Origin of the sequence: Streptomyces sp. NPDC058295 (assembly GCF_042880655.1) — a bacterium.
Lineage (GTDB): Bacteria > Actinomycetota > Actinomycetes > Streptomycetales > Streptomycetaceae > Streptomyces > Streptomyces coriariae.
Map to the genome: position 1 here is coordinate 1 of NZ_JBHVYO010000001.1, position 57,671 is coordinate 57,671.

Below are 57,671 nucleotides of genomic sequence, written 5' to 3' on the forward strand. Positions count from 1 at the left end.
GCTTGTCCTCAGTTGCTCGCGTCCACTGTGTTGGTTCTGAAACCACGAACAGCCCCATGCCATGGTCACGGTGTGGTGCGGCTGCATGTGTTTCAAAGTGTTTCGGTGGTCATAGCGTGAGGGAAACGCCCGGTTACATTCCGAACCCGGAAGCTAAGCCTTACAGCGCCGATGGTACTGCAGGGGGGACCCTGTGGGAGAGTAGGACACCGCCGAACAAATATTACGGGAAACCCCCGCACCTCACGGTGCGGGGGTTTTCTGCGTTCGGGGCATGTTTTTTTTGAGGGCTCTCTTCCAAGAGGGCCCTTTTGTTTTATAGGCGTCCCGCTGCCTTTAGTGCCAGGTAGGCGTCCGCGAGTGCGGGGGCCAGTTGGTCCGGTGTTGCGTCGACGACGGTGACGCCGTGTCGGCGGAGTTGGTCGGCTGTGCGATGACGTTCTGTCTGGGCTTGGGCAGCCGCTGCTGCCTCGTACACCGCGTCGGCGTTGCCGCGGGAAGCGGCCATTCGGGCGATGTAGGGGTCGGCGACCGAAGCCACCAGGACCGTATGGCGCTGGGTGAGCTGCGGGAGGACGGGGAGGAGACCTTCCTCGACCGGGGCGGCGTCCAGCGTGGTCATGAGGACGATGAGGGAGCGTCGGGGCGCCGTGCGGAGGGCTGTGGCGGTGAGGCCACGGGCGTCCGTCTCGACGAGTTCGGGTTCGAGGGTGGCCATGGCGTTGACCAGGGACGGGAGCACGTCGCGCGCTGTTCTGCCCTGGACTAGGGCGCGTATCCGGCGGTCGTAGGCGAGGAGGTCGACTCGATCGCCGGCGCGGGATGCGAGCGCGGCGAGGAGGAGTGCCGCGTCCATGGAGGCGTCGAGGCGGGGGGCATCGCCGACGCGGCCCGCGGAGGTGCGGCCGGTGTCCAGGACGAGCAGGATGTGGCGGTCGCGCTCGGGGCGCCAGGTGCGGACCGCGACCGACGAATGGCGGGCTGTGGCGCGCCAGTCGATGGAGCGGGTGTCGTCGCCGGGAACGTACTCGCGGAGGCTGTCGAATTCCGTGCCTTCGCCGCGGGTGAGGACGCTGGTGCGGCCGTCCAGTTCGCGTAGGCGGGCCAGCTTCGACGGGAGGTGCTTGCGGCTGGTGAACGGGGGGAGGACGCGTACGGTCCAGGGGACCTTGTGGGTGCCTTGGCGGGAGAAGAGGCCGAGAGGGCCGTAGGAGCGGATCGTGACGCGGTCGGTCCGGTGGTCGCCGCGGCGGGTAGGGCGTAGGCGGGTGGTGATGCGGCGGCGTTCGCCGGGCGGGACCGTCAGATGGTGGCGGGAGGCCTCCGTCTCGGTTCCTGGTTGCCAGCTGCTGGGGGGCCAGGCGTCGCGGAGGTGGGCGCGCAGGGGGCGGCGGGACGGGTTGGTGACGGTGAGGGTGATGTCCGCCGGGTCGCCGAGGCGGGCGGAGGTGTCGCCGGAGCGGGTCAGGCCCAGTCGGCGTACCGGGGCGGCCAGGGCGAAGTCGCAGGCGCAGGCCAGGGCCAGGGGGGCGTTGACGGCGAGGATGCCCGTCCAGCCGGCGTCCCAGATGCCGACGGGGAGGGAGCCGAGGGCCGCGAGGAGTGCGGTGCGTCCGGTGAGCGCCATCAGCGGGGCACGGGGACGTGGGTGAGGATCGCGTTGATGACGGAGTCGGCCGTCACGCCTTCCATCTCGGCTTCCGGGCGGAGTTGCACGCGGTGGCGGAGGGTGGGGAGGGCGAGGGCTTTGACGTCGTCGGGGATGACGTAGTCGCGGCCGGTGAGCCAGGCCCATGCGCGCGCGGTGGCGAGGAGCGCGGTCGCGCCCCGGGGGGAGACGCCCAGGGTGAGGGACGGGGATTCGCGGGTGGCGCGGCAGATGTCGACGACGTAGGCGGTGATCTCGGGGGAGATCGTCGTCTTGGCGACGGCGGCGCGGGCCGCTTCGAGTTCGGCCGGTCCTGCGACGGGGCGTACGCCGGCGGCGTGCAGGTCGCGCGGGTTGAAGCCGTCGGCGTGGCGGGTGAGGACGGCGATCTCCTCCTGGCGGGAGGGGAGAGGGATCGTCAGTTTGAGGAGGAAGCGGTCCAGTTGGGCTTCGGGGAGTGGGTAGGTGCCCTCGTACTCGACGGGGTTCTGGGTCGCCGCGACCAGGAACGGGTCGGGGAGCGGGCGTGGGGTGCCGTCGACCGTGACCTGGCGTTCCTCCATGGCCTCGAGGAGGGACGACTGGGTTTTCGGCGGGGTGCGGTTGATCTCGTCCGCGAGGAGGAGGTTGGTGAAGACCGGGCCGGGCTGGAAGGAGAACTCGGCGGTGCGGGTGTCGTAGACGAGGGAGCCGGTGATGTCGCTGGGCATCAGGTCGGGGGTGAACTGGACGCGCTTGGTGTCGAGTTCGAGTGCGGAGGCGAGGGCGCGGACGAGCAACGTCTTGGCCACTCCGGGGACTCCTTCGAGGAGAACGTGTCCGCGGCAGAGGAGGGCGACGACAAGGCCTGTCACTGCGGGGTCCTGGCCGACCACGGCCTTGGAGATCTCGGCCCGCAGGGCCTCCAGGGAGGCGCGGGCGCGGCCCGGGTCCCCGGTGTTCCCGGCGTTGTCAGTGGTCGGGTCCATCATGGACGGCGTACCTCTCTTTCGAGGGCGTCGAGTTGGTCGGCGAGCGCGATCAGGGCCGCGTCGTCGCCTGGCGGTGGGCCGAAGAGGAGGGAGTGCAGAGACTGTCCGCCGCCGTGGAGGTGGGCGGACAGGGCGGGGACGAGTGCCTCGGGCGCGTGCGCCTGGGTGACGGGGACGCCCAGGAGAGGGGCGAGGCGAGTGCGGGTGGTGGAGCGAAGAGCGGCAGCCGCGCGGTCGCGGGCGTTGGCTTTGCGGTAGAGGCGGGCGCGGCCTTCGACGGTTTCGGAGGCGCGGATCGCGACAGGGAGTTTTTCGGGCACGAGGGGGCCGAGTCGGCGTGCCCGCCAGAGGGCGGCGAGGGCTGCCGCGACGAACAGCTGGAGTGTGCCCCAGAGCCAGCCGCCGGGGAGCAGGTCGAAGAAGCTTTTCTCGTCGTCGCGGTCGGTGGCCGAGATGTCGGAGAGCGAGGGAAGGTACCAGACCAGATGGCTGCGGGAGCCGAGGAGTTGGAGGGCGAGCGAGGCGTTGCCCTGTTCGCCGAGGCGCTTGTTGTAGAGGATGTCGGGCGCGCCGAGGACCACGGTGTCGCCGTCGCCGGAGGCGTCCGGGATGCGCAGCAGGGTGGCCAGGCGTTCGCTGGGGTAGCACTTGTCGGCGTCGAGGTGGCGGGTCGTGTAACGGATGCCGCCGGTCTCCGCGGTGCCGGCGCCGCGGGCGGCGGGCAGCGCGCAGTCGGGGGAGAGCGCGGAGCCGCGGCTGTTGGCGGGGTCCGCGGTCACGCCGGGGGCGAGGGTTCCCACGGACCAGCCGCCGGGGGCGACGAGGACGGTACGGCCGCCGGAGCCGGCGATCGCCGAGTGCAGGTCCTGCTGTTGACGTTCCGCCAGGAGGTCCGGGGCCGCGACCAGGAGTGTGGTGTCGGGGCGCGCCGCGGTGCGGGCCTCGGCCAGGGTGGTGACGACGCGGGTGGACACGCCGCGGTCGGCGAGGAGTTCGGCTGTCGCGCGGCTGCCGTAGGGGTCGGCGGAGCGCGGGTCGAGGGCGCCGTGGCGGGCGTCGGACTGGAGCGCGGCGAGTGTGACGGCCCCCGCCAGGAGCAGTACGAGCGCGAGCGTGACGCCTCGCGCGCGGGTCCACAGCCGGAGGGCGGTGGGCGAGGCCGAGGTGGACGGGAGCGTGGCCTCGGTCGTCATTCGGCGGCTCCCCGGCGGGCGGGCCGGGCCGCGGTGTGGGTGCTGCTCGCTGTCAGCTGGGGCTTGGCGCGTTCCAGGTCGAGGTCGAGTGCGGCCATGCGTCCGTACGACTGCTGGGTGGCGCGGCGGCCGCCGTATGTCACGTCGTCGAAGTCGCGGGCGGCGGCGCGGAGTCGGTCGGTGTGGGCGGGCAGGGTGCGGCCGGCGTCGGCGGCGGCTTCGTCTGCCGTGCGGCCGGGGCGGGTGTCGAGGAGGGCGCGTTCCTCGAGGGAGCGGACGATGGCGCGCATGCGTTCCTGGACGGCCTGGTTCCAGTGGCCCTGGGCGGCGTGTGCCTCGGCGGCCGCGCGGTGTTCGGCGGCGCTGCGGGGACGGTCGTCGAAGAGGGCGGAGGCGGATGTGGGCCCGCGGCGCGGGGAGCCCAGGCGCCACCACAGGGCGCCCACGACGGCTGCCACGGCCAGGAGGACGACCACCAGGCCGAGCGTGCCGCCGGGGGTGGCGGTCGAGGCGGTGTCGAACAGGTCGCCGATCCAGTCCCAGAGGGTGTCCAGGGCGCGCTGGAACAGGCTGGGGTCGTTCTGGTGGTACAGGTCCTTGGACAGTTCACGGCGGGCCGCCTCGCGCGCGGGGTCGCGCGGGACGGTGAGCGGCGGCTCGTCGTCCGAGCGGACGGACAGGGACAGTACGGCTCCGTCACCGGCCCGCAGCAGCGCTGCCACGGCCCTGTCGGCGATGCCGGTCAGGGCCGCCGGGGCGGTGTCGTCGACGCCGGGCAGCACTGCCCGTACGGGCAGGGTGCCCGGGAGCGGTACCGCTGTGAGAACTCCCCCCGCCAGGCTCACCGCATCAACTCCCCGGGGTGGTGCCGGGGAGGGAGGTGCCGTAGTCCTGCAGGCCCGCGGCGCGCGCCAGGTCGAGGTCGAGGGCCTCGCGGCGGATGCGCTGGTCGACGTAGAGGAGGACGGTGACGCCTGCCGAGATCGGGAAGGTGATCATGGAGCCGATGACCGAACCGATGCCGCTGATGATCAGGTAGGTCCAGCCGTAGTCGTTGCTCGCGTCGACCATGCCGCTGATGCCCCCGTCGCTGACGGCGGCACCGAGGAGGGCGAACGGGACGACGACGATCATCGCGACGACGTTCGCGATGATCAGGGCGAGCAGCTGGATGCCGAGGACACGCCACCAGGAGCCGCGGGTGAGTTTCGCGGAACGGCCGAGCGCCTTCTTGATGCTCTGCTTCTCCAGCATCAGCGCGGGCGAGGCGAGGGAGAGGCGGATCAGCAGCCACAGCGCCAGGACGATCGAACCGAGGATGCCGAAGGCCTTGAGCGCGGCCCCCGCGTCGGAGCTTCCGGCGGCGCTCACGAGGATGCCCGGCAGCAGGCAGACGAGGACGATGGCGGCGGCGATGAGCATCAGCAGGAAGATCAGGCCGAACAGCTTGAGCACCTGGGGGCGGGCGTCGCGCCAGGCCTCGCCGAGAGTGACCGGTTTGCCGAGCACCGCCCGGCTGGTGACGGCGGTGAGCAGGGCGGTCGCCGTGATGGTGCCGATGAGGGTGATGACGAGGACCGGGCCGGAGGCGCGCATGGCGTCGCCCATGGCGTTGAGCTGCTCGTCGGCGGTGGCGCTGGGGTCGCCGAGGGCGTTCGTGTCCGTGGTGGAGTCCAGGATGAGGCCCTGCAACAGGACGACGAAGACCTGGGTGATGACGGCGACGGTCAGCGAGATGCCCAGGACCGTGCGCCAGTAGGTGCGCATCGTGGCGACGGCGCCGTCGAGGATCTCGCCCACGGCGAGCGGGCGCAGCGGGATCACGCCGGGCTTCGCCGCGGGCGGGGGGCCGCCCCAGCCGGCACCCCAGCCGCCGGGAGCGCCGTAGCCGCCGTAGCCGCCCTGTCCGGGGCCCGCGGGGCCGCCGGGGTATGCGCCGCCGGGTCCGGCGGGCGGGTAGGCGCCCCAGCCGGGGCCGGGCGGCGGGGGAGGCGGGGTCTGGCCCGGGTTCGGGGCGCCTGCGGGCGCGGACCACTGGCCGGGGCCGGGCGGCGGCTGTTCCTTGGACCACTTCGTGCCGGGGCCCTGTGGGTTCGCGTCCGGCTGGTCCGCGGGCTGGGCACCGGCGGGGCGGTCCGTGGGCTCGGCGGAGTGGGACGCGCCGGGCTCCTGTCCGTCGGACGGGGCGGATCCGGGCGAGGCCCAGCCCGGAGTGTCTTTCATCGTCGCTCCTTCACGGTGCCCGTCCGCGGTCGCGGCGGCAGGTTGGGAGCCATCGTGCCATGGGGTGCTCATCGGTTGACCGGCCGCGGTATGGGCTGCACACCTTCAATTGTCCGTCGGATCGGGGGCAGACTGACCGCATGGCTGATCAGTACGCGCATTCCGGCGAGGACAAGCGGCCGGCCGAGATTCCTGCGATCCGTTGGGAGGAGCTGCCGGAAGGTCCCGTGCTGGTCATTCTCGACCAGACGAGACTGCCGGCCGAGGAAGTCGAACTGGTGTGTACGGACGCGTCCGTGCTGGTCGAGGCGATCCGTTCGCTGGCCGTGCGCGGGGCGCCGCTGCTCGGGATCGCCGGGGCGTACGGTGTCGCGCTCGCCGCCGCGCGCGGATTCGACGTGGACGAGGCCGCGAACGCGCTCGCGGGCGCCCGCCCCACGGCGGTGAACCTGTCGGTCGGTGTGCGCCGGGCCCGGGCCGCGTACCGGGCGGAGCTCGCCGACGGCGGCGATCCGGCGCAGGGCGCCCAGGCCGCGCTCGCGGCCGCGCGGCGGCTCCACCGGGAGGACGCCGAGGCCAGCGTCCGGATGGCCGGGCACGGGCTGACGCTCCTCGACGAGCTGCTGCCGGGCGGCGGGCATCGTGTCCTGACGCACTGCAACACCGGTGCGCTGGTGTCGGGCGGGGAGGGGACGGCGTTCGCGGTGGCGCTCGCGGCGCACCGGGTGGGCCGGCTTCGCCGGTTGTGGGTGGACGAGACGCGTCCGCTGCTCCAGGGCGCCCGTCTCACGGCGTACGAGGCGGCCCGCAACGGCATGGCGTACACCTTGCTGACGGACAACGCGGCGGGCTCGCTGTTCGCGGCGGGGGAGGTGGACGCGGTGCTGATCGGGGCCGATCGCATCGCGGCCGACGGGTCGGTGGCGAACAAGGTGGGGAGCTACCCGCTCGCGGTGCTGGCGCGGTACCACCATGTGCCGTTCATCGTGGTGGCGCCGGTGACGACGGTGGACCTGGAGACACCGGACGGGGCGTCCATCGAGGTGGAGCAGCGCCCCGGGTTCGAGGTGACGGAGGCCATGGTGGCCCAGGCGCCGGTGACGGGAGCGGGTGGCGGGATTCCAGTGGCGCCGCTGGGGACTCAGGCGTACAACCCCGCGTTCGACGTGACGCCGCCCGAGCTGGTGACGGCGATCGTCACGGAGGAGGGCGTGGCCTCGCCGGTGACGGCCGACGCGCTGGCCGAGCTGTGTGGCGGGGCGCGCCGGGGGGAGGCGGGGGCGGCTCTCTGACCGCCCGTCGGTCGCCCGTCAAGCGGTCGCCGGCCGCCCGTCGGCCGGTCGTCCGAGCCGCCCGCTCGGACCTACGAGCGGGCGGGCTGGTCGGCGATCAGGAGGGTGGTTCCCGCCGGGCTGAAGCCGAGGCGGGCGTAGATGCGGGCGACGGTCTCCTCCGCGTAGGCGAGGAAGATCGTCTCGACGCCGTGGGCGCGGGCGTGGGCGACCAGGCCCGCTGTCACGGCGGCGGCCAGTCCCTGGCGGCGGGCGGAGGGAAGGGTGCCGACGCCGCCGATCTCCGTGGTGGCGTTCGCCGGGTGGTAGTGGCCGGTGGCCAGGGGGGTGCCGTCCGGGGCGAGGGCGGCGACGAGGGTCTTGTGCCCGGCGCGGAGCGTGGGACGGACCGCCGCCACCGTGCCGTCCCCGGTGAGTACCCCGGCCAGCCTCGACAGCTCCGCCCGGTCCGCCGCGCCCGCCGCGGGGCCGGGCTCGACGGCGAGACGCTCCTTGGCGAAGGCCAGGTGCGGCAGGGCGAGGGCCGCGGGCAGGGCGGGGTCGTCCGCGGTCAGCGCGCGCAGTGTCACACCGTCCGGCAGGGGCTGCGGAGGCAGCGGGTGGCGGGGCGGCAGCACCATCAGCGGCCGGCGCAGCACCAGCAGGCCGGCGGCCTCGATCCGGGCCCGCAGCGCGGGTGCCGACTCGGCCAGCCATTCGAACGCCTCCGGCACGCCGAGCTCACGCTGCCGGGCACGCACCCGGGCGATGTCGGCGGCGTCCACGGGGGCCGCGCCGGTGGGCTGGGCGTGGCTCGGGCCGCCGTAGTACGGGGCGCCGGGCTCCTTGCGTACGAACAGGCGCAGGGGGCCGAAGCCCTCGGCGTCGGCGAACAGAAGGGGCACGGTGGCGTAGTACCGCTCGATGCGGTCGCGCAGCGGGTCGCTCATGCGGCGCATCCCACCATTGGACCGGGTCGTGCCGCACGGATATTTCCCGCCAGGACCGCTGTCGGCACCGGTGCCGGAGGGCCGGGGCAGACAGTGACCGCCCCGTACGACTATCGTCACTGGCCGGTGAGCCTTCTCACCTGCGCCACCTTCACTGTTATGAGAATGGGATGATGTCGTTTATGAAGGGACGAGTCCTTGTCGTCGACGACGACACCGCACTGGCCGAGATGCTCGGCATTGTGCTGCGTGGTGAAGGTTTTGAGCCGTCTTTCGTGGCCGACGGTGACAAGGCGCTGGCCGCTTTCCGTGAGGCGAAGCCCGACCTGGTGCTGCTGGACCTGATGCTGCCCGGCCGGGACGGCATCGAGGTGTGCCGCCTGATCAGGGCGGAGTCCGGAGTGCCGATCGTGATGCTCACGGCGAAGAGCGACACCGTCGACGTCGTCGTCGGGCTGGAGTCCGGCGCCGACGACTACATCGTGAAGCCGTTCAAGCCGAAGGAGCTGGTCGCCCGGATCCGGGCGAGGCTGCGGAGGTCCGAGGAGCCGGCGCCGGAACAGCTCGCCATCGGCGACCTCGTCATCGACGTGGCCGGTCACTCCGTGAAGCGGGAAGGGCAGTCGATCGCGCTGACGCCGCTGGAGTTCGACCTGCTGGTCGCGCTGGCGCGCAAGCCCTGGCAGGTGTTCACCCGCGAGGTCCTCCTCGAGCAGGTGTGGGGCTACCGGCACGCCGCCGACACCCGCCTGGTGAACGTGCACGTACAGCGGCTGCGCTCCAAGGTCGAGAAGGACCCCGAGCGGCCGGAGATCGTGGTGACCGTCCGTGGTGTCGGATACAAGGCAGGACCGAGCTGACATGTCCGGAGACAGTGCCGCTTCGGCCCCCGGTCGTTCCGGGGCCCGTCCGGAGCGGCCTGTCGGCCGTAGGACGTCGGGTTCACGCTTCGCACGCCTCCTCGAAGGGGGCCTGCTCCAGGGCGGGGTACAGGGCAGCCCGGTCCTGAGGCTGCTGCTGCGCTGGGTACGCAGGCCGCTGCTGCCCGTCATGCGGCTGTGGCGGCGCAACATCCAGCTCAAGGTCGTCGTCACGACACTGCTGATGTCGCTGGGCGTCGTCCTGCTGCTGGGTTTCGTCGTCATCGGCCAGGTGCGCAACGGGCTGCTGGACGCCAAGGTGAAGGCGTCCCAGAGCCAGGCCACCGGCGGATTCGCCGTGGCCAAGCAGAAGGCCGACGAGGCCGCCAGCGCGGCAGGCGCCGACGGGACCCCGGCCGACGGCGGCGCCTCGCAGAACGTCATCGAATGGATGAGCGAGCTCGTGCTGTCGCTGTCCAGCGGCGGCCAGGGCGCCTTCGACGTGGTCACCCTGCCCCCCGGCGACGTCAGCGGCGTCGCCCGCGGGCCGCGCGCCTCCGGCTTCGTCGACCCCGACAAGAGCGTCCCCGAGAAACTGCGCGAGCAGGTCTACAGCAGCACCGGCGCGGCCCAGAGCTACTCCCGGATCATCTACCTCAGCGACAAGGAATCCCAGCCGGCCCTGGTCATCGGCAAGCAGGTCAACGACCCCAACGGCGATCCGTACGAGCTGTACTACCTCTTCCCGCTCACGCAGGAGGAGAAGTCGCTGAGCCTGGTCAAGGGGACGCTGGCCACCGCCGGACTGTTCGTCGTCGTCCTCCTCGGGGCCATCGCCTGGCTCGTGGTGCGGCAGGTCGTCACGCCGGTGCGGATGGCCGCCGGGATCGCCGAGCGGCTCTCCGCCGGGCGGCTCCAGGAACGGATGAAGGTCACCGGCGAGGACGACATCGCACGCCTCGGCGAGGCCTTCAACAAGATGGCCCAGAACCTTCAGCTGAAGATCCAGCAACTGGAGGACCTGTCGCGGATGCAGCGACGGTTCGTGTCCGACGTCTCGCACGAACTGCGAACGCCGCTGACGACCGTACGCATGGCCGCCGACGTCATCCACGACGCCCGGGTCGACTTCGACCCCATCACCGCACGGTCCGCCGAACTGCTCGCCGACCAGCTCGACCGCTTCGAGACTCTCCTCGCGGACCTGCTGGAGATCAGCCGCTTCGACGCCGGCGCCGCCGCCCTCGAGGCCGAGCCGATCGACCTCAGGGAGGTCGTGCGGCGGGTCGTCAGCGGGGCCGCGCCGCTCGCCGAACGCAAGGGGACGACCGTACGCGTCATCGGCGACCAGCAGCCCGTGGTCGCCGAGGCCGACGCCCGGCGGGTGGAGCGGGTGCTGCGGAACCTGGTGGTCAACGCGGTGGAACACGGCGAGGGCAAGGACGTCATCGTCAAGCTGGCCGCCGCGGGCGGGGCCGTCGCGATAGCCGTGCGCGACTACGGCGTCGGCCTCAAGCCCGGCGAGGCCACCCGCGTCTTCAGCCGCTTCTGGCGCGCCGACCCGGCACGCGCGCGTACCACCGGCGGTACCGGCCTCGGGCTGTCCATCGCCCTGGAGGACGCCCGACTGCACGGAGGCTGGCTGCAGGCCTGGGGAGAGCCCGGCGGCGGCTCGCAGTTCCGGCTGACGCTGCCCAGGACCGCCGACGAACCGCTGCGGGGCTCGCCGATACCACTCGAACCCAAGGACTCCCGCCGCAACCGGGGAGCCCTCGACGAGGCCGGTCTGCCGCGCGGCGGCGGCCAGAAGAGCGCCACGGTGCCGGTACAAGCCGCCGGCGAACAGCAGTCGGCCGCACGGAGCGCGCTCGCGCCCCGGATGGCCACCTCCGCCCCCACGGCCGACCCGACGGCGCTGCCCGGCAATGGCGCGCGCGTGGTGCCCCGACCCGCCCCGGGCACGGGAGGCGGCGGTGGCGGACGCGGGGAGGACGAGTCGCGGGCTGCGGGGGCAGCCGACACAGGTGGGGCCGCTGGGGCAGGACGGGGCGAGAACCCGGAGCGGAAGGAAGCGGCCGACGCGGGTGACGCGCGTGAAACGGCACTGAGGGGGACTTCGGACCGGCAGAGAGCCGGGGCGGAGGGCTCGAACGAGCAAGGGGAGGCATTTCGTGGGCGCTGAGTGGCGCGAGGGGGGAACCCGGCGCACGCCGGGGCGCGCGGTGGCGTACGCCACCTGTGGCGTCGTCCTGCTGGCCGGGTGCGCCTCGATGCCCGACAGCGGGGATCTGCGCGGCGTCGAGTCCACACCGCGCCAGGACACCCAGGTACGGGTGTTCGCGATGCCGCCCCGGGACGACGCGCAGCCCCTGGAGATCGTCCAGGGCTTCCTCGAAGCGCTCACCAGCGACGACCCCGGCTACGCGACGGCACGGCAGTACCTGACCGAGAAAGCCGCCCAGAAATGGGAACCCGAACGGTCCACGACGGTCCTCACGGACGGGCCGGCGACCGATGCCGGGCCCACCGGGACCAGAGACGACGGCGACGACTACTCGTACACCCTGACCGGCACACGGGTCGCCACCGTCGACGCACAGCAGTCGTACGCGCCCGCCTCGGGCGACTACGGCCAGGTGGTCCACCTCGGCCGCGACAAGAAGAACGGGCAGTGGCGCATCGACGCCCTCCCCCAGGGCGTCGTCATGGGCAAGTCGGACTTCCAGCGCAACTACGTGTCCGTCAACAAGTACTACTTCGCCTCCAACACCACGGCCGACGGCGCCGACGGTTCCCGACAGCCCATGGCCGTCGCCGACCCCGTCTACGTCCGTGAACGCGTCGACCCGATGACGCAGATGGTGCGCTCGGTGCTCACGGGCCCCACCAGCTGGCTCCGCCCCGTCGTCAGATCCAGCTTCCCCACCGGAACCGCGCTGCCCAAGGGCGTCACCGCACTGACCCCCGACGACCAGAACAAGCTCACCGTGCCGCTGAACGACAAGGCCGCCCACATCGGCCAGGGCAAGTGCGACGAGATGGCGGCCCAACTGCTGTTCTCCCTCCGCAGCCTGACCCCCGCCGTCGACGAGATCGCGCTGCGCGCGGGCGGCACCCAACTGTGCTCCCTCACCGAGGAACGGGCCGCGGCCGTCGCCGCCCGCGGCTCCGAGACCAACCCCGGCTACCTGTACTTCATCGACGGCCAGCACCGCCTCGAACGGATGACCAGCGGCAGCGGCAACACCAAGGCCGACCCGGTGCCCGGAGCGCTCGGCGACGGCACCAAGGCGCTGCGCTCGGTGGCCGTGGCCCGCGACGAACACAGCGCCGCGGGAGTAGCGCTCGACGGCAAGGCGCTCTACGTCACCTCCACCGTCTCCGGCAGCTCCATCGGCGACCCCGTGCTCCAGAGCAAGGGCAAGACCGAGACCGACCGGCTCACCACCCCCAGCTGGGACACCCAGGGCGACCTGTGGGTCGCCGACCGCGACCCCGCCGCGCCTCGGCTGCTCCTGCTGGAGAAGGGCGCCGGCCAGCCTCTGGAGGTGCTCACTCCGGGACTCGAGGGCCGGATCAACGCCGTACGGGTGGCCGCCGACGGGGTACGGATCGCGCTCATCGTCGACAAGGGCGGCAAGCAGTCCCTGTTCATCGGCCGGATCGAACGAGGCCCGGGCAACGGCGCGCAGCAGTCCGTGTCGCTCCAGGAACTGCGCTCCGCGACACCGGAATTGGAACAGGTCACGGCCATGTCGTGGGCCGGGGACAGCCGGCTCGTGGTCGTCGGGCGCGAGGCCGGCGGCGTGCAGCAGGTGCAGTACATGCAGTGCGACGGCTCGGTCCCCGAGGCGGGAACACTCCCCGGCCTCACGGAGGTCACGAGCATCGCCGCCTCCGAGGACAGCGAGATCCCGCTCTTCGCGACCTCCAAGGAAGGGCTGCTGTGGCTGCCCGGCGGAAGCGGGTGGCGGACGCTGAAGGAGACCGCCTCGGTCGCGTTCTACCCCGGGTGATATCCCGGGTGAAGCCTCGGGTGATCTTTGCCTCGCCTGGGGATGGGGGCCCCGGAGTCCGGACAGCAGCCGGTGCTCTGAGCGCGGGGCGCGGGGCGCGGGGTGTGGGGCGCGGGGTGTGGGACGAGGGGGCGGGGCGGCCTGAGGCGGCTTGGGGTGCGTAACTCGCGGGGCCGGAGTGGGCCGGGGGTTCGGGGGTTCGGGGGGAACTCCTCGGACCCCTTCTCCCAATGAGGCCCGGGGTTTCTTGACGCCGTTTTTCGGCTGCTCTCTTTTTGGTGTTCCGATCGCTCCAGGCGCCTTGAGGGCCACCTTCCCGAGAGTTTTCCACAGGGCGCCCCGGGCGGTTTTCCACAGGGGTGGCGGGCAGCTTCCGGCGTCGGCACAGTAGTGCACGTGGAAGGCGTTCGCAGGTGGTGGCAGGAACTCGCCGGCCTGGTGCTGCCCGCCGAGTGCGGGGGCTGCGGAAGTGCGCGTACGGTGCTCTGCCCGCAGTGCCGTACGGCGCTGAGCGGGGCCGAGCCGTTCCGGGTCCGGCCGGTGCCGGAACCGCCAGGGCTGCCCGCCGTGCACGCGGCGGCCCGGTACGCGGACGAGGTACGGGCGGCGCTGCTGGCCCACAAGGAACGCGGCGCGCTCGCACTGGCGCGACCGCTGGGCGCGGCGTTGGCGGGGGCTGTGCGGGCTGGGGTGGGGGAGGTGGGGTGGGGGGAGGGGGAGGGCCCCCGGCCCCCCGGAGATCTCCTGCTCGTCCCCGTCCCCTCCACCCGGGCCGCCGTGCGGGCGCGTGGGCATGATCCGGCTCGGCGGATCGCGTTGGCGGCGGCCGGTGAGTTGCGGCGGGCGGGGGTGCCGGCGCGGGTGGCCGCGGTGTTGCGGCAGCGGCGGGTGGTGGCCGACCAGTCGGGGCTCGGTTCCCGGCAGCGGCTGGACAACCTGGTGGGTGCGCTGACGGTGGTGCCCGGGGGCGCGGGGGTGCTGTGCGGTGGGCCGGTGGTCCTCGTGGACGACGTGGTCACGACGGGCGCCTCGCTGGCGGAGGCCGCGCGGGCGGTGCGGGTGGCTGCGGCGGCGCAGCGGGCGGAACAGGCGCAGAGTGGGCCGTATGAGGAGGAGGCGAGGGGTGCGTTGTGTGGTGAAGGGGCGACGGCCGGGTACGTGGGTATCACTCGGGAAGACAGTAAGAAGCTGTCCGGAGCGGAGGTGTCAGGCGTGGACGGGGTGTCGGTGAGACCGCTGGGCGACGCGGGCGGAGCCGGTGACGTGCTCTGCGCGGCCGTGGTCGCCGCGTCGCCGGACTCTTTCGAAATAAACCGGAACTGAGTGGGAACTTGCGTCGTTGCAGGTAATGAGAGGGCCAATTCGCCTGAACGGAGGTACGCCGCAGTAGAGGGTGACGACATCCGTCCGGGCGAGATATGTTCGGTTGTGAGGGAAAGCCGCAGGCCACACCTCTCATATCTGAATGCCGTGCTGCGGTTTTCGAAATGTTCCGCAGCACCTGGGGTGTAGATCTCGCCCATGGGGGAGGAGGAGGTGGAAGTCACCGAGTCCGAGGTTCCGGTGCTCACCGGAGCCTGGTGCAAAAGGGAGACGCTCCGCACCGAAGCGGAGTGATCCGGGAACGGAGTTCTGCGTGGACATCGTCGTCAAGGGCCGCAAGACCGAGGTGCCCGAGCGGTTCCGCAAGCACGTGGCCGACAAGCTGAATCTGGAGAAGATCCAGAAGCTCGACGGCAAGGTGATCAGCCTCGACGTGGAGGTGTCCAAGGAGCCCAACCCGCGACAGGCCGACCGGTGCGACCGGGTGGAGATCACCCTCCGGTCCCGCGGCCCTGTGATCCGGGCGGAGGCGGCGGCCAGCGACGCGTACGCGGCACTCGACCTGGCGGCGGAGAAGCTGGATGCCCAGCTGCGCAAGCAGCACGACAAGCGTTACACGCGCCGCGGCGCCCGCAGGATCCCCGCGGCGGAGGTTTCCGACTACGTCTTCGGTGTGGCGACGCTCAACGGCAACGGCCGTCCCGTCCCCGCCGACGAGTCGGACAGCGTGCCGACCAAGCGGATCGGCTCGCTCGAGGTGCAGGGCGACGGCCCCCTCGTGGTGCGCGAGAAGACCCACGTCGCCGCTCCGATGACTCTCGACCAGGCCCTCTACGAGATGGAACTGGTCGGACACGACTTCTATCTGTTCGTCGACTCCGAGACCAAGCAGCCCAGCGTCGTCTACCGGCGTCACGCCTACGACTACGGCGTGATCTACCTCGACACCGACCCGATGGTGGCCCAGGCGCACTCGCCCGAGGCGGGCGGCACGTTGGGTGGCTGACGCTGCCCGGTGACAGCTGAGCGGTGTGCCCCTGGAGCGCTGTGTGCGCCCCCAGGGGCACCCGTGTGCGACCCCTTCGGGCACCGCTCTGTCACCGCGTTGTCGTCCGGGCATGGAATCATGGCCAGGGCGGCTCAACCGGTGGGCCGCTGCCTTGGGTTGGCGACGGCACAGGACCACGGCCACAGCCTTCAGGGGGAGGAACGATGGCGGACAGCTTCGGACCGATGCGGGACGACGATGCCGACGACGGCGTCGTCGGCCTGGGCCCGGACGGGGGCACCTCACGCAAGGAGCCGATCAGAGTCCTTGTCGTGGACGACCACGCCCTGTTCCGCCGCGGACTGGAGATCGTGCTCGCGGCCGAGGAGGACATCCAGGTCGTCGGTGAGGCGGGTGACGGCGCCGAGGCGGTGGACAAGGCGGCCGACCTGCTGCCGGACATCGTGCTGATGGACGTACGGATGCCCAAGCGCGGCGGTATCGAGGCGTGCACCTCCATCAAGGAGGTGGCTCCCAGCGCGAAGATCATCATGCTGACGATCAGCGACGAGGAGGCCGACCTCTACGAGGCGATCAAGGCGGGCGCGACCGGTTATCTCCTCAAGGAGATCTCCACGGACGAGGTCGCCACCGCGATCCGCGCGGTCGCCGACGGGCAGTCACAGATCAGCCCCTCCATGGCGTCGAAGCTGCTCACCGAGTTCAAGTCGATGATCCAGCGGACCGACGAGCGTCGGCTCGTTCCCGCGCCGCGGCTGACGGACCGGGAGCTTGAGGTGCTCAAGCTGGTCGCCACGGGAATGAACAACCGTGACATCGCCAAGGAGTTGTTCATCTCCGAGAACACCGTGAAGAACCATGTGCGCAACATCCTGGAGAAGCTTCAGCTGCACTCCAGGATGGAGGCGGTCGTGTACGCGATGCGGGAGAAGATTCTCGAGATCCGGTGAGCCGGTGACCGGGGCGCCGTATCGGCGTTGAGCCGGATCGCCGGTGGTCCGTTGAGCCGGGCCTGGGCCCGGCTCGGATCCGTCCTGACGCAGCCCGGTTCGGACGGGGCTCGGGACCGGGTCAGGCCAGTGCGCGGGTGAGTTCTCGGACGAGGGGCTCGCGCAGGTCAGGGGCGTCCACGCGCTCGACGCGTACGTCCGTGCAGTCCACCCAGGTCGCGGCCTCGAGCAGGGCCTGGGCCACCGCCGGGACCGCCTTCGGGCCGTCCAGGGTGACCTGCCTGGCGATCAGGGTGCGGCCCTCACGCGCCGGGTCCACGCGGCCGACGAGTCGACCGCCGGCCAGGACCGGCATCGCGAAGTAGCCGTGGATCCGCTTCGGCTTGGGGACGTAGGCCTCCAGGCGGTGGGTGAAGCCGAAGATCCGCTCGGTGCGCGCCCGCTCCCAGATCAGGGAGTCGAAGGGGGACAGCAGCGTGGTGCGGTGGCGGCCGCGCGGGGGCGTTTCCAGAGCCGCCGGGTCGGCCCAGGCGGGCTTGCCCCAGCCTTCGACCGTGACCGGTACCAGGCCCGAGTCGGCGATCACGGTGTCGACCTGCTCGCCCTTGAGACGGTGGTAGTCGGCGATGTCCGCGCGCGTGCCCACGCCGAGCGACTGGCCGGCCAGGCGGACGAGGCGGCGCAGGCATTCGGTGTCGTCCAGCTCGTCGTGCAGCAGGTCGGCGGGGACGGCGCGTTCGGCGAGGTCGTACACGCGCTTCCAGCCGCGGCGCTCCACGCAGACCACCTCGCCGTACATCAGCGCGCGTTCCACCGCGACCTTGGTGCCGGACCAGTCCCACCACTCGCTGGTCTTCTTGGCCCCGCCCAACTCGGTGGCGGTGAGGGGGCCTTCGGTGCGGAGCTGCTTGACGACCTGGTCGTACGTGCCGTCCGGGAGGGCGTGGTTCCAGTGCGGGCGGGCCCGGTAGGCGCGGCGGCGGAAGGCGAAGTGGGGCCATTCCTCGATGGGGAGGATGCACGCGGCGTGGGACCAGTACTCGAAGGCGTGCGGTCGTGCCGTGGGCGTGCTCGCGGACTCGGGCTTCCAGTACGCGTCCTCGATCGTCTTGCGGCCTACCGCTCCCAGGCGGGCGTAGGGGATCAGCTCGTGGGAGCGGGCCAGGACCGAGATGGTGTCGAGCTGGACCGCGCCGAGATGACGGAGGACGCCGCGGACTCCGGCCCTGCGGTCGGGTGTGCCGAGGAAGCCCTGCGCGCGTAGGGCGATGCGGCGGGCTTCGTCTGCCGAGAGGGTGGTGTCGGGGCGCGGGGTCGTCATGGCTCGCACGATAGGGGGTGGGACTGACAGTGCTGGGTGAGCTGGGGGTTTGAGGGTTCGGGGGTGGGAGTGAGGGCGGCTTCGCCGCCTTTTCGCCCCCGCCGCCCCTACCCTTCCCGTCCGTGGGGGTTGTGCCCCCGGACCCGCGCTGTCGGCCTGGACGGCCTCGTCCTCAAACGCCGGACGGGCTGGTCGGGCCCCCGGACGGGCCTGTGCCCCGAGACGGGCCGGCTGTTCCCGCGGGCGGGCTGGAGGGTGCCGGAACGTACGGTGCTGTCGAGGGCAGTCCCAGGTCCGAGGGGAGCAGGGAGGCCAGCCAGCAGTCGCGGCGTACGCCCTTGTTGGCGATGGCCGAGCGGAGGGTGCCTTCCAGGGTGAAGCCGGCGTTCTCGGCGACCGTGCGGGAGGCGGTGTTGCCGACTTCGGCCCGCCATTCGAGGCGGTCGACGGGCAGGGTGGTGAAGGCCCAGCGGGCTGCGGTGAGGGTGGCCTCGGTGGTGTAGCCGTGGCCGCGGTGTTCCTTGGCCGCCCAGAAGCCGACCTCGGCCGTGCCGGGGGAGCGCATGGTGAGGCTGAGGACGCCGGTGAGGGCTCCGTCGGGGAGGAAGACGCCGAAGGTGAACATGGAGCCGCTCGCCCAGCCCTCCGGGGCGAGCAGTTCGGTGAAGCTTCGGGCGTGCTCGGGGAGGTAGGGGGAGGGGATCGTGGTCCAGCGCTGGATGTCGGGGTCCTGGGCTGCGGTGTACACGGCGTCGGTGTCCTGCGGATCGAGGGGGCGCAGGACGAGGCGGGGGGTGGTGAGGGTGACGGGCTCGGGCTCCATCGGCCGATTCTGCGCGGAGTGCCTCGGCGGCCGCCATCTTTTTGCGGTGCGTGAGCGCGTGATCACAATTCGCGCAATTCGTCCGGCGGACGCGGCACCATCGCCGGGGCCCGGCCGTTGTCCCCTTTGAAGAAGATTTTGGAGCAGGTGCGCAGCAGTGTGTGGTCCTCGTCGCGGCAGGTCTCCCGGGGTGGCGGGGTCCTCGCATACGATGGCCGTTGCTCAGTAAGTCCACTGGAAACCGACCGTCCCAGGCCCGACCGGCAAGGAGACCAACCCCCGTGTCCGTCCTCTCGAAGATCATGCGTGCAGGCGAAGGCAAGATCCTGCGCAAGCTGCACCGCATCGCGGACCAGGTCAACTCCATCGAAGAGGACTTCGTCGACCTCTCCGACGCCGAGCTGCGGGCCCTCACCGATGAGTACAAGCAGCGGTACGCCGACGGTGAGAGCTTGGACGACCTGCTGCCCGAGGCTTTCGCCACCGTGCGCGAGGCCGCCAAGCGTGTCCTCGGTCAGCGTCACTACGACGTACAGATCATGGGTGGTGCCGCCCTGCACCTCGGCTATGTGGCCGAGATGAAGACCGGTGAGGGCAAGACGCTCGTCGGCACGCTGCCCGCGTATCTGAACGCGCTGTCCGGCAAGGGCGTCCACCTGATCACGGTCAACGACTATCTGGCCGAGCGCGACTCCGAGATGATGGGTCGTGTCCACAAGTTCCTGGGCCTGGAAGTCGGCTGCATCCTCGCCAACATGACGCCGGCGCAGCGCCGTGAGATGTACGCGTGCGACATCACGTACGGCACGAACAACGAGTTCGGCTTCGACTACCTGCGCGACAACATGGCGTGGGCGCAGGACGAGCTGGTCCAGCGCGGCCACAACTTCGCCATTGTGGACGAGGTCGACTCCATCCTGGTCGACGAGGCGCGTACGCCGCTGATCATCTCCGGTCCGGCGGACCAGGCCACCAAGTGGTACGGCGACTTCGCCAAGCTGGTGACGCGCCTGAAGAAGGGCGAGGCCGGCAACCCGCTCAAGGGCATCGAGGAGACCGGCGACTACGAGGTCGACGAGAAGAAGCGCACGGTCGCCATTCACGAGGCCGGTGTCAGCAAGGTCGAGGACTGGCTGGGCATCGACAACCTCTACGAGTCGGTGAACACCCCTCTGGTGGGCTACCTGAACAACGCCATCAAGGCGAAGGAGCTCTTCAAGAAGGACAAGGACTACGTCGTCATGGACGGCGAAGTCATGATCGTCGACGAGCACACGGGTCGTATCCTCGCCGGCCGCCGGTACAACGAGGGCATGCACCAGGCGATCGAGGCGAAGGAAGGGGTGGACATCAAGGACGAGAACCAGACGCTCGCCACGATCACCCTTCAGAACTTCTTCCGCCTCTACAAGCGCCACGACCACAACGAGAAGGAACAGCCCGGCCTCTGCGGCATGACCGGTACGGCGATGACCGAGGCCGCCGAGTTCCACCAGATCTACAAGCTCGGCGTGGTCCCGATCCCGACGAACCGGCCGATGGTCCGTAAGGACCAGTCCGACCTGATCTACCGCACCGAGGTCGCGAAGTTCGAGGCGGTCGTCGACGACATCGCGGAGAAGCACGAGAAGGGCCAGCCGATCCTCGTCGGTACGACGTCGGTCGAGAAGTCCGAGTACCTGTCGCAGCAGCTCTCCAAGCGGGGTGTCCAGCACGAGGTGCTGAACGCCAAGCACCACGAGCGTGAGGCGTCGATCGTCGCCCAGGCCGGCCGCAAGGGTGCCGTGACGGTCGCCACCAACATGGCCGGCCGTGGTACCGACATCAAGCTCGGTGGCAACCCCGACGACCTCGCGGAGGCGGAGCTGCGTCAGCGTGGCCTCGACCCCGAGGAGCACATCGAGGAGTGGGCCGCCGCGCTGCCGGCCGCCCTGGAGAAGGCCGAGCAGGCGGTCAAGGCCGAGTTCACCGAGGTCAAGGAGCTGGGCGGCCTCTACGTGCTGGGTACGGAGCGGCACGAGTCGCGTCGTATCGACAACCAGCTGCGCGGTCGTTCCGGCCGTCAGGGCGACCCGGGCGAGTCCCGTTTCTACCTGTCGCTGGGTGACGACCTGATGCGGTTGTTCAAGGCGCAGATGGTCGAGCGTGTGATGTCGATGGCGAACGTGCCGGACGACGTGCCGATCGAGAACAAGATGGTCACGCGCGCGATCGCGTCCGCGCAGTCGCAGGTGGAGCAGCAGAACTTCGAGACGCGTAAGAACGTCCTGAAGTACGACGAGGTGCTCAACCGTCAGCGTGAGGTCATCTACGGTGAGCGGCGCCGCGTTCTGGAGGGCGAGGACCTTCAGGAGCAGATCCACCACTTCATGGACGACACGATCGACGCGTATGTCGGCGCGGAGACCGCCGAGGGCTTCCCGGAGGACTGGGACCTGGACCGGCTGTGGGGCGCCTTCAAGCAGCTCTACCCGGTGAAGGTCACCGTCGAGGAGCTGGAGGAGGCGGCCGGTGACCGGGCCGGTCTGACCGCCGAGTTCATCTCCGAGTCCATCAAGGACGACATCCGCGAGCAGTACGAGTCGCGGGAGTCGCAGCTCGGTTCCGAGATCATGCGTGAGCTGGAGCGGCGGGTCGTGCTGTCGGTCCTGGACCGCAAGTGGCGCGAGCACCTCTACGAGATGGACTACCTCCAGGAGGGCATCGGTCTGCGCGCGATGGCGCAGAAGGACCCGCTGGTCGAGTACCAGCGCGAGGGCTTCGACATGTTCTCCGCGATGATGGACGGCATCAAGGAGGAGTCCGTCGGCTACCTGTTCAACCTGGAGGTCCAGGTCGAGCAGCAGGTCGAGGAGGTCCCGGTGGCGGATGCCGCGCCGGTCGACATGGAGAAGCAGGACGTGGTGCCGGCGCAGGCGGGTTCGCGTCCGGAGATCCGGGCGAAGGGGCTGGACGCTCCGCAGCGTCGTCAGCTGCACTTCTCGGCTCCGACGGTGGACGGCGAGGGCGGCACGATCGAGGGCGACTTCGACAGTGACGAGGACGAGCCGGTGCGCTCGGAGGCCGATGGCCTCACGCGCGCGGAGCGTCGCAAGCAGGCGAAGGCCGGGCGGCGTCGGAAGAAGTAGGGCGCGCGTCTGCGTGCGCCGCGGGTGTCTACCGGGCCGTGACGCGTGATGCGTGACGGTGTGGCGTGACGTGTGTGACGTATGACGTGACGGCGTCGTGGGCTTCTGCGGGCTTCGTAGCGGCTTGAGGGCCGGGTCACCTTCGGGTGGCCCGGCCCTTTGCTGTGCGGCGGTTCTGGGGCGGCTCAGTCGTCCTGGGGGTGGGGCCTGCGGGTGCCGTCGAGTTCCACCGCGGTGCAGCGCCAGCGGTGGTCGGTGCCGAGTTCCAGGCGGAAGGCCATGGCCCGGAGGCGGTCGCCGGCGCTGATGCGGGCGAAGGCCTCGATGGCACCGGGGCGGGGGACGTAGTAGCCGATGTCCCGGACGACGGGACGGGCGCCCCGGGTGGTGCGCAGGGGGCCGCGTTCGGCGAGGTGGGCCAGGTCGTCGTAGGCGTGGCCGAGGGTGTGCCGGAGCATGAAGTGCACGGGGCGCTGGCCGGTCAGGACCGCGAGGAGGCGGTCGGCGAAGAGGTCAGTGGGGCGGGGCTGGGAAACGGGGCGGCGGGGGGTCTGCGTCTGCGGCTGGGCGGGGACGGTCGGGGAGCCGGTGGGGGTCTTGGGGGCCTTGGCGCCGGAACCGGACCCGGGGGTCGGGTGGCGGGTGAGGGACTGCGGGGTTGCGGGGCGGCCGTCGGCGGGGCGGGTGCGGGTGGGGGCGCTGGTGCCGGGGGGACCGGGTGGGCGGCCACCGCCGGGTGCCGTACGGGGGGCGCCGCCGCTCGGGGTGCGGGGCGGGGCGCCCGCGGGGCGGCGGGTGTCGCGTCGGCCGGGAGGGCGGGTGCCGGGGTGGTGCTGCGTCCTTGTCATGACCTTGTTCATGGGTGTCCCCGTTCGGTGGGCTCGGCTCTACCGGTCGGTAACTTGCCGTCGTGGATCTTGTACGGGGTCGCGGTGCGTGACGGCAAGGAAGCGGAGAGTACTCGGCGGGGGGTCGGGAAGTTCACCTATCAGGGGTGGTGGGAGGTGGTGGAGGCCTGGTGCCGCGGGGGCGGCCCGGGTGAGTGGCGCGGCTCGGGGTTGACGGTCGCGGGGGTGTGGGCAGGGGCCCGAAAGGGGACGGCCGCACGTATCCTGAAGGCCCTCGGGAAGACGCGGAACCCTCTCCGCCCTGGGGTACCGAGTCCGAGCCTGCGACCACGAAAGAGCGGCCAGCCATGCGCGTCTACGTCCCCCTGACCCTCCCCGGCCTCGCCGAGGCGCACAAGACGGGTGAGCTGGGGTCCGGGCCGCTCGTCGCGTACGCCGTCACGCCCGCGTTGCGCGAGTGGTATGTCTCCGACGACATCGAGGAGCTGGAGTACGCGGCGCTCAGCAGGGCCGCGCTCGCCTCGCTGCGATTGCTCGCGGCGGATCCGGGTGCCCCGCGGCGCCGGGTCGTGGTCGCCGTCGACGTACCCGACCGCGCGGCCGCCGCGGACCCCGACCGGGGGCTCGATCCGGCGGCGCTGGGCGAGGTCCGGGTGGCGGGTGCCGTGCCGCTGGCCAAGGCGGCCGCGGTGCACGTCGACGCCGGTGAGGCCGAGGCGGACGTGACCGCCGCGGCGGAGGCGGTCGTGGCGGCGGACGACGGGGACGACGACGCGCAGTTCGTCGTCGACGGAGCCGAGGACCACGAGCTGTTGTGGTTCGCCAGGCAGGAGATCCCGACTCTGGTGGGGTCGGGCGACTGAGGTCGGGTGACTGAGCTCGGACGGCTGTGCGCGGACGGCTGAGCTCGGACGGCCGGCTGCTGGTTGCCGATCTGTAGGCGCGCCGAGCTGTAGGCGCGCTGACCTGCATGCGTGCCGAGCTGTTGAGCTGCCCCGAGTCGGCGGTGTGCCTGGGCCGGTGGGGTGGGGCGCCGCTTCGGTCGGTCACTTGATTGTCGGTGGTGGCGGGTACGTTTGCAGGTATGGGGAAGCAGGAAGCGGCGCACATCGTCTGGGACTGGAACGGGACGCTGTTCCACGACAACGACGCGATCATCGGGGCGACGAACGCGGCATTCGTCGAGTTGGGGCTGGAGCCGATCACGCAGGAGCGGTACCGGGCGCTGTACTGCGTTCCGGTGCCGAAGTTCTACGAGCGGCTGATGGGCAGGCTGCCCACCGACACCGAGTGGGAGGTCATGGACGACGTCTTCCACCGGTACTACGCCGAGCACCGGGTGCGGTGCGGGCTCACCGAGGGTGCCGTGGAGCTGCTCGCGGGGTGGCGGTCCGCGGGGCACAGTCAGTCCCTGCTGAGCATGTATGTGCACGATGAGCTCGTGCCGCTGGTCCGGGGCTTCGGGATCGAGCCGCACTTCGTACGGGTCGACGGGCGGACCGGGCCCTCCGGCGGCAGCAAGGCCGAGCACATGGTGCGCCACCTCGAGGCGCTGACCGGCGTGCAGGCGGCGCGCACGGTGGTGATCGGGGATGCCGCCGACGACGCGGTGGCCGCGTTGCATGTGGGCGCGCGGGCCGTCCTGTACACCGGCGGGTCGCACAGCCGGGCCAGCCTCGAGGTGGTGGGGGTGCCCGTGGTGGACACGCTGGGGGAGGCGGTGGAGGTCGCGGGGCGGTTGGCTGCGGCTGCGTAGGGGTTTTCGGGTCGGGCCTGCCTCGGGCGTCGGATCGGGTGCGGCGTCCTGGGACTTCCTGGGGCGTCCTGGGGGCGCCGCACCTGATCGGGTCGGGGTGGCCGATGGTTCACGGTCGATGCTCGACGGTCGGCCACCTGGGTGGGGCGGGTCAGGTCACGTCACTGGTGCCTTGGTGCGTAGCACCTTCAGGAACTCGCGCATCCAGGCCGAGTGGTCCGGCCAGGCGCGGGCGGAGACCAGGGTGCCGTCGACGACTGCCTCGGCGTCCTGGAAGGTGGCGCCTGCCGACTGCATGTCGAGCTCCAGGGCCGGGTACGCCGTGACGCGTCGGCCGCGGAGGGCGTCGGCGGCCGCGGTGAGCAGGGGGCCGTGACAGATCTGGGCGACGGGTTTGTCGGCGTCGAAGAACGACTTGAGGATCTTGCGGAGTTCGGGGTCGTTGCGGAGGTACTCGGGGGCCCGGCCGCCGGGGATGACGACGGCGGCGTACTGGCCGGGGTCGACCTCGGAGAAGGCGAGGTCGGCGGGCCAGGTGTAGCCGGGCTTCTCGGTGTAGGTGTCGAAGCCGGGTTCGAAGTCGTGGACGACGAACTGGAGCTTTTTGCGGGCGGGGGCGGCGATGTGGACCTCGTAGCCTTCCTCGCGTAGACGCTGGTAGGGGTAGAGGACTTCCAGGGATTCCGCTGCGTCGCCGGTGACGATGAGGATTTTCGCGGACATGGTGGGCGGCTCCTCTCGGGCGGGCGTTGCTCTGGGCAACGTGCCTCTTGGGGGTGGGCTTGCCAAGAGGGGGCGCTTTCAGCGTCCCGCGGGGTGTGGCCGGCGTCGACTTTTCTCGCCCCCGCCGCCCCTACCCGTCCCATCCCAGGGGCTCCGCCCCTTCCACCCCACCTGGGGCTCCGCCCCACCCAGGGGCTCCCGACCCCGGCGGGCCTGCGCTCCCGCACCCCCTCGGGGCTCCGCCCCCCTTCCCACGTCTCCCCCCGTTTTGCCTCTGTGCAGAACGGCAAAGTTCTGGGCTGTGTTTTGTACACATACGGCTCATGACGGGGGGACCGGGAGGGGCGATAGCCTTGGTGGCGTGATCAGCGCGATAGCTTGCGGGGGCAGTGTTGCCTCTGCCCTGCGCCCGGTGTGTGCGGACCATCTCCGCAGCCGGGCGGCGGACGCTGGTCGGCGCGGGCGGGACGGGGCCGAAAGGGCTCCCAGGACGCCGTGCACCCCCCGGATGCACCTGGCGCGGAGAGCAGCGTCACACCCGGGAGTGGTGTCGAGAATGGCCGATAACCCCCCGCTCATCTCACCGTGCGGCATAGCGTCGGAACAGACCGGAGACCCCGGGCCGTGGCGTCGAGCCGCAGGGGAAGAGACCGTACTTCACGTACTTCCTTCTACGTCACGCAACGGCGCGCGACAGGAGCCAGAGGACAATGCAGACCAAGCTGGACGAAGCCAAGGCCGAGCTGCTCGAGAGGGCGGCGCGGGTCGCTGAGAACAGCCCGGTCGGGGGGCATCTACCGACTGGGACGACGGGCGAGGGCGGCGGTACTCCGGGGACCCCGGACCACGCCTCCCTCCTCGCGTTCCTCCAGCGCTACTACCTGCACACCGCCCCGGAGGACCTGAACGGCCGTGACCCGGTCGACGTCTTCGGAGCCGCGCTCTCGCACTACCGGCTGGCCGAGAACCGGCCGCAGGGGACGGCCAACGTGCGGGTCCACACGCCGACCGTCGAGGAGAACGGGTGGACGTGCAGCCACTCGGTCGTCGAGGTCGTGACCGACGACATGCCGTTCCTCGTCGACTCCGTCACCAACGAGCTGACCCGGCAGGGGCGGGGGATCCACCTCGTCATCCACCCGCAGGTCGTCGTGCGGCGCGATGTGGCCGGCAAGCTCATCGAGGTGCTCAGCACCCCGCCCGCCGCGGGGGAGCTGCCGCACGACGGGCATGTCGAGTCGTGGATCCACGTCGAGATCGACCGTGAGACCGACCGGGCCGACCTGAAGCAGATCACCGCCGACCTGGTGCGCGTCCTGTCCGACGTCCGGGAGGCCGTCGAGGACTGGGAGAAGATGCGGGACACCGCGCTGCGGGTCGCCGATCACCTCCGGGAGGAGCCCGTCCCCGGTGATCTGGCGCGGCCCGAGGTCGAGGAGGCCCGTGAGCTGCTGCGCTGGCTGGCCGCCGACCACTTCACGTTCCTCGGCTACCGGGAGTACCAGCTGCGCGGGGACGACTCCCTCACCGCCGTTCCCGGGACCGGGCTCGGCATCCTGCGCTCCGACCCGCAGCACGCCGACGCCGACAGCCACCCCGTCAGCCCGTCCTTCGAGCGGCTGCCCGCCGACGCCCGCGCCAAGGCGCGTGAGCACAAGCTGCTGGTGCTGACCAAGGCGAACAGCCGGGCCACCGTGCACCGGCCCTCCTACCTCGACTACGTCGGTGTGAAGAAGTTCGACAAGGACGGGAACGTCGTCGGGGAGCGGCGCTTCCTCGGGCTGTTCTCCTCCGCCGCCTACACCGAGTCCGTGGTGCGGGTGCCGGTCGTGCGGCGCAAGGTCGAGGCGGTGCTGAAGGGCGCCGGGTTCTCGCCCAACAGCCACGACGGGCGCGACCTGCTCCAGATCATGGAGACCTACCCGCGCGACGAGCTGTTCCAGACGCCGGTGGACGAACTCCGGTCCATCGTCACGTCCGTGCTCTATCTCCAGGAGCGGCGCCGGCTGCGGCTGTACCTGCGGCAGGACGAGTACGGGCGCTACTACTCGGCGATCGTCTACCTGCCCCGGGACCGGTACACCACGGGTGTGCGGCTGCGGATCATCGACATCCTCAAGGAGGAGCTGGGCGGGACGAACGTCGACTTCACCGCCTGGAACACCGAGTCGATCCTGTCCCGCCTGCACTTCGTCGTGCGTGTCCCGCAGGGCACCGAGCTGCCGGAGCTGTCCGACGCCGACAAGGAGCGCATCGAGGCGCGGCTCGTCGAGGCGGCGCGTTCCTGGGCCGACGCGTTCCAGGAGGCGCTCAACGCCGAACTCGGCGAGGAGCGGGCCGCGGAGCTGCTGCGGCGCTACGGCAGCGCCTTCGCCGAGGGGTACAAGGCCGATCACAGCCCGCGTTCCGCCGTCGCCGACCTGTGCCATCTGGAGCGGCTCACCGAGGAGCGGAACTTCTCGCTCAGCCTGTACGAGCCGGTGGGCGCCGCGCCCGACGAGCGCCGCTTCAAGATCTACCGCAAGGGTGACGCGATCTCCCTGTCGGCCGTGCTGCCGGTCCTGAACCGGCTCGGTGTCGAGGTGATCGACGAGCGGCCGTACGAGCTGCGCTGCGCGGACCGCAGCAACGCCTGGATCTACGACTTCGGTCTGCGGATCCCCAAATCGCTGGCGGGTCCCGGTGGTGACCTCGGTGACGACGGGCGTGAGCGGTTCCAGGAGGCGTTCTCGGCGACCTGGACCGGCAAGGCGGAGAACGACGGGTTCAACGCGCTGGTGCTGGGGGCCGGGCTGCACTGGCGGCAGGCGATGGTGCTGCGTGCGTACGCCAAGTACCTGCGGCAGGCCGGGTCCACCTTCAGCCAGGACTACATGGAGGACACCCTCCGCACCAACGTCCACACCACCCGGCTGCTCGTGTCGTTGTTCGAGGCGCGGATGTCGCCCGACCGGCAGCGTGCCGGGCACGAGATCGTCGACGCGCTGCTCGAGGAGCTGGACGCCGCGCTCGACGAGGTGGCCTCGCTCGACGAGGACCGGATCCTGCGGTCCTTCCTGACGGTCATCAAGGCGACCCTGCGGACGAACTTCTTCCAGGAGCGCGCGGGCGGCGAGCCGCACGACTACGTGTCCATGAAGTTCGACCCGCAGGCGATCCCGGACCTGCCGGCGCCCCGGCCGGCGTTCGAGATCTGGGTGTACTCGCCGCAGGTGGAGGGCGTGCACCTGCGGTTCGGGAAGGTCGCGCGCGGTGGTCTGCGCTGGTCCGACCGGCGGGAGGACTTCCGTACCGAGGTGCTCGGCCTGGTGAAGGCGCAGATGGTGAAGAACACCGTCATCGTGCCGGTCGGCGCCAAGGGCGGCTTCGTCGCCAAGCAGCTGCCCGACCCGGGCGTGGACCGTGACGCGTGGCTGGCCGAGGGAATCGCCAGCTACAAGACGTTCATCTCGGCGCTGCTCGACATCACCGACAACCTGGTCGGCGGGGAGGTCGTGCCGCCGGCCGACGTCGTGCGGCACGACGAGGACGACACCTACCTGGTGGTCGCCGCCGACAAGGGCACGGCGACGTTCTCCGACATCGCCAACGAGGTAGCGCAGTCGTACAACTTCTGGCTCGGCGACGCCTTCGCCTCCGGCGGCTCGGCCGGCTACGACCACAAGGGCATGGGCATCACCGCCCGCGGTGCCTGGGAGTCCGTCAAGCGGCACTTCCGGGAGCTGGGCGTGGACACCCAGGCCGAGGACTTCACGGTCGTCGGCGTCGGTGACATGTCCGGTGACGTGTTCGGCAACGGCATGCTGCTCAGCGAGCACATCCGGCTGATCGCCGCCTTCGACCACCGGCACATCTTCATCGACCCGAAGCCGGACGCGGCGACCTCCTACGCCGAGCGCCGCCGGCTGTTCGAGCTGCCCCGTTCCAGCTGGGCCGACTACAACGGTGACCTGATCTCCGCCGGCGGCGGTGTCTTCCCGCGGACGGCGAAGGCGATCCCGGTCAACGCCCACATCCGTGAGGCGCTGGGCATCGAGACGGCCGTCACCAAGCTGACCCCGGCCGACCTGATGAAGGCGATCCTGCGGGCGCAGGTGGACCTGTTGTGGAACGGCGGCATCGGCACGTACGTGAAGTCCGGTGCGGAGTCGAACGCCGACGTCGGCGACAAGGCCAACGACCCGATCCGGGTGGACGGCGCCGACCTGCGTGTCAGGGTCGTCGGCGAGGGCGGCAACCTGGGTCTGACCCAGCTCGGCCGGATCGAGTTCGCGCTGCACGGCGGCAAGATCAACACGGATGCCATCGACAACAGCGCGGGCGTCGACACCTCCGACCACGAGGTGAACATCAAGATCCTGCTCAACGGTCTGGTCGGCGAGGGCGACATGACCGTCAAGCAGCGCAACAAGGTGCTGGCGGAGATGACCGACGAGGTCGGCGTGCTCGTCCTGCGCAACAACTACGCGCAGAACACGGCGATCGCCAACGCCCTCGCGCAGTCCAAGGACATGCTCCACGCCCAGCAGCGCTTCATGCGCCACCTGGTCAGGGAGAAGCACCTGGACCGGGCCCTGGAGTTCCTGCCCACCGACCGGCAGATCCGTGAGCGTCTCGGTGCCGGCCAGGGTCTGACCAGCCCGGAGACGGCCGTCCTGATGGCCTACACGAAGATCACGGTGTCGGACGAGCTGCTGCACACCTCGCTGCCCGACGACCCGTACCTGCGCGGCCTGCTGCACGCGTACTTTCCGACGGCGTTGCGCGAGCGGTTCCCCGAGGGCATCGACAGCCACCCGCTGCGCCGCGAGATCACCACGACCGTGCTGGTCAACGACACGGTCAACACGGGTGGTACGACGTATCTGCACCGGCTGCGGGAGGAGACCGGGGCCTCGCTGGAGGAGATCGTGCGGGCCCAGACCGCGGCCCGGGCGATCTTCCGCTCGGCGCCGGTGTGGGACGCGGTGGAGGAACTCGACAACCGGGTCGAGGCCGACGTCCAGACCCGTATCCGGCTGCACTCGCGGCGGCTCGTCGAGCGCGGTACGCGCTGGCTGCTGAACAACCGGCCGCAGCCGCTCCAGCTCGCCGAGACCGTCGACTTCTTCGCCGAGCGTGTCGAGCAGGTGTGGTCGCAGATGACGAAGCTGCTGCGGGGCGCGGACCTGGAGTGGTGGCAGCGGATCCACGACGAGCTGGCCGACGCCGGTGTCCCGGACGAGCTGGCCACTCGGGTGGCGGGGTTCTCCTCGGCCTTCCCGGCGCTGGACATCGTCTCGGTGGCCGACCGCATGGGGCGGGACCCGCTGGACGTCGCCGAGGTCTACTACGACCTCGCCGACCGTCTGCACATCGCCCAGCTCATGGACCGCATCATCGAGCTGCCGCGTGCCGACCGCTGGCAGTCCATGGCCCGCGCCTCCATCCGCGAGGACCTGTACGCGGCCCATGCGGCGCTGACGGCTGACGTGCTGGCCGCCGGCAACGGCACCTCGACGCCCGAGCAGCGTTTCAAGGCCTGGGACGAGAAGAACGCGGCGATCCTGGGCCGGGCGCGCACCACGCTGGAGGAGATCCAGAGCTCGGAGACGTTCGACCTGGCCAATCTGTCGGTGGCCATGCGGACGATGCGTACGCTGCTGCGGACGCACTCGTAGGCGGTAGGCCGTAGGCAACAGGCGGCGGTAGGCCGTAGGCGGTAGGAGACGATGGAAGGGCGCCCCCCGATCGACTGGGGGGCGCCCTTTCGCCGTGCTCTCGGGCGCGGCTCCTTCGTTCAGCTCCTCTTCTTCTTCGCCTTGCCGTCCCCGGTGAAGGCCTCGTACTCCTTCAGGACCTCCTCGGCGGGGCCGTCCATGCGCAGTTCGCCGCGCTCCAGCCACAGGGCGCGTTCGCAGGTCTCGAGGATCGAGCTGTTGCTGTGGCTGACCAGGAAGACCGTGCCCGCGTGTTCGCGCATCTGACGGATGCGCTCGGCGGAGCGGTTGCGGAACTTGGCGTCGCCGGTGGCCAGGGCCTCGTCGACGAGCAGGACATCGTGATCCTTGGCGGCGGCGATGGAGAAGCGCAGCCTGGAGCCCATGCCGGAGGAGTAGGTGCGCATGGGGAGGGAGATGAAGTCACCCTTCTCGTTGATGCCGGAGAAGTCGACGATCTCCTGGTAGCGCTCCCTGATCTGCTCCCGGGTCATGCCCATCGCCAGGCCGCCGAGGTAGACGTTGCGTTCACCGGTCAGGTCGCTCATCAGGGCCGCGTTGACGCCGAGGAGAGAGGGCTGGCCATCGGTGTAGATCCTGCCGCGCTCCACCGGGAGCAGACCGGCGATCGCCTTGAGGAGCGTCGACTTGCCGGAGCCGTTGGTTCCGATCAGGCCGATCGCCTCACCCTTGTGCGCGACGAAGGAGACGTTCTTCACCGCGTGCACGGTGCGTACGCCGGACACCTTGTCGGCCTGCTTGCGGCGCACGATGCGGTTGAGGGCGGCGGTCGCGCTGCCCCGGCCGCCGACCGTGCCGTTGACCCGGTAGACGATGTCGACGCTGTCGGCGATGACGGTGGGGGCCCGTTCGTCGGTGATGTCGATGGGCGCGGTGCGGGGTGTGTTGTCAGCCACGGCCGTACGTCTCCTCAGCCTTCCAGAAGTAGATGAAGCCACCGACACCGGCGAGCAGGGCCCAGCCGGTCGCGACCAGCCACACGTGGGGCGGCAGCTGACTGGCGTGGAAGGTGTCGATCAGCGCGAAGCGCATCAGGTCGATATAGACGGCGGCGGGGTTGGCCCGCAGCAGGTCGGCGACCCAGGTCGGCAGGCCGGCGTGCTTGTCGAGCAGGTTGTCGATGCTCCACATCACACCGGAGGTGTACATCCAGGTGCGCAGGATGAACGGCATCAGCTGCGCTATGTCCGGCGTGTCGGCGCCCAGTCGGGCCATGACCATCGAGATGCCCGCGTTGAAGACGAACTGCAGCGTCAGGGCCGGGATCACGAGGAGCCAGGAGAGGGCCGGCGGCACGCCGACGGCGAGCAGGATGAACGCCAGGGCGGCCATCGAGAACAGCAGTTGCTGCAACTGCTGAAGACAGAACGAGATCGGCAGCGCGGCCCGCGGGAAGTGCAGCGCCCGGACCAGGCCGATGTTGCCCGAGATGGCCCGGGTGCCCGCCATGATCGAGGTCTGGGTGAACGTCCACACGAACACGCCCGTGACGAGGAACGGGATGAAGTCCGTTACACCCTTCTTGGTGTCGAGGAGTACACCGAAGATGAAGTAGTAGACCGCCGCGTTGAGCAGGGGGGTCATCACCTGCCAGACCTGGCCCAGCTTCGCCTGGGCGTACGTCGCGGTGAGCTTGGCGGTGGCGAACGCGGTGATGAAGTGGCGGCGCGCCCAGAGCTGGCGGATGTACTCGGGCAGGGACGGGCGGGCGCCGCTGACCGTGAGGCCGTGACGGGCGGCCAGGGCCGCGAGGTCGCCGTGGGGGGCGGCCTGTGTCTGGGGCGGTGTGTGGAGGACCTGACTCACATCCGCTGCTTTCGCTCGGGGGGAAGGGGGTGCGGGCGGCGTTTCCGTGGCCGCTCGGCGTTTCCTTACGCTTTTCTTTACATTCTCTTACGTCGGGACGGGACCGTATCGTCGCAACGTGAGAGTAGGCCGATTCGTCGTCGGAACGCAACCGTTTCGTCGTAACGCCCTATGCTGGTTCGCATGACGACGAACGCCGATGGACCCCAGGTGCGCCCGCGCCGCCGGGCCCCCGCGGGCGCGGCCGTGCTCCGCGAGGATGTGACGGAGGCCATCCGGGCCGCCGTGTTCGAGGAACTCGCGACCGTCGGCTACGCGCGGATGTCCATCGAGGGCATCGCCCGGCGCGCCGGGGTGGGCAAGACCGCGGTGTACCGGCGCTGGCGCTCCAAGCTGCACCTGGTCCTCGACATCGTTTCGGTGATCGCCGTGCAGGGCCTGCCGGCCCCGGATACGGACAGTCTGGAGGGCGACCTGCGCATGCTCTACGAGGTGAGCTCCCGGGCCCTGCGGCATCCGGTGGCCTCGCAGATCATCCCCGACCTCCAGGCCGAGGCGGCCCGTAACCCGGAGATCGCCGAGGCCCTGCAGAAGGCGCTGAAGCAGGGGCAGGAGGAGGTCGCCCTGAAGATCGTGGCGGCGGCGCAGCGGCGCGGCGAGGTCCGCGCGGGGCTGAACGAGGAGCTGGCGCTCGATCTGATCTCGGGTCCGCTTTACTGGCGTTCGGTGGTGATCCGCAGCCCGAAGCTGCCCAAGGGCTACCTGGGCGCGCTGGCCCGTGCGACCACCGAGGCGATCAAGGCGCTGTGAGGGGCGCTGACGCCGTGACGGGAGCCGAGGTGGCATGAGGATCGTGATGGCCGAGGACAACGCCCTGCTGAGGGAGGGCCTGGTCCTGCTGCTGAGATCGGCCGGGCACGAGGTCGTGGCCGTCGTCGGCTCCGGGCCCGAGGTCCTGCCGGCGCTCCTCCAGCACCGGCCGGACGTGGCCGTGCTCGACGTGAGGATGCCGCCGGGCTTCCGTGACGAGGGACTGCGGGCCGCGCTGGAGGCCCGCGAGAGGATTCCGGGCCTGCCGGTGCTGGTGCTCTCCCAGTACGTCGAGGAGTCCTACGCCGCCGAACTGCTGGGCGGGGGCGCGAGCGGGGTCGGCTATCTGCTGAAGGACCGTGTGGGCCGGGTGGACGAGTTCCTCGACGCCCTGGACCGGGTCGCCTCCGGCGGCACCGCCCTCGATCCCGAGGTCGTCACGGAGCTGATGTCCCGCCGCCGCGACTCACCTCTGGACACGCTCACCCCGCGCGAGCGCGAGGTGCTGAAGCTCATGGCCGAGGGCCGCGACAACACCACCATCGCCGACACCCTCGTCATCACCGAACGGTCCGTCAGCAAACACATCGGCAACGTGTTCCTGAAGCTGAGCCTCCCGCCGAGCGACAGCGGACACCGGCGGGTGCTCGCCGTACTGGCCTACCTGAACAACGCCTGACCGGGACCGACGCCTGACCGGGACCGACGCCTGACCCGGACCCACGGCGTCCCTCGGTCCGTCACCGCTTGGCTCGCCAGGTCGAGGGGCCCCGCCGGCCCTTCCGGACTCACCGGCTCTCCCCGTTCCTACTTCCGAGCCGCCTCCGGGTGGAGCCTGACCCACCCCTCCCAGGCCGAGACGATCATGTCCTGGACGTCGTGTCCGGCCTTCCAGCCCAGTTCCGCGGCGGCGCGGCCGGCGGAGGCCACCACGCGTGCCGCGTCGCCGGGGCGGCGTGCGGTGACGGTGGGCGGCCGGTCGTACCCGGTGATGGCGTTGACGTGGTCGATCATCTCTCGTACCGAAACGCCCTCGCCGCGCCCGATGTTGAGGGTCAACTGGCGGCCCGGGCCGGCCTGGAGTGCGTGGGCCGCGGCAACATGGGCCTCTGCCAGGTCGACCACGTGGATGTAGTCCCGGACGCAGGTGCCGTCGGGGGTCGGGTAGTCGTCGCCGAAGATGTGCGGGGACGCGTTCTCGGTCAGCTTCTCGAAGACCATGGGGACCAGGTTGTACACGCCGGTGTCCGCGAGGTCCGCGTGTGCCGCCCCGGCCACGTTGAAGTAGCGCAGCGAGGCTGTGGACAGGCCTGTGGCCCGCCCCGTCGCCCGCACCAGCCACTCCCCGGCCAGCTTCGTCTCGCCGTACGGAGAGATCGGGAGGCACGGAGTGTCCTCCGTGACCAGGTCCACGTCCGGCGTGCCGTACACGGCTGCGGAGGAGGAGAACACGAAGGATGACACCCCGGCGGCGGTCACCGCCTCCAGGAGGACTCGGAGGCCCTCCACGTTCTCCCGGTAGTAGTGCAGGGGCCGCTCCACCGACTCGCCGATCTGCTTCTTCGCGGCGAGGTGGATGACGCCGGTGACCGCGTGCTCGGCGAGGGTGCCCGCGACCCGCTGTCCGTCCAGAGTCGAACCCCTTACCAGAGGTACCCCGTCCGGTACGCGCTCGGCGATCCCCGTGGAGAGATCGTCGTAGGCCACGACGCGCTCGCCCGCTGCGGTCATCGCCCGTACGACGTGCGCCCCGATGTATCCGGCGCCGCCCGTGATCAACCAGGTCATCCGCGGCCTCCCCCTCCTGAGTCCCGTCTGTGACGGTGCGTGATGGCATGTATCGGTGCCCTGTCGTCTCAAAGTGAAGCAGGTGTTCGGCTCCGGCGCCGAGGCTGTGGATGGCCTCGCGGCGGGTACGGGGCGTGGGGTGCCGGAGCGCCCACAGCCGGGTGCAGGCCGGGGCGGGGGAGCGGTGGAGACGGGAAGGCGGCTGCTTTTCGGCACGAGCGGATCGTGAGGCGGGCGAAACCTCGCCGAACGCTCACCGATTCCGGATGGCCCGCCCATGACGCGAACGGTCCGTCGAGGGCACCGCGCCGTGAGGGCCGGCCCGTCAGCCGTGCTCCGGCTCCTCCTCCAGGGCCGCCGCGTCGAGGGCCGAGGTGAGCTGGTCGAGGTGCTCGCGCAGGTCCCGGATCTCGTCCAGGTCGAACCCGGTCGCCGAAACGATCCGGCGCGGTACCCGCAGCGCCCGCTCGCGCAGGGCCGTGCCCTCCTCGGTGAGCCGGATCTCCACCGAGCGCTCGTCGCGCGCACTGCGCTCCCTGCGCACCAGGCCGGCCGACTCCAGCCGCTTGAGCAGCGGGGAGAGCGTGCCGGAGTCGAGGCGCAGGTGTTCGCCGAGCTTCTTGACGGGCAGTTCGCCGTGCTCCCACAGGACCAGCAGCACCAGGTACTGGGGGTAGGTCAGCCCAAGTTCCTTGAGGATCACGCGGTAGACGCCGTTGAAGGCGCGCGAGGCGGCGTGCAGGGAGAAGCAGATCTGGCTGTCCAGGCGGAGCCAGTTCTCCTCGGCGTTCTCCTGCGCTGCGGGTGTGGGCGTCGGGGTCATGCCTCCAGGGTAGCTCCAGCGAGCCATTTAGTTGTGCACAACTTAATTGTGTGCTCTACTTATCTCCGTGAGGCGGTCCGGACGCGAACAGCGCGAGGGCCGGCCACCCCCCGACACGACTTCCGAGAGGGATGGTTCATCCATGGACGCGCTCTACACCGCAGTCGCCACCGCCACCCACGGCCGCGACGGTCGCGCCGTCTCCTCCGACGGCAGGATCGACCTCCAGCTGGCCCCTCCGGTGGAGCTGGGCGGCAACGGTCAGGGCACCAACCCCGAGCAGCTCTTCGCCGCCGGTTACGCGGCCTGCTTCGGCAGCGCCCTCGGTCTCGTCGGACGCCAGGCGAAGGTCGACGTCACCGACGCGGCCGTGACCGCCGAGGTCGGCATAGGCAAGCAGGGCGAGGGCTTCGGCCTCAAGGTGACGCTGCGCGTCGAGCTGCCCGAGGGCCTGGACGAGGCGACCGGCCGCAAGCTGGTCGAGACCGCCCACCAGGTCTGCCCCTACTCCAACGCCACCCGCGGCAACATCGAGGTCGACCTCGTCATCGAGTAGTCGCCGACCGCCTCCGGGCGGTTCAGCGGTTGTTCAGTGGTTTCCGACCCGCGCCAGCACCTCCCCCGTCCGCCGGCTCCACGCCACCACCACGGCCTCCTCGGGCACCGGGTGCCAGCGCGTCAGCAGCAGCCAGCGGATGCGGTAGCGGTGGGCGATCCCCATCCGCTCGGCGCGGGTCGACCCGAGGGAGAGGTAGGCGCGGACGTCGTCGAGCCGCCGTAGCCGCTCCCGTTCGTCCAGGGCCGCGTCCGGCCAGGCCGGCGCGGCCAGGTTCGGCCCGTACCCGGCGATCGTGTGGACCGCGTAGTACCCGTCGGTGACCACCACCTCTCCGGGCCCGATGTGCCGCGCGGCCCAGTCGTACGCGGGCCAGCGCGGCGGCGGTTCGAAGCCGACCGGATCCAGCGCCCGCGGCACGACCGCCCCCGCCTGCACCGTGAGGAAACCGAGGCAGGCCGCGCCCGTCGCGACCGCGCCCAGCATCCGCCGCCCCGCCCGCCAGGGCCGGGGCGCCGCCAGTTCCACGGCCAGGGCGAACTGGAGCGGCACCAGGGTGAGCCCGAGGATCCGCCCCCAGGTGTAGTGGCCGCTGACGAAGCCGTACGCCACCACCAGGCACTCCGAGGCGAACATCAGCACCAGCGGGTCGCGCACCGAGCGGCGGCCCCGCGCCCACAGCGCCGGCACCCCCGGCAGCGCCAGCCAGAAGTGGCCCGGCAGGTCGTCGTACAGCCGCCGGTGCATCGCGTCCACGCTGCCGTCGCCGGCCAGCTCGAACACGTCGAAGTACGGCCAGACCGCGGCCACCAGCAGCGCCACGGCCGCCGCCAACGCCCACCGGGCGGCCACCGCGGCCCGCCACCCCCGCTGCCACCCCACGACGAAGGCCGCGCCCCCGGTCACCGCCGCGACCGCCGTGATCGGATGCACCAGCAGGATCCCCCCGTACAGCACCCCCAGGGCCACCCACCCCGTGTAGCCGCGCAGCCCGCTCGGACCCACGTAGCGCACCCGGCGCGCGTCACGCGCGCGCGTGCCCGCCAGGGCCCACGCCCAGAAGGTGAGCCCGATGGCGAAGGTGGACGGGTAGCCGAGGTTGCCGGTCATCGACATCAGGCCCAGGTAGCCGCTCCACCAGGCCCGCTCGGTGCCCCACAGCAGCGTCATCGCCGCCAGTGCGAGCACCGGCGCCCACGGTCTCGGCGTCAGCACGCGCGTGAAGCGGCCGATGCCGGTCAGCAGCACCAGCAGGTTCACCGGGCCGGCGACCCGTAGCACCGCCCAGCCCGTCAGCCCGCTCACCCGGGCGAACGCGCCCTCCGCCACCGCGTACGGCGAGTAGTAGGGGCTGCCCGCGCCCGGCAGGTCGCCCATCGGGTGCCGCGGGTTCAGCAGACGGTCCTTCAGGCGTTCGACGACCGCCGCGTGCTGGCCGGCGTCACAGCACTGCGGCACCCGCCAGTACGCCAGCGACATCAGCAGCCAGAACAGGAAGCCGAGGACCTGGTACGGGGTCGGCCGCCACCCCCGCCCGCCGCGCAGCGCCGTCGCACCGAGCGTGGGCCGCCGGGTCTGGACACCGGTGCTCAACGGACGGCACCGGACCGGGCCGCACCGCATCCGGTCGCACCGGACCGGGCCGCACCGGGCAGGGAGTCGAACAGGGAACCGGCCAGGGAACGCGACAGCGCACCGTACCGGGGTCCGAGCTGGGCAAAGAGGGGCATTGGCCGTATCTTCCCGCCCGGTCAACGCCCTTGCCGAAAGTCACCTCAAGGAGTGAGCCCGATCGGAGCCTTCCTGGGCCGGCAGGGCCACCCGCCCCCGCAGCGCGGGCTCGAGCAGCAGCGGCACCCCCAGCACCGGCAGCAGCCACGCCAGCACGATCAACCGGTCGCCCCAGATGCCGATGTCCGGGTGTCCGGCCTGGGTGAGGACCCCGGTGGAGGCGGCGCCGAGCACGAAGACGCCGAACGCCCGCCGCCGACCCCGCGCCACTCCCCACGCCCCGGCCGCCAGCGCGGCCACGAACAGCGGCTCCCACAGCTGCCGGCGCAGCCACTCCACCCAGAAGTTCCCCTGGAGACGGAGGAACTCCGGCCACACCTGTGCGCGGTCCGGACGGTCGAAGTGGTGGGTCAGCAGATCCTGGAGGCTCTCCGACTCGGACGGATAGTGCAGCAGCCTCGCCAGTACCAGCGTCCCCAGCACCCCGAAACCACCCGCGACGGCCACCACGACCACCCCCTGCCCCGGCGGCCGGCCGCGCCGCCGGCGCCGTACGGCGATCAGCGCGCCCGCGCCCGCCAGACACAGCCCGAGGAACAGCGCCTGCGAGTGCTTGACGGTGAACAGGGCGGCCAGCGAACCGCCGACCAGCCACGCCCCCGCCCGCACCTCGTCGTCCAGTGCCAGCGCGCACCCCCACACCGCCGCCAGCGTCAGCGCCAGCATCAGGCCCTCGGTCATCGGGCGCATGGCGGTCGTCCCGCACGGCAGCACGTAGTACAGGGCCTGCCCGGTCAGACAGACGGAGGTCGGCGCGCGCCGGGTGCGCAGGATCAGGAACACCAGCACCCCGCCCGCCGCCGTCACCGCGACACCCGCCAGCCACACCCCCCAGGTCACGCCGAACAGGGTGATGAACGGCAGCAGGAACACCGGGTAGCCGGGCCGCGCCTCGAAGATCCGCATGAAGCGCTCCGGCATGAACGGCACGGTGTGCCCGCCGGTCTGCCCCGCCCGCAGCCGCGCGTCGACGGTGCGCCACTCCCGCTCGCGGCACTCGGCGGCGACCCGGCGGCCCGGGTCGGGACGGTCGAAGCGGAGCACGTCCACGCTCTGCCGGCGGGCCGCGATCGAGGCCTCGCCCGCGCAGGCGTAGGCGATGGTCACGGCCGCCGCTTCACGCTTGTCCGCACCGCGCAGACTCAGTGCGTACGACAGGTAGTTCTTGCTGTCCGGGGTGTCCCGGCCGGTCACGTTCGCGAGCTGGAGCAGCGCGAACACGGCGACCAGGACCAGCACCCAGGTGCGCGGCCGCGGGGGAGGTGTCACGTCGACGCGAGCAGATCGCGGGCGCCGGCCGGTCCGGGAACCTTCGGGAGGGCGGCGAGCCCCTCGGGGAGCTCCTCGCCCAGCAGCAGCCGCCGGACGACCCGCTCGGCGGCCCGCCCGTCGTCGTAGGCGCAGAACCGCTCCCGGAAGCCCGCCCGCAGCCGCGTCGACTCCTCGTCGCGCCAGCTGCCGGAGGTCAGCAGCCAGGCCAGTTCCCGGTAGGTGCGCGAGACCTGGCCGGGCGCGTCGGCGGTGACGTCGAAGTAGGTGCCCCGGCTCGCCGTGTACGCGGCCCAGTCGTCGGCGTGGACGACGATCGGCCGGTCCAGGTTGGCGTAGTCGAACATCAGGGCCGAGTAGTCGGTGACCAGGACGTCGGAGGCGAGCATGACGTCCTCGACGCGCGGCTCGTCCGTCGCGTCCACCAGCACCCCGCGCCGGTGCAGGTCGGCCAGGCCCATCCCGCGCGCCGGACCGGTCGCCAGCGACGGGTGCAGCCGTACGACCAGGGTGTGCCCTTCGCCCAGGTCGGCGGCGAGCCGGGCCAGGTCGAGCCGGTCGACGTGTCCGCCGCGCACGTACTCGCGGCGGGTCGGCGCGTACAGCACGACCGTGTGACCGGCCGGGATCCCGAGCCGCGCGCGGACCGCGAGACCCTCCTGCGCACCGGCGTTCACCAGCACGTCGTTGCGCGGGCTCCCGGTCCGCACCGAGGTGAAGTGGCACGGATACGCCCGCTCCCACACCAGCTCGGAGTGCTGGTTGGCGACCAGGCTGTAGTCCCAGCGGTCGGCGCGGCGCAGCATCTGCGGCACGTCCACGCCGTGCCGGGCGCCCGGCCGCCGGAGCAGGTCGGCCGCCATGTACTTCAGCGGGGTGCCCTGGTGGGTGTGGATGTGCACGCTGCCGAGCCGTTTGGCCAGGGTGCCGGGCCAGTTGACGTTGTTGACGAAGAAGCCGGCCCGCGCGCCGACCCGGCGGTAGGCGGGGGAGTCGAGCAGAACGTGCTCCACGCCCGCCGGGAGCCGCTCGGCGGTCTCCTCGTCGCGTACCACCCACACCCCGCGCAGCTGCGGTGCGATCTCCCGCGCCTTCTCGTAGACGGCTCCGGGATCGCCGAGCACGCCCCGGTGCGAGAACGCGGAGTACAGGACGAGGTGCGGGTCCAACGGGCGTTGCCCGCGCAGGGCGTCCGGACCGCGGCGCAGCCGCCCGACCGCCGCCCGGCTCGCCTGCCCGCCGCGCCGGGCGACCTCCCGGCCCGTCTGCCCGGCCTTCCGCTTGACCCGGTAGGCCGCGTATCCGCCCTCCAGGGACCGGAGTTCGGCGGGCACCGGCTCACCGGCGGGCCGGTGGCGGGCGAACAGCTCGGCGGTACGGCGGAAGAACTCGCCCTTGTCCGACGGCGGCAGCCGGTCCGGCTTGGCGAGGATGTCGAGACAGTGTTCGCCCATCTTGCGGTGCAGGTACGGCCGCCAACCCGCCAGCGCGGGGCGGGAGTCGACGAAGGCGAAGACCCGCTCGTACTGGTCGTGGATGTCGAAGTGCTTACGGCTGGTGGTGGACAGGATGTTGCCCTGCCGCCGCTGGCGGTAGTTCAGGCAGATCCGGTCCAGCGTGGCGATCCGCTCCGCGCTGAGCATGACCGGGAACGTCCAGGGGGTGTCCTCGTAGTAGCCGGGCGGGAAGGAGAAGCCGTTCCTCTCGACGAACTCCCGCCGGTGGACCTTGTTCCACACGACCATCAACAGGTCGAGGATCTCCGGGTGTTCGGTGGCCGTGAAGGTGCCGTCGCCCGTCTCCGCGAGGATGTGGGCGAGGGCGTTCCTGCGGGTGCCGCCCCACCAGTAGGTGCGCGCGTAGTCGAAGACCAGCACGTCCGGGTCGCCGGCCTCGTCGAGCCGGTCGGCCATCGCGCGCAGCGCGCCCGGGGTGAGGGTGTCGTCGCTGTCGAGGAAGAACAGGTAGTCGCCGCCCGCGAGCGGCATACCGGCGTTGCGGGCGCGGCCGAGACCGGCGTTCTCCGGCAGGTGCAGGACCCGGACACGGTCGTCGCGGGCCGCGTACTCGTCGAGGATCGCGCCGCAGCCGTCGGGCGAGCGGTCGTCGACGGCGATCACCTCGATGTCCCGGTACGACTGCTCCAGGACCGAGTCGAGACACTCGCGCAGGAAGCCCTGCACCTTGAAACAGGGGACGATGATGCTGAAGCGGGGCACTGCGGAGGTCAGCTCCTTACGAGGGTGGAGGCGGCGGGGGCCGGGACGCGCTCGGCGAGCGGCCGCACGGGCTCGATCGCCTCCGGCGGCTCGCCGAGCAGCACCCGGCGCACCACGCGCTCGGCGGCCCGGCCGTCGTCGAACTGGCAGAAACGGGACCGGAATGCGGCCCGGCGGGCGGCGGATCCGGCGTCGGCGTACGAGCCGTCGCGGAACACCCGGGCCAGCTCCTCGGGCGTGCCGGCGACCGGGCCCGGCGGGGCCTCGAGCAGGTCGAAGTAGACGCCCCGGGTCTCCCGGTAGACGTCCCAGTCGTCGGCGTACACGACGATCGGGCGGTCCAGGTTGGCGTAGTCGAACATGATCGACGAGTAGTCGGTGACCAGCGCGTCGGCGGCCAGGCAGACCTCCTCGGAGGAGCGGTGACCGGTGACGTCGATGACCCTGCCGGTGCCGCGCCGGCCGCCCCCGTCGTAGAAGTAGTGCGCCCGCAGCAGCACGACCACGTCCTCGCCGGCCGCCTCGCAGAAGGCCTCCAGGTCCAGACCCGGCTCGAAACCGGTGTGGTAGTCGCGGTGGGTGGGCGCGTACAGGACGGCCGTGCTGCCCTCCGGCACCCCCAGCTCCCGCCGGATCCGGGCCACGTCGGCCGCGGTCGCCGTGTAGAAGACGTCGTTGCGCGGATAGCCGTACTCCAGCTGCTCGTAGGAGCCGGGGAAGGCGCGCTCCCACATCTGCGTGGAGTGGGTGTTGGAGGAGAGGTTGTAGTCCCAGCGGTCCACGCGGCCCAGCAGCTTGGTGAAGGAGCCGGTCGCGGCGGCGACGACCGGGTACGTCGACTGGTCGACGCCCATCTTCTTGAGCGGGGTGCCGTGCTGGGTCTGCACATGCACACTGCCCTCGCGCTTGACCACGCCCTCCGCGAAGTTGGCGTTGTTGACCAGGTACTTGGCACGGGCCAGGACCTCCCAGTAGCGCCGGCTGCCGATGACCGCGTGGTCGACGCCGTCCGGCATCGCGTGCGCCTGGTCGGCCTCGACGAGGAACACCGAGCGGATGTGCGGGGCGAGTTCGGCGGCCTTGGCGTGGATCGCGGCCGGGCTGCACGCGTAGCCGCGCCCCCAGTAGGCGCAGTACACCGCCAGGTTCGGGTCGATACGGCGACGCAGCCCACGCCGGTAGAGCAGGCGGGTGCGCAGACCCTGGGGACGCGGGAGGCGCTCCACGGCGCCCGCGGCCTTCCGGTTGGCGCCGCGCAGCGCGCGGAAGGCGCTGTACGCCCCGGCCGCCAGCAGCCGGTGCTGCACCCCGAGGCTGCCGCCCGGCCCGCGGAATCCGGCTGGGCGGTGGCGCCGGTACAGCCGGCCCGCGCGGCGGAAGAAGGCCCGGCGGCGGCGCCCGGTCAGCCGGGCCGGATGTGCGGCCGTCTTCAGGACGGCCGCGAAGAGCTGCTCGAAGAGGGCGCCCGACCGTTCCCCGGACAGCCCGAGTTCGGCCGCCCGGGTCAGCACCGCCTCGGTCCGGTCCAGGAGCTCCGGATGGTGTGCGCCGGGCAGGTTCAGCCGGTTGCCCTGCCGCCGCAGCAGATGCCGTACGACGACCGAGCGCAACACCGCGATCCGCTCGGCGTGCACGGTGACCAGGCCGCCGAAGCCGACGTCCGTGAAGTGCCCGTCGGGGAAGGCGAGCCGGTGCCCGGTGACGAAGGAGCGCCGGTAGACCGTGCCCCACGCGGGCAGCTGTACGCCGGTGACATGCGGGGCCTCGGCGGGGGAGAAGGCGCCCTTCGGTGTCCCCGCCAGCAGCGGGGCGGCCGGGTTGGTCGGCTCGCCGTCCCACCAGGGGGTGCGCTCGTGCTCGGTGTACAGGACGTCGACGTCGCCGGTCTCGGTCAGCCGGGCGTCCAGCGTCGCCAGGGCGCCCGGGGCGAGGAGGTCGTCACCGTCGAGGAACAGCAGATACGCGCCGGTCGCCACCCGCATCCCGGTGTTGCGCGCCCCGCTCAGCCCGGCGGACGGCGGCGAGTGCACCGGGGCCACCCGGGAGTCCCGCCGCGCGTACCCGGCGGCGAGGGCCGCGGCCGGGGTACCGGGCGCGTCGCTGACCGGGATCAGCTCGAAGTCGCCGAAGGACTGGGCCAGGACGGAGTCCAGCGCCAGGGACAACCGGCCCGCGACCCCATGGGACGGGACGATGATGCTGAAGCGGGGCATGCTGCTCTTTCTCTGTCGTTGCGGCGGACGGTCCACAGCGGTCGGTCCGTGGCGGCCGGTCTGCGGCGGTCGGTCTCGGCGGTGTTCTTCAGGCGGTACGGCCGGGCCGCACGGCCGGCCGCCGGCTGGACGGCCGGGTCGGGGTGGGCCGTGACGAGCCGGAGGACATGGCAACTCCCCTGAGGACGGACGGGGTTCAGCGGCGGTCGGTGACGGGGAGGACCGGGCCGGCGGGCGGCGGCACATGCGCGAGCGCCGGGCGCCCCGCGGGCATCGTGGCCGAGGCGGCGGCCGACGGCACCGGACGGCGTTCGGCGAGCGGCACCACCGGGGGCAGCAGCGTCTCGCCCAGCACCACCCGCCGTACGACGCGCTCGGCGGCGCGACCGTCGTCGTACGGGCAGAACCGCTCACGGAACGCGGCCCGCAGCTGGGCGGAACGGGAGCCGCGCCAGTGACCGGTCGCGAAGATGTCGATCAGTTCGTCCTCGCTGCGCGCGACCGCGCCCGGCGGGCAGGCGCGCAGGTCGAAGTAGGTGCCGCGGGCCGCCTCGTAAGCCTCCCAGTCGTCGGCGTGGATCACGATCGGGCGGTCCAGGCCGGCGTAGTCGAACATGAGGGACGAGTAGTCGGTGACCAGGGCGTCCGAGGCCAGGCAGAGGGACTCCACGCTCGGGTGGTCGGTGACGTCGATGACGCCGGGCACCGGCCGGCCGGCCGGCGCCTCCTGCCAGTGGTGGGCACGGGCCAGGATCACGAAGCGGGGCCCCAGCCGGCGCAGCACCCGCTCCAGGTCGAGGTGGGAGCGCTGGACGCGGCGGTAGTCGCGGTGGGTGGGCGCGTACAGGACCGCGATCGTGTCGCGGGGGATGCCGAGGGACTCGCGCAGCCGGGCCACGTCCGCCGAGGTCGCCCGCTGGAAGACGTCGTTGCGGGGATAGCCGTACTCGAGGGTCTCGTAGCGCCCGGGGTAGACGCGCTCCCAGGTGAGGGTGGTGTGGCGGTTGGCCGACAGGACGTAGTCCCACTTGTCGACGCCCCTCAGCAGCTCGGCGAAGTCCATGTCGCGGGCGGCCGCCGGGCGCGCCTGGAGGTCGAGGCCCATGTGCTTGAGGGGCGTGCCGTGCTGGGTCTGCACGAAGACCTGGCCGGGGCGCTTGACCAGCCGCCGGTCGAAGTTGACGTTGTTCACCAGGTACTTGGAGCGGGCCAGCGCCGTCCAGTAGGCGGCCGTCCCCGGGCGCACGTGGCGCGGGCCCGGCGGGACGGCCGACCGGTGCTCGGGGCGGGCGATCCACGCCGTGCGCACCTGCGGAGCGAAGGTACGGAACGCGGCCTCCAGCGCACCCGGGTTGCAGCTGTGCCCGCGTCCCCAGTAGGCGGCGAACACGGCCCGGTCGGCGCGCAGCGGCAGCTTCAACTGGACCCGGTAGTGGGCCTGGAGGACGGCCGCCCGCAGCGCGCGGGCGAGTTTCGAGACGGCCTTGTGGGTGCGCCGGCGCACGGTCATGGACGCCTGGAGCACCCGGTAGGTGCGGTGCACGCCGAAGTGGACCAGCGTGTGGCGCAGCCGGGAGCGCAACGGGACCGGGACGCCCGGGGTGCGGTAACGGCGGTAGTGGGCGCGGGCCCTGCGCAGGAACTCGGCGCGCGAACCGCGCGGGAGCCGGTCGCGCTTGGTGAAGACCGTCGAGAGGTGGTCGACCATGCGGCGGAACAACACCGGCCGCCAGTGCGCGAGTTCGGGGCGCTGTTCGACGAACGCGAAGACCCGGTCGTACTGCTCGAAGACGTCGAAGTGGCCCCGGCTGGTGGTGGACAGGATGTTGCCCCGGCGGCGCTGGCGGTAGTGCACACAGACCCGGTCGAGCGTCGCGAGCGACTCCGCGGCCATCAGCGCCGGGTACGTCCACGGGGTGTCCTCGTAGTAGCCGGACGGGAAGGTCAGGCCCAGGCGCTCGACGAACTCCCGCCGGTAGGCCTTGTTCCAGGCCACCATCAGCACCCTGAGCAGCCCCGGCCGGTCCTCCAGCCGGAAGGGGGCGGTGCCCTCCTCGGAGAGCTGCGCCGCGAACTGGTTGCGTACGGTCTCGCCCGACCAGTACGTGCTCGCGTAGTCGTAGACCAGGACGTCCGGCTCGCCCGTCTCCTTCACCCGGTCGGCGATCGCGCGCAGCGCGTCCGGGGTGAGCGTGTCGTCGGAGTCCAGGAACAGCAGGTAGTCGCCGGTCGCCCGCTCCAGCCCGGAGTTGCGGGCCTGCCCCAGGCCGACGTTCTCCGGCAGGTGCACGGCGCGCACGCGCGTGTCGCGGGCCGCGAACTCGTCGATGATCTCGCCGCAGGCGTCCGGCGAACGGTCGTCGACGACGATCAGTTCGAGATCGGCGAACGACTGGGACAGCACCGATTCGAGGCACTCGTGCAGGTACGCCTGAACCTTGTACGCGGGGACGATGACACTGAACCTGGGCAAGGCACATCCATGGGTCGGCGCGGACGGAAGACAGGGCCTTGCCCGGGAACGGCCGATGGAGTGAATTGGTTACGGTTCGTACGGCATACGGGGGATTGCGGGTGAACGGAAAGGGGCGGGCCGATGACCCGCCCCGCCCCTGCTCCACCGGCCACTTGACCGAGTGCTTGACCGACCACTTGACCGGCTGCCGACCGGCTACTTGACGGCGCCCGCCATCACGCCGGACACGAACTGCCGCTGGAACGCGAAGAACACGGCCAGCGGGATCACCATCGAGATGAACGCGCCGGGCGCGAGCACGTCGATGTTGTTGCCGAACTGCCGTACCTGGGTCTGGAGCGCGACCGTGATCGGCTGGCTGTCGGCGTTGGTGAACACCAGCGCGACCAGCATGTCGTTCCACACCCACAGGAACTGGAAGATGCCCAGGGACGCGATCGCGGGGGCGCCCAGCGGCATCACCACGCGGGCGAACAGCCGCAGTTCACCGGCGCCGTCGAGACGGGCCGCCTCCAGCAGTTCGCGGGGGATCTCCGCGAAGAAGTTCCGCAGCAGGAACACCGAGAAGGGCAGTCCGAACCCGACGTGGAACAGGATCACCCCCAGGATGTTCCCGAACAGGCCGACCTTGCCGAACAGTTCGGCGATCGGGATGAGCGCCACCTGCACGGGCACCACCAGCAGCCCCACGACGCCCAGGAACCACCAGTCCCGGCCCGGGAACTCCATCCACGCGAACGCGTAGCCCGCGAGCGCGCCGATGACGACGACCAGGACCGTCGCCGGCACCGTGATCAGCACGGTGTTGACCAGGGAGCCGGTGATGTCGCCGTTCTCCAGCAGCTTCCGGTAGCTGTCGAAGGTGAGTTGGGACGGCTCGCTGAACACGTTCCACCAGCCGTCGGCGCTCATGTCCTCGGGGGAGCGGAGCGAGGAGATGAGCAGTCCGATGGTCGGCACCAGCCAGAACAGGCCGACGATGATCAGGAAGGCGCGCACCAGCCCGCCGTTGAGCTTCTCCATGACCCACTCGAGTCGCCCGGTCACCGCCGCACCTCCCGCCTGAGCCGACGCACGTTGAACCACATCACCGGGATCACCAGCAGCAGCAGGAACACCGCGATGGCGCTGGCGATGCCGGGCTGGTCCTCGGAGAAGCCCTTGCGGTACAGCTCCAGGGCGAGCACGTTCGCGTCGTCCTGCGAGGAACCGGGGGCGATGATGAAGACCAGGTCGAAGACCTTCAACACGTTGATCATCAGGGTGACGGCGACGACCGCGAGGACCGGTGCCAGCAGCGGGACGGTGACTCTGCGGAACACCTGCCACTCGTTGGCGCCGTCCACCCGGGCCGCTTCGAGCAGCTCCCGCGGGATCCCCGCCAGGCCGGCCGCGATCAGCACCATCGCGAATCCCGCCCACATCCAGATGTACGAGCCGATGATGGCCGGTGTGACCAGGGACGGGCCGAGCCAGTCCAGTCCGTTGTACGCCTCCTTGAAGTTGCTCGCGGGCAGCCGGAGTTGGGCGCCGTCGGCCTTGGCAGGAAGCGTGAAGGTGCCGTCGTCGGCCGCCTTGGTCGAGGCCACCACCTTGCCGTCCTTCACCGCCTCGATCCTCATTCCGGCGTAGCCCAGTTCGGAGGGGTCGGGCGTGCCGAGGGCGCCGACGCCCTTGCCGCGGGTGAAGTCCTGCCAGGCGGTCCCGGTGATCTGCCCCCGTTCGGGCCGCGCCTGCACGGCCTTCTCCGCGCTGCCGGGCATCTGGTCCGGGGCGACGCCGACCAGGGGCAGACTCACCGGTTCGCCGGTGTGCACGGCGGCCTTGGTGATGAAGCCGCCGTTCTCCCGTTCGAGCGGCGAGTCGCGGCCCGGGTGGGCCTTCGGGAACGCCGAGGATTCGGCGAACGTGTCGTGGACGCCCACCCACACCGCGTTGGCGACGCCCTTGTCCGGGTCCTGGTCGTAGACCAGCCGGAAGATGATGCCGGCGGCGAGCATCGAGATCGCCATCGGCATGAAGACGACCAGCTTGAACGCGGTGCCCCAGCGCACCCGTTCGGTCAGCACGGCGAAGATCAGACCGAGCGCGGTCGCGATGGTCGGCGCGAACACCACCCAGATCACGTTGTTCTTGAGGGCGGTACGGATGCCCTCGTCCGTGAAGAGGGCCTTGTAGTTGTCGACGCCGGAGAAGCCGTCGCCGGACTGGTCGTAGAAACTGCGCACGACCGAGTACCCGATGGGGTAGACCACGAGTGCGCCGAGCAGCACCAGGGCGGGCAGCAGGAACAGCGCGGCCACGGTCCTTCGGGTGCCGGTCACACTCTTGCGCGAGCGAGGAGGGGCGGGGGCCCCGGGAGCCCCCGCCGCTGGCATTGCCATCTCCGCTTCAGTTCCCGTACGCCGCGGCCGCGTCCGACTCCAGTTTCGCCTGGATGCCGGCCACGTCCGTCGGGTTCTTCAGGAAGTCCTGGAGGTCCTTCCATTCGCCCTTGCCGGGGGTGCCGCCGAAGGCCTGCGGGGCCTGGTCGGACATGTCGAAGCGGAAGTCGTCGCCGGCCGCGACCAGCGCCTTGGCGATCGTCTGCTGGACCTCGTTCGGGTACACGGAGACATCGACGTTCTTGTTCGGCGAGAGATAGCCGCCGAGCTTCGCCTGGATCTCCGCCGCGTCCGGCGAGGCCAGGAAGGTCGCCAGCGCCTGCGCGCCCTTGGAGTCCTTCAGGATGACGGCCGCGTCCCCGCCGGAGACCACCGGCGCGGTGTCGCCGACCTTCGGGAACGGGAACACCTTGGCGTCCGTGCCGACCTTCGACTTGGTGTCGGCGATGTTGACCTGCACGAAGTCGCCCTCGTAGACCATGGCCGCCTTCGGCTGCTCGCCGCCGGTGAAGGTCTGGGTCACCGAGGCGGGGAACTCGGTCTGGAGCGCGCCGCTCGCGCCGCCCGCCACCCAGTCCTTCTTGCCCCAGACCTGGGCCAGGGTGGTCAGGGCCTCCTTCACGGAGGGGTCCGTCCACTTGATCTTGTGCTGGGCGAGCTGGTCGTACTTCTCCGGGCCCGCCTGGGAGAGGTAGACGTTCTCGAACCAGTCGGTGAGGGTCCAGCCGTCGGCGCCGCCGATCGAGAACGGGGTGACGCCGGAGTCGTACACCGTCTGCGCGGTGCTCAGCAGGTCCTTCCACGTCGCGGGGTCGGTGGCGCCCGCGTTCTCGAAGACCTTGGCGTTGTACCAGATCAGCGACTTGTTGGCGGCCTTGTAGTAGACGCCGTACTGCTTGTCGCCCACCTTCCCGATGTCCTGCCAGCCCTGCGAGTAGTTCTTCGTGAGCTCCGCCTGGGCCTCGGCGCCCAGCGGTTTGGCCCAGCCCTTGTCGGCGGCCTGTTTGATGGCGCCGGGCTGCGGCAGCATCGCCACGTCCGGCGGTGAGCCGCCCGCGATCTTCGAGCCGAGGAAGTTGATGATCGGGTCCTGGGCGGGCACGAAGGTGATCTTCGCGCCGGTGCGTTTCTCGAACTCGGCGAGGACCTTCTTGAAGTTCGCCTGTTCGGTGCCGGTCCATACGGCGGCCACTTCGAGCGTGGTGCCGTCGAGCTTGGGGAGGGTGAGGGTGCCGCCGGATTCCTTGCCTCCGGCGCTGCTTTCGCTTCCGCCGCTCTTGTCGTCGTCGCTGCCGCACGCCGTGAGCGAGAGCGCGAGCGCTCCCGCCAGGAGCGTGGCGGCCGCCTTCACGGTCCTGCGTGTCCGGATGGTGTTGCTCGTGCTGCGCATCACTGCCCCGTTCTTCGTCCTCGTCGACTCGTGAACGTTCGAGCGCTGTCCCGTGAGCACTGGTCTACGCCGGGTACCTGGGCTCGGCAAGGGCGCCTGTGCTGTCAAGCGGGGGATCGTGACCGCGTCGTGATCGCAAGGTGCGCGATTCTCGACGCGGGGCCGGTGCGCGCGGCCCGAGGCGGGCGGCGGCCGGGGGCCACCGCCCCGGCCGGCTGCTGCGGCCGGCTGGGGCGGACCCCGCCCGGGTCGGCTTCGGCCCGGGAGGGTCTCGCCTCACGCGCTCCCGGCGGGTGCGCCCCCGGACGGGCTGAGCTGCCGCGCGGCGCGCTCCAGGGCGCTGGCCAGCAGGGCGAGGTCCGTCGGGCCGTTGCCCAGTTCCCGTACCGGGCGACGGGCCGGGGGGTCGCCCATGCGCTGCCACTCCAGGGGGACCACCGTGGGGCGCAGCGTCGCCGTACGGGGGATGCGGCCCGTGACGCGGCCGCCCTGGAAGGGGGTGAGACGGCCGTCCGCGCCCTTGAGCCGGCCGCGGCCCGGCGCCGGTTCGTCCGTGCCGGAACCCGGCGGGTCCAGAGTGATCCGAACGGTGGACAGCCGGGCCGGTTCCGACTCCGCCGTACGGCCCCCGGGGCCTGCCGCGGCCACCAGGTGCACGCCGAGCCGCTCGCCCTCGCGGGCCACCGCCTCCAGCGCGCGCATGACCGAACCGGCGGCCGGCCGGCCCGGCGAACCGAGGGCGGGGGAGACGAGCGCGTCCAGGTCGTCGACGACCACCACCAGACGGGGCAGCGGGGGAGTCGCCTCGGCCCGCTGCCGGGCGGCCGCTCCCGGGCGCAGCCGCAGCGTGGTGCTGGGCGGGGCCTCGATGTCGGCGGCGCCGCCGGTGGAGCCGCCGCCGAGCCCGGCTCCCGGGGACGGGGCGTTCGGGTTGCGTTGCGGGACGATACGGCCGGACACCGCGCGCTGCGTGTGCCACTCCACGAAGCCGGAACGGCCCAGCAGTTCGGACCGCCGCTTCAGCTCGGCGCTCAGTGACTGCGCGAACTCCCGCATGCGGACCGGGTCGTTGGCGGTGAGGTGGGTGGTGACATGCGGTACGTCCGTACATATCCGCAGGCCGTCGCCGTGACCGCCGCCGCCCTTGCCGACGGTGTCACGGCCGTCCAGCAGGATGATGCCCAGCCGGTCCGGCCGCTCGGCGGCGGCCAGTGAGGCCACGATCGCCCGCAGCAGCTCCGTACGCCCGCTGCCGGTCGGGCCCTCGATCAGCAGGTGCGGGCCCTCGGCGACCAGGTCCACGCCGACCGGTCCGCGCGGCCCCGCGCCGAGCACGGCCCAGGCCCGTCCGCCGAGCGCCTCGGCGTCGTCGGCCGCGTCCGCCCACCGGGCCATCAGTGAGGCGGGGGTGGCACGGGCGAGGCCCAGCTTGTCCAGCAGCCGGGCCGACTGGGGCAGCGGAGCCGACACCCGTGTGTGCCGCTCGCCGCCGCCCGCGCCGTCCGGGCGCAGCGGCGCGAGAGCCCGCGCGAAGCGTTCGGCCCAGGCGAGGGAGACCGCGTCCACCGCGCCGACGGTGCCGGGTCCCACCGGGCCGGGCCGCTCCGTCTCCGCCCCGGCGGGCGCGACCCGCAGCAGTCGCAGCGCCGTCGCCACGTCCCCGCTGAGCAGCGCGACGGCTCCGCACGCGCGGAACGTGGGCGCCGTCGCACAGGCCGCTTCGTAGGTCTCCGTGACCGGAGAGGAGGGGGAGGCGGCGGGCGTCTCGGCCAGACAGACGACGTGTATCCCCGCGCGCGGTCCGGCCACCGCCAGCCGGGTCACCGCCTCGCGCAGGTCCGCGCCGCCGGGATCGCCGTCCACGACGACCACGGTGTACGGGCCGGGGAAGCCGCCGTCGTCGGTCTCGTCCGGCACGGCCCAGGAGGGACGGCGGCCGGCGCCGCGGGGCGCGGGTACCTGGACCGGTCCCGTACCGCTCGGGCCGCTGGGGCCGCCCGCGCTGTCGGCGAGGTGGTCCTCCAGACGGCGCAGCAGCTCGTCGGCGCGGGCCGTGGCCTGGTCGCGGTCGTAGGCGAGCAGGAGACGGCAGTCCTGTCCGTGCCCCGGGCGCAGCTGAGGCAGCCAGCCCAGCCAGGACCACTCGGCGACCCGCTCCTCCTCGGAACGCGCGCGGTCCGTGCTGATCAGGACGATTTCCAGGGTGTCGGGGGAGTGCAGCGCGGCGAGCTGGGCCAGCACCGCGCGTGCCAGCCCGGACAGCCGCGGGCGCGGCCCGGCCAGACCGAGCGCGCCGACCTCGCGCAGCCCCGTCGTCACCGGTACGGCGGGCAGCAGGCCCGAGCCGTCGGGTGCCGGCCGGTCGGCGGTGCCGAGCCGCACGGTGAGCGCCTCCGGGTGCCCCGGGCCGCGTTCCCACAGCCGGGGGCCGGGGCCGAGCGCCGTCAGCAGCAGCGCGGCCGGGTCCGGCCAGGTCTCGGGCGCGGGGGAGGCGGCGGGCGACGGGTACGACTGCGCCGCGGCCTCTTCCTCCTCCTCGTAGGTCCCGGGGGCGTCCGTGTCCTGTGTGTCGCCGCGGCCGCCGGCCAGCCGGCGCGCCCACGCGGAGAGACCTCCGCGACCTCCGCGTCTGCGCACGCCGGGGGGCACGTCGGTGCCGCGCAGCGGGGTGCCTTTGCGGCGGGAGGCCGCGCGCGGATCGGCTTCGGGGGCGTCGCCGTAGGGGGACGCGGCCGGGGAAACGGACGAAGGGCCGGACGGAGGGCCGGACGGGGCGGCGGGCTCGGGAGCGGAGGCGGTGGGGTGCTGCGGGGCGCCCGCGTCCTCCGGCGCGCCGTGCGGCCCCCGGACGTCGTCGTACGTCCCCGTGAACGAGCCGAGGCCCGAGTGGCCGGCGTGGGTGGCCGAGGAGCCTTCGCCCGCTCCGGACGCACCGCCGGAGGCAGCCGGTCCGGGCGGGTTCCGGCGCGCGGGGTCGACTGCGCGTGGCTCGCCGCCGCGCCGGCTCTCGATGCGCGGCGCCGTGCCCTGGCCGGGTACCACCGGAGGCGCCGCGTGGGTTTCCCCGGCGCCGCGCGTCCGCCCGCCGCGGCCTTCCGACGAGCCGTTCCAGTCCACCGTGCCGTGGGCGTGGCCGGTCGGGCCGGAGGGGCCTCGGTCGCCCGCACCGTCGCCCGCCGCACGCGCGTGTGCCGCGCCCGCGGCCGGGCCGGGGCTCCCGCCGGACGGGCCGTCGCCCGCCGCCTCCGTGCCCGCGCAGGGCACCCGGACATGGCCCTCGCCGTCCGGGGTGGTCGCCGCCCGCGGACCCGGGCCGCCGGGCGGGGCCAGCCGCAGAGCCGACTCGCCGACGCGCAGCAGGGCGCCGGGGGCGAGGCGGACAGGACGGTCCTGTACCCGGGTGCCGTCCAGGGTGGTGCCGTTGGTGGAACCGAGGTCGGCGACCGTGACCCGGCCCTCGGGAGAGAGCGTCACCGTGCAGTGCAGGCGCGAGACGTCCGGGTCGTCGAGGGGTACGTCGGCGTCGGCGGAGCGGCCCACGCGGACCTGGCCGCCGTGCAGCAGATGGACCCCGCCCGCGTCGGGTCCGGCCACCACGTGCAGCCGGGCCGGGGCCTCGTCGACCTCGGGATGCGGTTCGGGGTCGGCCGGGGCGCCCAGGGACAGCACGGCGCCGTCGATCAACGGCGGCTCGCCGAGCGTGCAGCGCTGGGTGTCGAGCCGCTCCACGCCCGCGTAGAGCACGACCGCCGCCGCGGAGGAGGCCGACGCGGCGCCCTCCCCGGAGACCGCCGCGGCCAGCGCGGACGCCACCGCGGCCAGGGCCGTGCCGGCGGGCGCCGTGACCAGCACGTCGCAGCTCGCGGTGCGGGCCCGCGCCTGAACTCCCCCCGCGCGAGCGGAGCCCGGCGCGGGGAAGGGCGGGCCCGTCGGGTCTACGACGGTCAGCCGGATCTGCATCGCCGTCAGCGGTCCCTTCTGCACGGGCGCGGACTTCCCCCCACCCCACACGAGCACAGCGGCCAGTACTGAAGGCATCCTCGCACCTGTCACTGACAACGCGCCCCACACCCGGGGACAAGTGATCTTGATTGGTCGGCTCTGCCCGCAAAAGTGCCGGACAAGTGCGCCACCGACGATCAGTTGAGATCGGTCACGTCCGGCCCCGGCAACCAGGAAGACCGGGCGGAGCGTCTTTGCTTCGGACAACGACGACAGCCCGGTGTCCGCACTGCGGCACTACAGTGGGTCGGAACACGGACAGGACAGGCAAGCAAGCAGCAGGGAGCGCGTGACGTGCGGCCAGTCGGCAGCAAGTACCTGCTCGAGGAGCCGCTCGGACGCGGCGCCACGGGCACCGTCTGGCGAGCGCGCCAGCGCGAGACCGCGGGCGCCGAGGCGGCCGTGGCCGGCCAGCCCGGGGAGACCGTCGCGATCAAGGTCCTCAAGGAGGAGCTCGCGAACGACCCCGATGTCGTGATGCGCTTCCTGCGCGAGCGGTCGGTGCTGCTGCGCCTGACCCACCCGAACATCGTCCGGGTCCGCGACCTGGTCGTCGAGGGCGATCTGCTGGCGCTGGTCATGGACCTCGTCGAAGGCCCCGACCTGCACCGCTACCTGCGCGAGAACGGCCCCTTCACGCCCGTCGCCGCAGCCCTGCTCACCGCCCAGGTCGCCGACGCGCTCGCCGCCAGCCACGCCGACGGCGTCGTGCACCGCGACCTGAAGCCGGCCAACGTGCTGCTGAAGCAGAACGGCGGGCAGATGCACCCGCTGCTCACCGACTTCGGCATCGCGCGCCTCGCCGACTCCCCGGGCCTGACCCGGACCAGCGAGTTCGTCGGCACGCCCGCGTACGTCGCGCCGGAGTCCGCCGAGGGCCGCCCGCAGACCTCGGCCGTGGACATCTACGGGGCCGGCATCCTGCTGTACGAGCTGGTCACCGGACGTCCGCCGTTCTCCGGCGGCTCCGCCCTGGAGGTCCTGCACCAGCACCTGAACGCCGAGCCGCGCCGCCCGTCCACGGTCCCCGACCCGCTCTGGACGGTCATCGAGCGCTGTCTGCGCAAGAACCCCGACGACCGGCCGAGCGCCGAGAACCTCGCGCGCGGACTGCGCATCGTCGCCGAGGGCATCGGGGTGCACGCGAACTCGATGCAGATCGCCGCAGCCGACGGCGTCGGCCACCTGCTCGCGCCCGACCCGGCGCCCGCGACCGTGCCGGGCGGCGCCTACGACCCGAACGCCGCGACCAGCGTCCTGCCGCACACCGGCGGTCCCGCCGGTGCCGCCGACCCCACCGCCGTGCTGCCGCACACCAGCGGTCCCGCGGGCGCCGCCGATCCGACCGCCGTCCTGCCGCCGGTGCCGCCGCACCAGCAGGGACAGCAGGGGGGCCAGCAGGGCCAGGAGCCGCATCCCTGGCAGTCCCAGATGCGGGCCGCCCGCGACCGCAACGAACCGACGCAGGTCCAGCAGTACCTCGACCCCGGCGAGGACCCGCTGCGCCGCCGCCCCCAGCGGCAGGTCTCCCGCCAGCAGCAGCCGCAGCAGCCGTATCCGCAGCAGAACCAGCAGCAGCGGCCTCAGCAGCGCCAGCAGCAGCCTCCCGGCTACGGCTACCAGGGGCAGCCGCAGCAGCAGTACGCGCCGCCGCCGCAGCACCAGCAGCCGCAGCAGCAGCCCCAGCGGTACGCGCCGTCGCCCCAGCAGCAGCCGAGGCAGCGGCCGGAGCCGGAACCCCGGCAGCCGCGGGAGCCGAGACAGCGCAGTGCCAACCCGATGAAGATCCCCGGGCTGGGCTGCCTGAAGGGCTGCCTGTTCACGATCGTCATCCTGTTCGTGGCCGGATGGCTGATCTGGGAGCTGAGCCCGCTCCAGGGCTGGATCGGCACCGGCAAGAACTACTGGCAGCTGATCAGCGGCTGGTTCAACGACGTCACCGGCTGGATCGGCGACCTGGCCGACTCGAGTGGCGGCGGCACGGGCAGCACGGGCAACAACTGAGCCCCGGCGAGCGCCCCGGGCTCCGGTTCTGACCGTGAGCTTGTGTACTTGTCGACATCCGGCGGGTGATTTCCGTCTCCGCGGTGAAGGTTGGCTCCTCGGACGCGTACTTTGATGGGCAACACGCGTCTGTAGGAGCAGCCTTGGCACGGAAGATCGGCAGCCGGTACACCGCCCACCAGATCCTGGGACGGGGCAGCGCCGGCACGGTGTGGCTGGGCGACGGACCGGACGGGCCCGTCGCCGTCAAGCTGCTGCGCGAGGACCTCGCCTCCGACGAGGAGCTGGTGGGCCGCTTCGTGCAGGAGCGCACGGCACTGCTCGGCCTGGAGCACCCGCACGTGGTCTCCGTACGGGACCTGGTGGTCGACGGCAACGACCTCGCCCTGGTCATGGACCTCGTCCGCGGCACGGACCTGCGCACCCGCCTCGAACGGGACCGCCGGCTCGCGCCCGAGGCCGCCGTGGCGATCGTCGCGGACATCGCCGAGGGACTGGCCGCCGCGCACGCGGCCGGGATCGTGCACCGGGACGTGAAGCCCGAGAACATCCTGCTCGACATGCAGGGCCCGCTCGGCCCCGGCGGCTCGCACCGGGCGCTGCTGACCGACTTCGGCGTCGCGAAACTGATCGACACCCCCAAACGGACCCGCGCCACGAAGATCATCGGCACGCCGGACTATCTGGCGCCGGAGATCGTGGAGGGCCTGCCGCCGCGTGCCTCGGTGGACATCTACGCCCTGGCGACCGTGCTGTACGAGCTCCTCGCGGGCTTCACCCCGTTCGGCGGCGGCCACCCCGGCGCGGTGCTGCGGCGGCACGTCACGGAGTCTGTCGCCCCGCTCCCCGGCATCACGGACGAGCTGTGGCAGCTTCTCGTGCAGTGCCTGGCGAAGGCGCCGGCGTCCCGGCTGCGGGCGTCCGAGCTGGCGGCGCGCTTGCGGGAGCAGCTGCCGGCGCTGGCCGGGATGCCGCCGCTGGACGTCGACGAGCCCGACCCGGAGCAGGAGGACGGGGAGGGCGAGCCGGCCGAGACCGCGCCCTCCGCGTCCTCGCCCGCGGCGCCCTCCGGGCGGGTGCGGCGCGGGTCGGTCCCGCTGGTGCCCGGCGCGAAGCCGGACTCCAACCGGGACACCCACACGTCGATGCGGGTGCCCGCGCCGGACGAGCTGGCGGGCGGGGCGCACGGCACGGCACGGGTGCCGAGGGCGGCGGGCGCGCCGCGCCCCGGCTCGGCACGGAACCGTTCCGCCACCCGGCGGCGGCGGATCACGCTGGGCGTGGCGGCGGTGGCGCTGGCCGCCGCGGCGGGGATCGGCACGTGGGCGGCCACCTCGGGCGACGACGCGGGGGCGACTCCGCAGGACACGAAGAACTCGGCGCCGGAGTCACCCTGACCCCGGGGGC

The 57,671-nt window shown here is 71.9% G+C and carries 39 protein-coding genes and 1 rRNA gene; 17 read left to right on the forward strand and 23 right to left on the reverse strand.

Translation table 11 applies throughout. From position 1 onward, the window contains the following. Positions 1–101: 101 nt before the first annotated feature. Positions 102–218 (forward strand): 5S ribosomal RNA (rrf, locus tag ACFVYS_RS00005). 98 nt (positions 219–316) lie between these two features. Here rrf and ACFVYS_RS00010 read toward each other — a convergent pair. Genes ACFVYS_RS00010 through ACFVYS_RS00030 form a run of 5 tightly spaced genes read right to left on the reverse strand, consistent with a single transcriptional unit; the run spans position 317 to position 6,035 of the window. Continuing rightward, a complete protein-coding gene (locus ACFVYS_RS00010) occupies positions 317–1,627 on the reverse strand; it encodes a DUF58 domain-containing protein (RefSeq protein ID WP_389497290.1) in 1,311 nt (436 codons plus the stop codon). After that, positions 1,627–2,616 carry an AAA family ATPase gene (locus ACFVYS_RS00015; protein ID WP_389497994.1) on the reverse strand — a complete coding sequence of 330 codons (990 nt, stop codon included), beginning with the start codon at positions 2,614–2,616 and terminating at the stop codon, positions 1,627–1,629. Before ACFVYS_RS00015 ends, ACFVYS_RS00010 begins: the two co-directional genes overlap by 1 nt. Continuing rightward, positions 2,616–3,812, reverse strand: coding sequence for a DUF4350 domain-containing protein (locus tag ACFVYS_RS00020; RefSeq protein ID WP_389497292.1), 1,197 nt, complete (start codon positions 3,810–3,812; stop codon positions 2,616–2,618). Before ACFVYS_RS00020 ends, ACFVYS_RS00015 begins: the two co-directional genes overlap by 1 nt. Continuing rightward, positions 3,809–4,657 carry a DUF4129 domain-containing protein gene (locus tag ACFVYS_RS00025; RefSeq protein WP_389497293.1) on the reverse strand — a complete coding sequence of 283 codons (849 nt, stop codon included), beginning with the start codon at positions 4,655–4,657 and terminating at the stop codon, positions 3,809–3,811. Before ACFVYS_RS00025 ends, ACFVYS_RS00020 begins: the two co-directional genes overlap by 4 nt. Before the next feature lie 4 nt (positions 4,658–4,661). Beyond that, positions 4,662–6,035: a glycerophosphoryl diester phosphodiesterase membrane domain-containing protein gene (locus ACFVYS_RS00030; RefSeq protein WP_389497295.1), complete on the reverse strand. Its 1,374-nt coding sequence runs from the start codon at positions 6,033–6,035 to the stop codon at positions 4,662–4,664. Positions 6,036–6,175: 140 nt separating this feature from the next. Between ACFVYS_RS00030 and mtnA the strand changes: the two genes are divergently transcribed. Beyond that, a complete protein-coding gene (mtnA, locus tag ACFVYS_RS00035; RefSeq protein ID WP_389497297.1) occupies positions 6,176–7,327 on the forward strand; it encodes an S-methyl-5-thioribose-1-phosphate isomerase in 1,152 nt (383 codons plus the stop codon). A 71-nt stretch (positions 7,328–7,398) separates the two neighbouring features. Here the strand turns inward: mtnA and ACFVYS_RS00040 are convergent, their stop codons facing one another. Next, a complete protein-coding gene (locus tag ACFVYS_RS00040; RefSeq protein ID WP_389497299.1) occupies positions 7,399–8,265 on the reverse strand; it encodes a GNAT family N-acetyltransferase in 867 nt (288 codons plus the stop codon). Positions 8,266–8,426: 161 nt separating this feature from the next. Between ACFVYS_RS00040 and mtrA the strand changes: the two genes are divergently transcribed. From mtrA to ACFVYS_RS00070, 6 genes are all read left to right on the forward strand, one after another. Continuing rightward, positions 8,427–9,116, forward strand: a complete 690-nt coding sequence (mtrA, locus tag ACFVYS_RS00045; RefSeq protein ID WP_187281934.1) for a two-component system response regulator MtrA — start codon at positions 8,427–8,429, stop codon at positions 9,114–9,116. Between the two features lies 1 nt (position 9,117). After that, positions 9,118–11,298 carry an MtrAB system histidine kinase MtrB gene (gene mtrB, locus ACFVYS_RS00050; RefSeq protein ID WP_389497301.1) on the forward strand — a complete coding sequence of 727 codons (2,181 nt, stop codon included), beginning with the start codon at positions 9,118–9,120 and terminating at the stop codon, positions 11,296–11,298. Then, complete coding sequence (locus ACFVYS_RS00055; RefSeq protein WP_389497303.1) at positions 11,288–13,132, forward strand: LpqB family beta-propeller domain-containing protein; 1,845 nt, start codon at positions 11,288–11,290, stop codon at positions 13,130–13,132. The genes mtrB and ACFVYS_RS00055 overlap by 11 nt, the downstream gene beginning before the upstream one ends. A gap of 396 nt (positions 13,133–13,528) precedes the next feature. Continuing rightward, positions 13,529–14,455, forward strand: a complete 927-nt coding sequence (locus ACFVYS_RS00060) for a ComF family protein (RefSeq protein WP_389497305.1) — start codon at positions 13,529–13,531, stop codon at positions 14,453–14,455. 313 nt (positions 14,456–14,768) lie between these two features. Next, positions 14,769–15,461: a ribosome hibernation-promoting factor, HPF/YfiA family gene (hpf, locus tag ACFVYS_RS00065; protein WP_389497307.1), complete on the forward strand. Its 693-nt coding sequence runs from the start codon at positions 14,769–14,771 to the stop codon at positions 15,459–15,461. A gap of 206 nt (positions 15,462–15,667) precedes the next feature. Next, positions 15,668–16,414, forward strand: coding sequence for a response regulator (locus ACFVYS_RS00070; protein WP_389497309.1), 747 nt, complete (start codon positions 15,668–15,670; stop codon positions 16,412–16,414). Between the two features lie 121 nt (positions 16,415–16,535). Here ACFVYS_RS00070 and ACFVYS_RS00075 read toward each other — a convergent pair whose 3' ends face one another. Beyond that, positions 16,536–17,735: a winged helix-turn-helix domain-containing protein gene (locus ACFVYS_RS00075; RefSeq protein WP_389497311.1), complete on the reverse strand. Its 1,200-nt coding sequence runs from the start codon at positions 17,733–17,735 to the stop codon at positions 16,536–16,538. 172 nt (positions 17,736–17,907) lie between these two features. Further along, the gene (locus ACFVYS_RS00080; RefSeq protein ID WP_389497313.1) at positions 17,908–18,558 is read right to left on the reverse strand and encodes a GNAT family N-acetyltransferase; all 651 of its coding nucleotides are present in this window, start codon (positions 18,556–18,558) and stop codon (positions 17,908–17,910) included. 281 nt (positions 18,559–18,839) lie between these two features. Between ACFVYS_RS00080 and secA the strand changes: the two genes are divergently transcribed. Next, entirely contained in the window at positions 18,840–21,686 is a 2,847-nt protein-coding gene (secA, locus tag ACFVYS_RS00085) for a preprotein translocase subunit SecA (RefSeq protein WP_389497315.1), read from the forward strand. A gap of 185 nt (positions 21,687–21,871) precedes the next feature. Here the strand turns inward: secA and ACFVYS_RS00090 are convergent, their stop codons facing one another. After that, complete coding sequence (locus ACFVYS_RS00090; protein ID WP_389497317.1) at positions 21,872–22,546, reverse strand: Rv3235 family protein; 675 nt, start codon at positions 22,544–22,546, stop codon at positions 21,872–21,874. Between the two features lie 335 nt (positions 22,547–22,881). Between ACFVYS_RS00090 and ACFVYS_RS00095 the strand changes: the two genes are divergently transcribed. Together ACFVYS_RS00095 and ACFVYS_RS00100 are read left to right on the forward strand one after the other, a co-directional pair. Continuing rightward, positions 22,882–23,397, forward strand: a complete 516-nt coding sequence (locus tag ACFVYS_RS00095; RefSeq protein ID WP_389497319.1) for a DUF6912 family protein — start codon at positions 22,882–22,884, stop codon at positions 23,395–23,397. A 221-nt stretch (positions 23,398–23,618) separates the two neighbouring features. Then, a complete protein-coding gene (locus ACFVYS_RS00100; RefSeq protein ID WP_389497321.1) occupies positions 23,619–24,290 on the forward strand; it encodes an HAD family hydrolase in 672 nt (223 codons plus the stop codon). A 156-nt stretch (positions 24,291–24,446) separates the two neighbouring features. Here ACFVYS_RS00100 and ACFVYS_RS00105 read toward each other — a convergent pair whose 3' ends face one another. After that, positions 24,447–25,013 carry a DJ-1/PfpI family protein gene (locus ACFVYS_RS00105; RefSeq protein ID WP_054240274.1) on the reverse strand — a complete coding sequence of 189 codons (567 nt, stop codon included), beginning with the start codon at positions 25,011–25,013 and terminating at the stop codon, positions 24,447–24,449. Positions 25,014–25,723: 710 nt separating this feature from the next. On the opposite strand from ACFVYS_RS00105, the gene ACFVYS_RS00110 reads away from it, so the two are divergent. Then, positions 25,724–30,673 (forward strand): NAD-glutamate dehydrogenase, encoded by a 4,950-nt coding sequence (locus tag ACFVYS_RS00110; protein ID WP_389497323.1) that lies wholly within the window; start codon positions 25,724–25,726, stop codon positions 30,671–30,673. A 119-nt stretch (positions 30,674–30,792) separates the two neighbouring features. Here the strand turns inward: ACFVYS_RS00110 and ACFVYS_RS00115 are convergent, their stop codons facing one another. Both ACFVYS_RS00115 and ACFVYS_RS00120 read right to left on the reverse strand, forming a co-directional pair. Then, on the reverse strand, positions 30,793–31,629 hold the full coding sequence (locus ACFVYS_RS00115; RefSeq protein ID WP_389497325.1) for an ABC transporter ATP-binding protein: 837 nt from the start codon (positions 31,627–31,629) through the stop codon (positions 30,793–30,795). Further along, complete coding sequence (locus ACFVYS_RS00120) at positions 31,622–32,539, reverse strand: ABC transporter permease (protein ID WP_389497327.1); 918 nt, start codon at positions 32,537–32,539, stop codon at positions 31,622–31,624. Before ACFVYS_RS00120 ends, ACFVYS_RS00115 begins: the two co-directional genes overlap by 8 nt. 171 nt (positions 32,540–32,710) lie before the next feature. Here ACFVYS_RS00120 and ACFVYS_RS00125 point away from each other — a divergent pair, with 171 nt between their 5' ends. Together ACFVYS_RS00125 and ACFVYS_RS00130 are read left to right on the forward strand one after the other, a co-directional pair. Further along, on the forward strand, positions 32,711–33,349 hold the full coding sequence (locus ACFVYS_RS00125; RefSeq protein WP_389497329.1) for a TetR/AcrR family transcriptional regulator: 639 nt from the start codon (positions 32,711–32,713) through the stop codon (positions 33,347–33,349). 34 nt (positions 33,350–33,383) lie between these two features. Then, positions 33,384–34,028 (forward strand): response regulator, encoded by a 645-nt coding sequence (locus ACFVYS_RS00130; RefSeq protein WP_389497331.1) that lies wholly within the window; start codon positions 33,384–33,386, stop codon positions 34,026–34,028. Positions 34,029–34,156: 128 nt separating this feature from the next. On the opposite strand, the gene galE is transcribed toward ACFVYS_RS00130, so the two are convergent. After that, on the reverse strand, positions 34,157–35,137 hold the full coding sequence (galE, locus tag ACFVYS_RS00135) for a UDP-glucose 4-epimerase GalE (protein ID WP_389497332.1): 981 nt from the start codon (positions 35,135–35,137) through the stop codon (positions 34,157–34,159). Between the two features lie 325 nt (positions 35,138–35,462). Beyond that, positions 35,463–35,960 (reverse strand): MarR family winged helix-turn-helix transcriptional regulator, encoded by a 498-nt coding sequence (locus ACFVYS_RS00140; RefSeq protein ID WP_389497334.1) that lies wholly within the window; start codon positions 35,958–35,960, stop codon positions 35,463–35,465. Positions 35,961–36,102: 142 nt separating this feature from the next. Between ACFVYS_RS00140 and ACFVYS_RS00145 the strand changes: the two genes are divergently transcribed. Then, on the forward strand, positions 36,103–36,516 hold the full coding sequence (locus ACFVYS_RS00145; protein WP_020132372.1) for an organic hydroperoxide resistance protein: 414 nt from the start codon (positions 36,103–36,105) through the stop codon (positions 36,514–36,516). Positions 36,517–36,549: 33 nt separating this feature from the next. Here ACFVYS_RS00145 and ACFVYS_RS00150 read toward each other — a convergent pair whose 3' ends face one another. From ACFVYS_RS00150 to ACFVYS_RS00190, 9 genes are all read right to left on the reverse strand, one after another. Further along, positions 36,550–38,109, reverse strand: coding sequence for a hypothetical protein (locus ACFVYS_RS00150; RefSeq protein WP_389497335.1), 1,560 nt, complete (start codon positions 38,107–38,109; stop codon positions 36,550–36,552). 177 nt (positions 38,110–38,286) lie between these two features. After that, positions 38,287–39,546 carry a hypothetical protein gene (locus tag ACFVYS_RS00155; protein ID WP_389497995.1) on the reverse strand — a complete coding sequence of 420 codons (1,260 nt, stop codon included), beginning with the start codon at positions 39,544–39,546 and terminating at the stop codon, positions 38,287–38,289. Between the two features lie 26 nt (positions 39,547–39,572). Then, a complete protein-coding gene (locus ACFVYS_RS00160; protein ID WP_389497337.1) occupies positions 39,573–41,795 on the reverse strand; it encodes a CDP-glycerol glycerophosphotransferase family protein in 2,223 nt (740 codons plus the stop codon). Between the two features lie 8 nt (positions 41,796–41,803). Beyond that, the gene (locus ACFVYS_RS00165) at positions 41,804–44,008 is read right to left on the reverse strand and encodes a CDP-glycerol glycerophosphotransferase family protein (RefSeq protein WP_389497339.1); all 2,205 of its coding nucleotides are present in this window, start codon (positions 44,006–44,008) and stop codon (positions 41,804–41,806) included. Between the two features lie 196 nt (positions 44,009–44,204). Next, positions 44,205–46,481 (reverse strand): CDP-glycerol glycerophosphotransferase family protein, encoded by a 2,277-nt coding sequence (locus ACFVYS_RS00170; protein WP_389497341.1) that lies wholly within the window; start codon positions 46,479–46,481, stop codon positions 44,205–44,207. A 198-nt stretch (positions 46,482–46,679) separates the two neighbouring features. Next, entirely contained in the window at positions 46,680–47,507 is an 828-nt protein-coding gene (locus ACFVYS_RS00175; protein WP_389497997.1) for a carbohydrate ABC transporter permease, read from the reverse strand. Positions 47,508–47,527: 20 nt separating this feature from the next. Beyond that, on the reverse strand, positions 47,528–48,868 hold the full coding sequence (locus ACFVYS_RS00180) for a carbohydrate ABC transporter permease (protein ID WP_389497343.1): 1,341 nt from the start codon (positions 48,866–48,868) through the stop codon (positions 47,528–47,530). Positions 48,869–48,875: 7 nt separating this feature from the next. Beyond that, positions 48,876–50,258, reverse strand: coding sequence for an ABC transporter substrate-binding protein (locus ACFVYS_RS00185; RefSeq protein ID WP_389497345.1), 1,383 nt, complete (start codon positions 50,256–50,258; stop codon positions 48,876–48,878). A gap of 276 nt (positions 50,259–50,534) precedes the next feature. Beyond that, positions 50,535–54,218: an FHA domain-containing protein gene (locus ACFVYS_RS00190; RefSeq protein ID WP_389497999.1), complete on the reverse strand. Its 3,684-nt coding sequence runs from the start codon at positions 54,216–54,218 to the stop codon at positions 50,535–50,537. Between the two features lie 336 nt (positions 54,219–54,554). Between ACFVYS_RS00190 and ACFVYS_RS00195 the strand changes: the two genes are divergently transcribed. Continuing rightward, positions 54,555–56,264 (forward strand): protein kinase, encoded by a 1,710-nt coding sequence (locus ACFVYS_RS00195; protein WP_389497347.1) that lies wholly within the window; start codon positions 54,555–54,557, stop codon positions 56,262–56,264. A 143-nt stretch (positions 56,265–56,407) separates the two neighbouring features. Further along, positions 56,408–57,661 (forward strand): serine/threonine-protein kinase, encoded by a 1,254-nt coding sequence (locus tag ACFVYS_RS00200; RefSeq protein ID WP_389497349.1) that lies wholly within the window; start codon positions 56,408–56,410, stop codon positions 57,659–57,661. Positions 57,662–57,671: the final 10 nt, after the last annotated feature.

Coding starts and splice junctions, on each gene's coding strand:
- ACFVYS_RS00010 (WP_389497290.1), bottom strand. CDS start 1,627: ATGGCGCTCACCGGACGCACCGCACTCCTCGCGGCCCTCGGCTCCCTC.
- ACFVYS_RS00015 (WP_389497994.1), bottom strand. CDS start 2,616: ATGGACCCGACCACTGACAACGCCGGGAACACCGGGGACCCGGGCCGC.
- ACFVYS_RS00020 (WP_389497292.1), bottom strand. CDS start 3,812: ATGACGACCGAGGCCACGCTCCCGTCCACCTCGGCCTCGCCCACCGCC.
- ACFVYS_RS00030 (WP_389497295.1), bottom strand. CDS start 6,035: ATGAAAGACACTCCGGGCTGGGCCTCGCCCGGATCCGCCCCGTCCGAC.
- mtnA (WP_389497297.1), top strand. CDS start 6,176: ATGGCTGATCAGTACGCGCATTCCGGCGAGGACAAGCGGCCGGCCGAG.
- ACFVYS_RS00040 (WP_389497299.1), bottom strand. CDS start 8,265: ATGCGCCGCATGAGCGACCCGCTGCGCGACCGCATCGAGCGGTACTAC.
- mtrA (WP_187281934.1), top strand. CDS start 8,427: ATGATGTCGTTTATGAAGGGACGAGTCCTTGTCGTCGACGACGACACC.
- mtrB (WP_389497301.1), top strand. CDS start 9,118: ATGTCCGGAGACAGTGCCGCTTCGGCCCCCGGTCGTTCCGGGGCCCGT.
- ACFVYS_RS00070 (WP_389497309.1), top strand. CDS start 15,668: ATGGCGGACAGCTTCGGACCGATGCGGGACGACGATGCCGACGACGGC.
- ACFVYS_RS00075 (WP_389497311.1), bottom strand. CDS start 17,735: ATGACGACCCCGCGCCCCGACACCACCCTCTCGGCAGACGAAGCCCGC.
- ACFVYS_RS00080 (WP_389497313.1), bottom strand. CDS start 18,558: ATGGAGCCCGAGCCCGTCACCCTCACCACCCCCCGCCTCGTCCTGCGC.
- ACFVYS_RS00090 (WP_389497317.1), bottom strand. CDS start 22,546: ATGAACAAGGTCATGACAAGGACGCAGCACCACCCCGGCACCCGCCCT.
- ACFVYS_RS00095 (WP_389497319.1), top strand. CDS start 22,882: ATGCGCGTCTACGTCCCCCTGACCCTCCCCGGCCTCGCCGAGGCGCAC.
- ACFVYS_RS00100 (WP_389497321.1), top strand. CDS start 23,619: ATGGGGAAGCAGGAAGCGGCGCACATCGTCTGGGACTGGAACGGGACG.
- ACFVYS_RS00105 (WP_054240274.1), bottom strand. CDS start 25,013: ATGTCCGCGAAAATCCTCATCGTCACCGGCGACGCAGCGGAATCCCTG.
- ACFVYS_RS00110 (WP_389497323.1), top strand. CDS start 25,724: ATGCAGACCAAGCTGGACGAAGCCAAGGCCGAGCTGCTCGAGAGGGCG.
- ACFVYS_RS00125 (WP_389497329.1), top strand. CDS start 32,711: ATGCTGGTTCGCATGACGACGAACGCCGATGGACCCCAGGTGCGCCCG.
- ACFVYS_RS00130 (WP_389497331.1), top strand. CDS start 33,384: ATGAGGATCGTGATGGCCGAGGACAACGCCCTGCTGAGGGAGGGCCTG.
- galE (WP_389497332.1), bottom strand. CDS start 35,137: ATGACCTGGTTGATCACGGGCGGCGCCGGATACATCGGGGCGCACGTC.
- ACFVYS_RS00140 (WP_389497334.1), bottom strand. CDS start 35,960: ATGACCCCGACGCCCACACCCGCAGCGCAGGAGAACGCCGAGGAGAAC.
- ACFVYS_RS00145 (WP_020132372.1), top strand. CDS start 36,103: ATGGACGCGCTCTACACCGCAGTCGCCACCGCCACCCACGGCCGCGAC.
- ACFVYS_RS00165 (WP_389497339.1), bottom strand. CDS start 44,008: ATGCCCCGCTTCAGCATCATCGTCCCGTCCCATGGGGTCGCGGGCCGG.
- ACFVYS_RS00175 (WP_389497997.1), bottom strand. CDS start 47,507: ATGGAGAAGCTCAACGGCGGGCTGGTGCGCGCCTTCCTGATCATCGTC.
- ACFVYS_RS00180 (WP_389497343.1), bottom strand. CDS start 48,868: ATGGCAATGCCAGCGGCGGGGGCTCCCGGGGCCCCCGCCCCTCCTCGC.
- ACFVYS_RS00185 (WP_389497345.1), bottom strand. CDS start 50,258: ATGCGCAGCACGAGCAACACCATCCGGACACGCAGGACCGTGAAGGCG.
- ACFVYS_RS00190 (WP_389497999.1), bottom strand. CDS start 54,218: ATGCAGATCCGGCTGACCGTCGTAGACCCGACGGGCCCGCCCTTCCCC.